Here is a 56418-nt window from a genome sequence, read left to right on the forward strand (position 1 = left end):
GTCGAACACGGCCTTGGTGGCGCCGGCCTTCATGGCCACGGCAAAGCCTTGCACGATCTCGCCGGCCTCCGCGCCCACCATGTGCAGGCCCACCACGCGGTCGCTTGCGCTGTCCACCACCAGCTTCATGAGCGTGCGCTCGCTGCTGCCGGAGAGCGTGTGCCTGAGCGCCTTGAACTCGCTGCGGAACACCGTGATCTGGCCGAATGTCTCGCGCGCGGCGGCCTCGGTGTAGCCCACGGTGCCGATGTTGGGGTGGGTGAAGACGGCGGTGGGGACGAACTCGTAGCTCATCTCGCGCGCGGGCTTGCCGGCCACCGGGCCGAGCACCTGGTCCACCACCACCATGGCCTCGCCCAGCGCCACCGGCGTGAGCTGCATCCGGTTGGTCACGTCACCCACGGCGTAGATCGAGGGCACGTTGGTCCGGTAGTGCGCATCGACCACGATCTCACCTTGCGCGCCCTGGGCCAGACCCACGGTCTCCAGCCCCAGCCCCGCCACGTTGGGCACGCGGCCGGTGGCGTAGAGCACGGCGTCGGCCAGCACCTCGCCGCCACCCTCGAGTTCCACGCGCAGGCCGTCGGCCGTGCGGTGGATGTCCACCACGCCAGCGTTCAGGCGCAGGTCCACGCCGGACTTGAGCATTTCGGCCGCGACGAAATGGCGGATCTCGTCGTCAAAACCGCGCAGCACCTGCTCGCCCCGGTAGAGCTGGGTCACGTGCGAGCCCAGGCCGTTGAAGATGGAGGCGAACTCGCAGGCGATGTAGCCCCCGCCCACCACCAGCAGGCGCTTCGGGAACGGCTCCAGGTCGAAGATGTCGTTGGATGTGATGACGTGTTCGCGACCCACGAAGTGCGGCACGTGGGGCGTGCCACCGGTGGCGATCAGGATGTTCTTGGCGGTGAAATTCTGGTGACCGGGGCTGCCGTCGGCGTTGATCGTGGCCAGGCCCACGCCGTGTTCGCCCTGCACGCGCGCAAAGCCGTCGAACACCGTCACGCCCGCGCCGCGCAGCAGGTTGCTGTAGACGCCGTTGAGGCGGCCGATTTCCTGCGCCCGGTTGGCCTTGAGCGTGGCCCAGTTCAGCGTCGGCAGGGCGGGCTTGCCGCTCGGGTCGAGGGCGCCGAATTCCCAGCCGAAGCCCAGGGACTCGTGGAAAGCGTCGGCGTAGTGCGCGGCGTAGCTGTAGAGCTTCTTCGGGATGCAGCCCACGTTCACGCAGGTGCCGCCCAGGCCGTCGGTGCCCAGGGTCTCGGCCAGGGCCACACGGGCACCGCGCTGCGCGGCCATGCGCGCGGCGCGCACGCCACCACTGCCACCGCCGATCACGAAAAGGTCAAAGTCGAACGCGCTCATGGGTCAAACATCCCGTCTCAACACGGCCCGGGCGCCCCGGGCCTGGGGCCATCTTACGCGGCGGATGGCGGCCGTGGAGCCCCGGGGACATGCCGGTGGCCCGCCGGTGCCAAGGGGGCGGCTGCGGAGCCGGCTGCTTCGGAACGGCCGGGCGGGGCCTCATGCCCTGGCCAGCACCTCGGGGCGCAGCAGCGTGCGGCGACGCGCCATCTCGCGGCCCATGCCTGCGGTGTCGTAAGCGGCCAGCCGTTTTTTGGCTTCCGGGTAGGCGATGGCCTCCTCCAGCACGATGTGGTCGAGGTACAGGGCCTCGAACACGTCGAGTGCATGGCGCAGCTCCTGGGTGTCGAACCAGAGGTTGCCGTTGGCGGCGGCCTCCAGCGAGGGCGCGATCTGCAGCCAGTTTTCCTCCAGCCAGCCGTGGTCCTGCGTCAGGTGCTCGGCGGCTTGCACCACCTCGGGGTTCGGGCTGGTCCGCAGCGAGGGAAAGATGTGCTTTTCCTCGTCCAGGTGGTGCTGCCGGGCCTCGCCGTTGAAGTAGGTCAGCACCCGGCGCGCCTTCTCGCGGGTGGCCTGGTTCAGGCCCCCGCTCTCGATCGCGTCCACCAGCTGGTGCAACTGCCGCAGCTGCTGCTGGATCTCCCGGTGGGTGCTGTCGAGGAACTCGAAGACGGCGGTGGCGGCGATGACGGCGGACGTGGAAGCGGCGCACATGTGGAACTCCCCAAAAAGGTGGTTCCATTATGAAAACGCCACGCTGCCGCCACTTGATTTGGCGCAAACAAAAAGCCCGCCGAAGCGGGCTTCCGATGAGCTGCAAAACGCAAACCAGGCCTCCGGCGCACATGCCCGACAACCGAACCTACGGCGCACCTGCCCGACAACCAAGCCTCTGGCGCACGTGCCCGAACCCAGGATGCCGCGGAACCGGCTTCGCTGGGCCGCAGGCATCGCCCCCTTGGGGGGTGACGCCGCAGGCGGCGCAGGGGGGCAAGTCCTGCGCGGGGGGGTCAATACGTGTACACGCCCCGCCCGGTCTTGCGGCCCAGCCAGCCGGCGGCCACCATTTCCTTCAGCAGCGGCGCCGGGCGGTACTTGCTGTCGTTGAACTCGGCCATGTAGACGTTCATCACCGCCAGGCACACGTCCAGCCCGATCATGTCGGCCAGGGCCAGCGGGCCGATGGGCTGGTTGCAGCCCAGCTTCATGCCGGCGTCGATGTCTTCCGGCGTGGCCAGGCCTTCGGCGAGCACGAAGAAGGCCTCGTTGATCATGGGCACCAGGATGCGGTTGACCACGAAACCGGGCGCGTTCTTCACCGTGATGGGCGACTTGCCCAGCGCCTCGGCCAGCGCCTTGACGGCGTCGTGCGTGGCGTCGCTGGTCTGCAGGCCGCGGATGATCTCCACCAGCGCCATCATGGGCACGGGGTTGAAGAAGTGCATGCCGATGAAACGGTCGGGGCGCTGGGTGGCGGCGGCCAGCTTGGTGATACTGATCGAGCTGGTGTTGGTGGCCACGATCACCTCGGGTGCCAGCAGGCCGTCGAGCTGCTGCAGGATCTTGACCTTGAGGCCTTCGTTTTCGGTCGCGGCCTCGATCACCAGTTGCGCGCCCTTGAGGTCGTCGTAGTTCGTCGAACCCTGGATCAGCGCGAGCGCCGCGTCCTTGTCGGCGGCGGTCATCTTGTCCTTCTTGATCAGGCGGTCCAGGCTGCCGGCGATGGTGGCCAGGCCCTTGTCGACCGCGGCCTGGGCGATGTCGACCATGACCACGCGGATGCCGCTGACGGCGCAAGCCTGGGCGATGCCGTTGCCCATGGTGCCCGAGCCGATGATGCCCACGGTTTGGATGCTGCTCATGTGGTGTTCACTCCTGAAATGGCGAAAAAAGCCATTGTCGGTCCTTCGCCGCCCGGGTCCTGGGGCGCGTCGGTCCCGCAGGCGTCATGAATGCCATCTCTAGGCTGGCGCGCCTACCCGCGCGCCCGGGCCCTGTGCTACCTTGCCGCCAGTCGCTGGGCGCGGCGGTCCGGGTGACCCGCCATTGCCGCACCAGCCCCAGGAGACCCAACAACATGTACGACTACCTCATCGTGGGCGGCGGTTCCGCCGGCTGTGTGCTGGCCTCGCGCCTGAGCGAAGACCCACAGGTCCGCGTGGCCCTGCTCGAAGCCGGCCCCGCCGACAAGAGCGTGCTCATCCACTGCCCGGCCGGGCTGGCCGTGATGGCCAAGTACGAACTCAACGGCTGGGGCCTGGCCACCGTGCCGCAACCGGGCCTCAACGGCCGGCGCGGTTACCAGCCCCGAGGCAAGGTGCTGGGCGGTTCCAGCTCCATCAACGCCATGATCTACGCGCGCGGCCACGCGCAGGACTACGACGCCTGGGCCGCCGAAGGCAACCCAGGCTGGTCTTTCGCCGACGTGCTGCCGTACTTCAAGCGCGCCGAGCACAACGAGCGCGGCGCCGACGCCTGGCATGGCCAGGGCGGGCCGCTCAACGTGATGGACCTGCGTTCGCCCAATCCGTTTCTGCCCGCCTTCATCGAAGCCGGCCAGCAGGCGGGCCACCGGCTCAACACCGACTTCAACGGCCCCGAGCAGGAGGGCATTGGCCCCTACCAGGTGACGCACAAGAACGGCGAACGTTTCAGCGCGGCTAAGGCCTACCTGACGCCGCACCGGAACCGCCCGAACCTGAACGTGATCACGGACGCGCTGACCACGCGGGTGCTCACCGAGGTGGTGGACGGCCGGCCCTGCGCCGTGGGTATCGAGTACCGGCCCGATGCCGGGCGCGGCGCCTTGCAGAGCCTGCGCCTGAAGCCCGGTGGCGAGGTGGTGCTGAGCGCTGGCGCTTTCGGTTCCCCCCAGCTGCTCATGCTCTCGGGCATCGGCCCGGCGCATCACCTGCGCGAACACGGCATCGGCGTGGTGCACGACCTGCCGGGCGTGGGCGCCAACCTGCACGACCACGTGGACGTGGTGATGGTGGTCAACGCGCCCAAGGTCACCGACCTGTTCGGCCTGTCCTGGCTGGGCGTGGCGAAGATGGTCAAGGGCCTCTTTGAGTGGCGGCGCCAGCGCAGCGGCCCGCTCACCACCAACTTCGCCGAAGCCGGCGGTTTCATCAAGAGCCGTCCCGAGGAGGCGATCCCCGACCTGCAGCTGCACTTCGTGGTGGGCAAGCTGGTGGACCATGGCCGCAAGACGGTGCTGGGCCACGGGTATTCCTGCCACGTCTGCCTGCTGCGCCCCAGGAGCCGCGGCACGCTGCGCCTGGCCAGCGCCGACCCGCAGGTGGCGCCGCTGATCGACCCGGCCTTTCTGCAGGACGCGGACGACACGGCGCGCCTGGTGCGCGGCTTCAAGCGCATGCGCGAGTTGCTGCAGCAACCCGCGCTCGCGTGCCACGGCGGCGTCGAGTCCCGCGCTTCCGCCCAGGCCCAGAGCGATGCGCAGATCGAACAGTTCATCCGCAACCACGCCGACACCATCTACCACCCAGTGGGCACCTGCCGCATGGGCCCGGACGCCGGGGCGGTGGTGGACGCGCGCCTGCGGGTGCACGGCGTGGACGGTCTGCGGGTGGTGGACGCCTCGGTCATGCCCAGCGTGGTGGGTGGCAACACGAACGCGCCGGTGATCATGATGGCCGAGAAGGCGGTGGACATGATCAGAGAGGAGCACCCTCAGCGCAGCTTCGCGTCACCTCCCTGAGGGGGCAACACCTGCAGTCCGGCAAAGCCGGCCCTGCGGTGTTCTGGGTTACGCTCATCCTCCCATGTTTTCAAACCTCTTTCCCGGCGCGCGTGCCTGAACCGAGGATGCCGTGGACCGGCTTTGCCGGGCCACAGGCATCGCCCCCTGGGGGGTGACGCGAAGCGGCGCAGGGGGAGCCTCCAGATGATTCTTGAACACGCCGACATCCGCATCGACCCTGCCCGGGCCACCGACTTTGAAGCCGCCATCACCCGCGCCGCCAGCACCGTGATTGCCCTGGCCAAGGGCTTCCAGGGCTACAAGGTCAACCGCAGCATCGAGAGCCCGGGGCGCTACATCCTCACCATCTACTGGGACACGCTGGAAGACCACATGGTGGGCTTCCGCCAGTCGCCTGCGTTCGCCGAATGGCGCGCCATCGTCGGCCCATTTTTCGTTCAGTCGCCCGTGGTCGAGCATCTGGAGCTGGTCAGCAAAAGCTGACGCAGCGGGGCATTTCCGGCGAGCGTGTCTGAGCCCGGAATGCCGCGGAGCTGGCTTTGCCAGGCCGCAGGCATTGCCCCCTTGGGGGGGGTGACGCGCGCAGCGCGGCGCAGGGGGATTATCTTCGTAGTCCGGCCAGCACGACGCCGAAACCGATGAACACGCTGCCGGCCACGCGGTTGATCCACCGCGCGGCGCGCGGCCGTTGCAGCCAGCGCCGGGCATGGCTGGCCAGCCACACGTAGGTGAGCAGGCACGACACCGAGGCGCACATGCTGAGCGACACCAGCGTGGCGAACTGGGGCAGCAGGGGCTGTTCGGGCTGCACGAACTGTGGGAACAGTGCGCCAAAAAACAGGATGGCCTTGGGGTTGGTGAGCGAGACCCACAGGCCCAGGCGGAACATCTGCGCGTCGCTCGCCGGCGGCGCGTCGCCCTGGGCCGCGCTGCCCAGATCCAGCCCGTCGCGCGAGCGCAGCATGCGCACGCCCAGGTACACGAGGTAGGCCGCGCCCACCCACTTCACCAGCGTGAACAGCCAGGCCGAGGTGTGCAGGATCACGCCCAGGCCGAGGATGGAGGCGCCGGCCAGCAGCAAAAGCCCGATCTGGTTGCCCAAAGTGGAGTACAGCCCGGCGCGAAAGCCGCGCGTGGCACCGTTGCGCAGCGCCAGCAGCACGGCCGGCCCCGGGGTGGCGGCGGTGAGCCAGGTGATGAGGCTGTAGGCCAGCAGCAGTTGCAGGGTCATGGTGGTCGCGGCTGCGCCGTCAGGCGCGGGGAGCGGTCTTGCGCATCAGCGTCGATTTGCCGAACAGGCTTTCGATCAGATCGACCGCGAGCTCGGCGGTGCGGTTGCGCACATCCAGCGCCGGGTTGAGCTCCATCACGTCCAGCGAAGCCAGGCGCCCGGTGTCGGCGATCATCTCCATGCACAGCTGCGCTTCGCGGTAGGTCGGGCCGCCGGGCACGGTGGTGCCCACGCCGGGCGCGATCTCGGGGTCGAGGAAGTCCACGTCGAAACTCACGTGCAGGTGGGTGTTGTCGTCCACACCCATGAGCGCCTGCTCCATGGTGTGGCGCATGCCCATCTCGTCGATGTAGCGCATGTCGAACACCTCCAGGCCGGCTTCGTGGACCAGGCGTTTCTCGCCCGCGTCCACGCTGCGGATGCCGATCTGGCGCACCGCGCTCGCGCCGATGGCCGGGGTGGTGCCACCGATGCCGGTGAGCGGCGCCGGGCCATGCCCGCACAGCAGCGCCACCGGCATGCCGTGGATGTTGCCGCTGGGGGTGAGCGCGGCGGTGTTGAAGTCGGCGTGCGCGTCGAGCCAGAGCACACGCAGTTGGCGGCCGGTTTCGCGGCAATGCCGCGCCACCGCACTGATCGAGCCCAGACCCAGGCAGTGGTCGCCACCGAGCACGATGGGCATGCGGGCCTGTGCCAGTTCCGCCCGCACGGCCTCGTGCAGGGTCTGGTTCCACTCGACCACCTCGGCCAGGTGCCGGTAGCCCTCGGTGGGGGCCAGCCAGGGGTTGGGTGGGCCGCTCAGGTTGCCCCGGTCGAGCACGTCCAGGCCGTGGCTCTCCAGCACGCTGCGGATGCCCGCCACCCGCAGGGCTTCGGGCCCCATGGAGGCGCCGCGCGCTCCCGCACCGATGTCGGTGGGCACGCCGATGAGGCTGATGTGGTGTTGCATGGCGCTATTCTGCCGCCAACAGGCCAGTCCCCGCACGCGCGGGGGCGCCCGAGCCGAGGTGCGCGTCAGCGCATCGAGGACACGTAGGCCACGATCGCGCGCAGGTCGGCGTCCGTCATCTGCCGGGTGTTGGCCGCCATAAGCGGGTTGACGCGCGATCCGGTGCCGCTGCGGTAGTGCTGCAGGGTCTGGGTCAGGTAGGCCGTCTGTTGTCCGGCCACGCGGGCGAAGGACTCGCTGCCCCGGCCCTGTTCACCGTGGCAGCGCCAGCAGACCTTGTCGTAGTACTTCTTGCCCTCAGCCACCAGCGCCGCATCGCGCACCGGCTGTGGGTTGACGGGCTGGCGCGCGTAGTACACCGCCACGCCCAGCCGCTCGTCCACCGACATCGCCTTGATCAGCCGTTCCATGAATTCGAAACGGCGGCTGCCATCGGCGAACTGGCGCACCTGGGTCAGCAGGTAGGTCGGGTTCTGGCCGGCCAGGTTGGGCACATCGCTCTTGACGCTGTTGCCCCCATCGCCGTGGCAGTTGGCGCAGAACAGCGACACCTTCTGCCCCATGCGGGCGTAGGTTTCCAGTTGCTGCGGGTCCTGCAGGATGACGCTCAGGCGCTCTTCGATCGTGCCGGTGGGCTGGGCACCAGGGCTGGCCTGAGCGGCCGCCGCGCCGCAGACCACAGCGAGCAGCATGCCGAGCGCGGCGTGGAGGGATGGATGGATGTTCATGTATTGATAATGCTATCCACCCGGCTGGCGGGCCACTTGATACCGATCAAGCAAGCCGCTGAAAGCGGCGCGGCTTCACATATTGCGCCGGTACTGCCCGCCCACGGCGAACAGCGCGCCGGTGATCTGGCCGAGCGAGCAGCAGCGCACCGCGTCCATCAACACCTCGAACACGTTGCGGTTTTCGATCACCGCCTGCTGCAGGCGCTGCAGCATGGCCGGGGCCTCGGCCGCGTGGCGGGCGTGGAAGTCGGCCAGGCGCTGGAGCTGGCTCTGCTTTTCTGCGTCGGTGGAGCGCGCGAGTTCCAGCTTGTCCATCACCGCGTCGCCGTGCGGGTTGCGGAAGGTGTTGACGCCGATGATGGGGTATTCGCCGGTGTGCTTGAGCATCTCGTAGTGCATGCTCTCGTCCTGGATCTTGCCGCGCTGGTAACCGGTTTCCATCGCCCCCAGCACGCCGCCGCGCTCGGCGATCTTTTCGAACTCGGCCAGCACGGCTTCCTCCACCAGCTCGGTGAGCTGCTCGATGATGAAGCTGCCCTGGTTCGGGTTCTCGTTCTTCGCCAGACCCCATTCGCGGTTGATGATCAGCTGGATCGCCATCGCGCGGCGTACCGAGTCTTCGGTGGGCGTGGTGATGGCTTCGTCGAACGCGTTGGTGTGCAACGAGTTGCAGTTGTCGTAGATCGCGATCAGCGCCTGCAGCGTGGTGCGGATGTCGTTGAACTGGATCTCCTGCGCGTGCAGCGATCTGCCCGAGGTCTGCACGTGGTACTTGAGCTTCTGGCTGCGCTCGTTGGCGCCGTACTTCTCTTTCATGGCCACGGCCCAGATGCGGCGCGCCACGCGGCCCAGCACGGTGTACTCCGGGTCCATGCCGTTGCTGAAGAAGAAGCTCAGGTTGGGCGCGAAGTCGTCGATGTGCATGCCCCTCGCGAGATAGGCTTCGACGAAGGTGAAGCCGTTGCTCAGCGTGAAAGCCAACTGGCTGATCGGGTTCGCTCCAGCTTCGGCGATGTGATAGCCCGAGATCGACACCGAGTAGAAGTTGCGCACGTCGTGGTGCACGAAGTACTCGGCGATGTCGCCCATGACCTTCAATGAGAACTCGGTCGAGAAGATGCAGGTGTTCTGCCCCTGGTCTTCTTTCAATATGTCGGCCTGCACCGTGCCGCGCACGTTGGCCAGCACCCACTCGCGGATCTTCTGCGCTTCGGTGTCGGTCGGCTCGCGGCCGTTGTCGGCCTTGAACTTCTCGATGTTCTGGTCGATCGCGGTGTTCATGAACATCGCCAGGATGCTCGGCGCCGGGCCGTTGATGGTCATGGAGACCGAGGTGGCCGGGTGGCACAGGTCGAAGCCGCCGTAGAGCACCTTCATGTCGTCCAGCGTGGCGATGGATACGCCCGAATTGCCCACCTTGCCGTAGATGTCGGGCCGCGGGGCCGGGTCGGCGCCGTAGAGCGTGACCGAGTCGAAGGCGGTGGACAGGCGCTTGGCCGGCGTGCCCTCGGAGAGCAGCTTGAAGCGGCGGTTGGTGCGGAAGGCGTCGCCTTCGCCCGCGAACATGCGGGTCGGGTCCTCGCCCTCGCGCTTGAAGGCGAAGGTGCCCGCGGTGTAGGGGTAGCTGCCGGGCACGTTGTCCAGCATCAGCCATTGGAGGATCTCGCCGTGGTCCTCGTACCGCGGCAGGGCCACCTTGCGGATGGTGGTGCCCGAGAGGCTTTTGGTGGTGAGCGCGGTGCGGATTTCCTTGTCGCGGATCTTCACCACGTATTCGTCACCGGCGTAGGCCTTCTGCATGTCGGGCCACTGGGCCAGCAGCTTGCGCGCGGCCGGATCCTGCAGCAGCTCGCGTTCCTGGGCCAGGTCGATCGCGGCCTCGGCGGCCTTGGGCCGGTGGGGCTTGGCCACGCTGAGCATGCGCGCGGCCTCGCGCAGCTGCTGGATCTCGCGCGCGAGCCTGGCCTGTTCGCGCGCCTTCTTCTTGTAGCCCCGCAGCGTGTCGCTGATCTCGGCCAGGTAACGCGTGCGCGCGGCCGGCACGATGGGGCTCTGGTTGGTGCTGTGGCGCACCGCCACCTGTGGCAATCGGCCTTCGTGCAGCGGCAGGCCCAGCGCCGTCAGGCGGGTCTTGAGCGCCTGGTAGAGCGCGGTCACTCCGTCGTCGTTGAAGCGCGCGGCCATGGTGCCGAACACCGGCATCTGCTCGGCCGGGGTGGTCCAGGCCTCGCGGTTGCGTTGCACTTGCTTGGCCACGTCGCGCAGCGCGTCGCTGGCGCCCTTGCGGTCGAACTTGTTGATGGCCACGAACTCGGCGAAGTCGAGCATGTCGATCTTTTCGAGCTGGCTGGCGGCGCCGAACTCGGGGGTCATCACGTACATCGGAATGTCCACGTGCGGCACGATGGCCGCGTCGCCCTGGCCGATGCCGGAGGTCTCGACGATGATCAGGTCGAAGCCGGCCACCTTGCAGGCGGCCACCGCGTCGGGCAGGGCCGCGCTGATCTCGCTGCCGAAATCGCGCGTGGCCAGCGAACGCATGAACACGCGCTGGCCGTTGTCCGGGCAGCCATCGGGCAGCGCGGCGCGCGAAGCGCCCGGCGTGGTGGCCCAGGGAGAGATCGCGTTCATGCGGATGCGGTCGCCCAGCAGGGCGCCACCGCTCTTGCGGCGCGAGGGGTCGATGCTGATGAGGGCCACGCGCAGGCGGTCTTCCTGGTCCAGACGCAGGCGGCGGATCAGCTCGTCGGTCAGGCTGGACTTGCCCGCGCCGCCGGTGCCGGTGATGCCGAGCACCGGCACCTTTTTGCGGGCGGCCTCGGTGCGGATGGCCTCGACCAGCGCCGGGTCGAGGGGGCCGTCGCCCTGCGGTGCCGGCTTGCCTTCGTCCACCGCTGGCCGGTTCTCCAGCGCCGTGATCAGCTGCGCCAGCGCGCGCCAGTGCATTTCGCCGTGACCCTGGATGGCGCCGAGCGTGGTGGGCGCGTAGGGCGTGAGGTCCCGGTCGCAGCGCATCACCATCTCGCCGATCATGCCGGCCAGGCCCATGCGCTGGCCATCCTCGGGGCTGTAGATGCGCGCCACGCCATAGTCCTGCAGCTCCCGGATTTCGCTCGGCACGATCACCCCGCCGCCGCCGCCGAACACCTGGATGTGTTCGCCGCCGCGGCTCTTGAGCAGGTCCACCATGTACTTGAAGTACTCCACGTGGCCGCCCTGGTAGGAGCTGATGGCGATGCCCTGGGCGTCTTCCTGCAGCGCGGCGGTGACCACCTCGTCCACCGAGCGGTTGTGCCCCAGGTGGATCACTTCGGCGCCCATGCCCTGCAGGATGCGGCGCATGATGTTGATGGCCGCGTCGTGCCCGTCGAACAGGCTCGCGGCGGTGACGAAGCGCACCTTGTTCGTGGGGCGGTAGTTGGCCAGGGCCTGGTAGTCGGCGCTGAGTTGGGTCATGGCTTGTCTCTTGTATTTGGGGGGAATGAAGGCCTACTGGATGCGCAGTCCGGCCAGGGCCGGATCTTCGGGGGGGTAGCGCAGGTCCAGCGCTTTGAGGGTGTCGCGCACCAGGGTCGCGATCATCAGGTTGCGGTGGGTCTTGGAGTCGGCCGGCACCACCGTCCAGGGCGCCCAGGGTGTGCTGGTCTCGTGCAGCAGCGATTCGTAGGCCTGCTGGTAGTCGCCCCACTGCTTGCGCACCTCCAGGTCGCCCAGGCTGAATTTCCAGTGTTTGGTGGGGTCGTCCACCCGGTCCTGCAGGCGCTGGCGCTGCTCTTCAAAACCGATGTGCAGCATGCACTTGAGGATCACGGTGCCGGTCTCGGCCAGCAGGCGCTCGAAATCGTTGATCTGGCGGTAGCGCTGGCGGGTCTGTTCGGGCGTGATCCATCCGTTGACCACCGGCACCAGCACGTCTTCGTAGTGGCTGCGGTTGAACACCATGATCTCGCCCGCGCCGGGCACCTTCTGGTGGATGCGCCAGAGGTAGTCGTGATCGCGTTCGGCTTCGGTGGGCGCTTTCCAGCCCACGGTGTGCACGCCCAGCGGGCTGGTGCGTTCGAACACGCCGCGCACGGTGCCGTCCTTGCCGGAGGTGTCCGTGCCCTGCAGGACCAGCAGCAACTTGTAGCGGCCGTCGGCGAAAAACAGGTTCTGCAGCACGTCGAGTTCCTGCGTGAGCACATCGAGCGCGGCCCGGTCGGTGGCCTTGTTGCCCCCCGAGTAGGGCTTGGCGCCCGTGTCCAGGGCGTCGAGCGCCTTGGGCCGGCCGTTCTTGCCGTTTTTGCCTGGGGTCTGGGGCTCGATCTGCCAGTCTTGCCAGCGGCTGCCCCGGGTGGCCCGGATCGCGGCGGCTGGAAAGGGCAACGGGGCATCGCTCGGGCTGGGCATGGCGTCTCCGGTGGGTGGGCAGGCAGGGTGCAACAGGCGCGACCCCACGTCAATCGTTTTGATTGACGTTTACGTAAACGTCATATTAACCCGATTTGCCGGAGAGAGGACGAAGCGGGCAGGGGTATCACCCGCCGGGAGCTGGCTTACTACAATACTTGTTGGGGTATGTCAGCGACCGTTTCGCCCGTGCGGCCGGTCGTGGAGCAGGAGCCCTGTTTCATTCACAGGAAGACCCGATGTCCACCGTCCACGATCCCGAACGCAAGCGAGCCCTGGTCCTGCGCCTCAAGCGCGTGGAAGGTCAGTTGCGGGGTATTCAAAAGTTGATCGAAACCGACGCCGACTGCGAAAAAGTGGCGCAGCAACTCGCCGCCGCCCGCAAGGCGCTGGACAAGACCTTCTTCACCATGGTGGGCTGCGTCATCGCCCAGGGCGATGTCCCCGCGGACGACGTGGCCGACATGCTGGCCCGTTTTTCCTGAGCGGCGCTTGCCCGGATATCCAGAGGGGAAAACCATGAAACCGATACAGCTGTTCGATCCCGATTCCAGCACCTACACCTATGTGCTGTTTGACCAGGTCACGCGCGACGCGATCATCATCGATCCGGTGGACGAGCAGATCGAGCGCGATCTGGCGATCCTGCGCGAGTACGGCCTGAAACTGGTCTGGGCGGTGGAAACCCATGCCCACGCCGACCACATCACCAGCGCGGGCAAGCTCGCCGAGCTGGCCGGAGCCCGAACCGCCGCACCGCAGGGCTGTGGGATCGGCACCGCCGCGGTGCAGCTGCGGCACGGCGACACGCTGCCGTTCGGGCAGGAAGTGCTGCAGGTCCTGCACACCCCGGGCCACACCGCCGGCGGCATGAGCTATGTGTGGCGCAACCACGTCTTCACGGGCGACACCCTGCTCATCAACGGCTGCGGCCGCACCGACTTCCAGTCCGGCAGTGCCGTCGATCTGTACCGCAGCCTGACCCAGGTGCTGTTTGCCCTGCCCGATGACACCATCGTGTGGCCCGGGCACGATTACCAGGGGCGCAAGCATTCCAGCATTGGCCACGAGAAGAAGGGCAATGCCCGCGTGGCGGGCAAGACCGAGGCCGAGTTCGTGGCCCTCATGGACGCGCTCCATCTGCCCAAGCCACGTCGCATCGACGAAGCCGTGCCGGCCAACCTCAGTTCCGGCATTCGCCACGACGCGGACGGCGCGTTGCTCATGCGCCCGCGCCCGGCGCAGGCGGGCTATGCCGGTGACGTGTCGCCTCAGCTGGCCTGGCAGTGGGTGCAGGCGGGCGAGGCGGTGCTGGTGGACGTGCGAACCGATGCCGAGCGCGAATGGGTCGGGTTCGTGCCCGGTGCGGTGGCCGCGGCCTGGAAGCAGTGGCCGGGCATGGCGATGAACCCGGCATTTGACCAACTGGTGAGCCAGGCGGCCAACGGCAGGAAGCTGGTGTTTTTGTGCCGCAGCGGGGTGCGCTCCATTGCCGCGGCCAAGCGCGCCACCGAACTGGGGCTGGAGTCCTACAACGTGCTGGAGGGGTTTGAGGGCGACCCCGACGAGAACGCGCACCGGGGCCGCAAGGGCGGTTGGCGCTACCACGGCCTGCCTTGGCGCCAGAATTGACGACGTCGTGAGTTGACGACGGGGTGAGCACCCCGCCGGGGCGCCGGAGGTTCGTCTTTGCCAACTGTCGGCAGAACGTCACGAAACGCGAGGATAAAGCGTAACAAGACCTGTCAGGGTTAGCAGGTATGTTGTGAATTCCTAACAGATTTCTTTTTTCAATGAGATTTCCCACTCTCAAAGGAGATCTCGATGGAAACGCTTCAACCCGTCCGCGAAAAGTCCCCGGTCGACCCGCCGCTGTCCACTGCGTTGCAGGCCCGCATCGGGCGCGAATTCGCCCCCCGATGGCGAGACACCTGGGGTGGACGTTTCGTTCTCCATGGACGCCCGCCCGGGCCCAACGCCGTGCGTCTGGATGGCAACGACTACCTGAACGTCACCGGGCATCCGGCCATCGTCGCGGCGCAGGTCGAGGCGGTGACGCGCAGCACGGAGTTCGTGGTCCAGTCGGGGGTCTTCCTGCTCCAGCAGCACCCGACGCGCGCGCTGGAAATGGCGCTGGCCGACTGGGTCGGGAAAGAGGACGGCTTCGTCTGCCAGTCGGGCTACGCCGCCAATGTGGGTCTGCTGCAGTCCATCGCGGACGCCAGCACGCCGGTCTACCTTGACACCCTGGCCCACACCTCGCTCTGGGAGGGCGCGCATGCGGCCCGCGCGCCCGCGCACGCGTTCCGGCACAACGATCCGGATCACCTGGACCGGATGCTGGAGAAGAAGGGCGCGGGCATCGTGGTGGTGGACTCGGTCTACAGCACGACGGGCGCGCTCTGCCCTTTGAAGGACATGGTGGAGGTTGCGGAAAAACACGGCAGCATGATCCTGGTGGACGAATCGCATTCGCTGGGAACCCATGGGCCGGGAGGCGCGGGCCTGTGCGCCGAGCTGGGGCTGACGGACCGGGTGCATTTCATCACCGCCAGCCTGGCCAAGGCGGTCGCGGGCCGGGCCGGCTTCTTCAGCGCGCCCGCCAGCATGCGCTACTACATCCTGAGCTCCAGCTACCCCAACATCTTCAGCTCCTGCCTGCTGCCGCCCGAGGTGGCCGGGCTGCAGGCCACGGTGGCGGTGCTGCGCGCGGCCGACGCCGAGCGCGGCCGGCTGCGCTCGGTGACCCGCCGGCTGAGGGACGCGTTCACCCGTCTGGGGTATCCCATTCACCAGGGCACGGAGCAGATCATTTCCCTGGAGGCGGGCACCGAACCCGAGACCATGAAGCTGCGCGACGCCCTGGAGGAACGCGGGGTGTTCGGCGCCATCTTCTGTGCGCCCGCGACGAGCCGCAACCGCGCCATGGTCAGGCTCACGCTCAACGCGTCCCTGACCGACGCCGAGCTGGATCATGTGGTCGACGTGGCGCGGGAAATCGCGCCGCTGGTCAAGCCCTGGGACTGGCCGATCGCGCGCCGCGCCCGAGCCGTCGCCGCGGGCGCTCAGGCGTCCTGAATCACCCGGGCCCCCTGCGCCTCCAGGAAGTTGCGGTAGGGGTAGATGGGCTGCGGCAGGTCGGCCTCGGTCAAGGGGAAGAGGGCAGCGGTCAGCACCGCGTCGTCTCCCATCGACAAGGTCCGCGCCGTGCGAATGGGGCCGGGCAGGTTCAGCTGTTGGTGCAGTTCCACCGCGGGCAGCAACTGCCCGGCCTGCACCGCGCGCACCAGGTCAAAACCCAGACCGGCGGAGTTCGCCAGTTCCGCCAGGTCCGTCAGGCCGGTGGTGGGCTCCAGCTGCAACCATTCGCAACCCCCCGTGGCGTTCAGCCCCAACAGGCCGAAGGGTTCACCCAGCACCACGTATTCCACCCAGCGCTTCTGGGTGTGCGCCTGCAGCGCGTGCGCCACCGAAGGCATCTGCAGTATGGATTGCTGGGTGGGCCGCAGGGCCGCGCGCCAGAGGGTGTTCAGGCGGGGGTGTGGCGCATGGGCGAGCTTGGCCAGGGCCGTCAGCAGACGACCTGAAATGTCCGCGGTCTGCTTGGGGATGAACTGGTCGATCAGTCCGTGGTTGAACGCCTGGATGGCGATCTGTTCGTCGGCGGCGCCCGTCAGCAGCACCCGCGAGCCCGGCCAGTCCAGCAGGGTGTTGAGCACCTTCAGACCGTCGGTGCCGGGCATGGCGTAGTCCACCACGCAGATCTGCGCCAACCGGTAGCGCGACGGGTTGTTGGCCCAGTACCGCAGGACCTGGGGCATCAATGGCTGCCCCTGCCGCCAGCGCTCGATCATCTGGATGTGCAGTCCGGCGTCGGCCTCCCAGCGCGCGGGCTCCTCCCGCATGCGTTCGACAAACCCGGCTGGCCGCGAGTACAGCTCCATCTGCAGGTGGGCGGGAACGACCATGCCGAGCATTTCGAGATAGTCGATGTCGTCGTCGAGAAACAGGATGTTGCCCGGACGCTGAAAGAGGGGAATTTTGATGGCCATATGGGGTTGCTGGTGTGAGCCGATTCAGGCGTCTTTGGGTGTGTCGAGCGGGAGGTCGATCATGAAAACCGCTCCCTCGTTGGGTTCGGAGTGCACGCTGATCTGGCCGTGGGCGGCCTCGACCACGTTCTTGCAGAACGTCAGGCCCAGCCCACTGCCCGCGCCCACCTGGGTGGAGAAAAAGGGTTCAAAAATGCGGTGCAGCTTCTCGTAGGGAATGCCCACGCCGGTATCGGAGACGGCGATGCGCCCCTTGCCATGGTGCAGGCCCACCTGGATGCGCAGGTCGCCGGGTTGGGGGGCTGCGCCCGCCGACGCCAGGGAATGCAGGGCGTTCTTCAGCAGATTGGTGAGCACCTGGGCAAACAGGGGGCGTGAACCCTGAAAGCAGAAATCCTGCTGAATGTGCACCTGCACGCAATCGCGCTCGCGGAATGAGCGGAACGGGTAGTGGCTGACCAGCTCGTTCACCAGCTCGGCGGCCATGATGGCGGACTGCTCGCGCGGCAGGCGCAGCAGCTGGGCGTTGGAGATCTGGGTGTCGATCTGGCGGTTCATGCTGCGCACCAGGTTCTGCAGCCGCCCGGAGAGTTCTTCGATCTTCTTGCGCTTGCTCTCAGGGACGTCGTGCTGCACCAGATTGCGCAACACGTCGCCCATCAGATTGACGGTGGCCAGCGGCGTGCGCAGTTCGTGCGCCATCACGCCCATGGTGCTCAGCGTGTTGAACAGGCGCGCGCGGCGCAGGTTGGCGCTGGAAAAACCCAGCATCACACCCATCACACTGCCAAAGGCGATCACGACGATGTTCGCGAGGGGCTCGCGCCAGGGGGCGCTGTTCACATGCATGAGACCCGCTGTGGCCCAGCCTGCCAGTCCGCCCGTGATCAGGCCCAGCGAAGCCAGGCGCCAGTCGGTTGCGTGGTAGTAGATCAGGATCATGGCGGTCAGGCTGGCCAGCCAGACCTGATTGCCGTCGTTCATGCAGTACATCCAGGTGAAGAACCAGGGCAGCTGGACCCAGGTCGCCACAGTGAACAGCCAACCGCTTTGCTGCGAGGCCGGCTCTTTGTAGACGGCCGGCAACAGGTACAGCAGCGCCAGCAGGGCCATGGCGGCGCGCACGCCAGGGTTTTCGTACGGCTGGGGCAGCCACCGCCCCCACACCCAGGCAAAAATGATGTGCCCGAAAAAGGTAAACGCGCCAATCCAGATCAGCCGATTGCTGGATGGGTGCAAAATAGGCTCCAGCGGGGCGCGGATGATCTCGTCCAGCACCCAATGCCAGAGTCGGGCTCCGGCACTTTGAACCCACAAACGGTCCATCGGCAACATGTACTCCTTCAACAAAGACAGCCAACGGGCCGTGACATCCCCCCCACTGTCACTGTTGCAATGCATTGTCCGTGCAACAGTGTGCAACGCAACATGACTTTGCCTGTCAACTTTGACAGTGTGGGCGTAGACGCCATTCTGGCCGATTGGGTCTGCGCGCTGCAGGAGCAGGGCGTGGAAGCCGTGGTGGTGCTGGGCCCCAATCCGATGGCGGGGAGCGACGAACGCGATGTGCTGGCGGTGCACCCCCCGCGGCTGCTCGGGCCGGCCTCGGCGCTGGCCGAGAGCCGGGACTTTGGCGCCAGCTGGCGCGAAAGCGACGCACCACTGGTGGCCTGGCAGGACATCTCCAAATCGGCCTTTGAACAAAGTGGTCGCTGGCGCCGCCTCTGGCTGGCCCACGGATACCAGACCCTGGTGCGGGTGGCCTTCACCTTGCCAGCCGGGCGGGCCTTCGAGTGCTTCATGTTCAGCCCACGCGCTTTTGCCGATCGTTCGGAGGCCGCGGTGCTGGCCTGGTCGGCCTACAACGTCTGGCCCATGCTCAGGCGCGCCATCGCCGAGCAGCGGGTCAACCTGAGTCCGCGTGAGCAGGAAAGCCTGAACCTGGCGTTCGAGGGGCTCACCGCGCGCGAAACCGCGCAGCGGATGGATTGTTCCGAACGCACCGTGAACTACCACCTGGCCAACGCCATGGCCAAGCTGCAGACCGACAACAAGCTCGCGGCCGTGCAGCGCGCCTGCTGGATCGGCCTGATCTGAGCGCCTGGCACCGGCCGGGTCAGACGATGCTGCACCGCCGCAACTTCACGGTGGTCGCGTGGTGATAATGCGCCCATGACTTTTCTGGCCCTGGACGTTGGAAACACCCGCCTGAAGTGGGCCCTCTACGATGCGCCCCGTGTGGGCGCGAGGCTGTTGGCCCATGGCGCGCAGTTCCTGGAAAACATCGAGAAGCTGGCCGAAGGCGACTGGAACGCCCTTCCCGCCCCGCAATGGGTGGTGGGCTGCATCGTGGCGGGAGACGCGGTGAAAGGCCGGGTGCAGGAGCAACTGGAACTGTGGGACGTGACGCCGCAGTGGGTGGTCTCCAGCCTCAGCGAAGCGGGCGTGATCAACGGATACGACCATCCTGCGCGTCTGGGATCGGACCGCTGGGTCGCCATGATCGGCGCGCGCCAGCGGCTGCTGGCCCGGGGGCCGGCGCGTCCCTGTGTGGTGGTGATGGTGGGCACGGCGGTCACGGTCGAGGCCATCGACGCCGAGGGCCGCTTCCTGGGCGGCATCATCCTGCCGGGCCACGGCATCATGCTGCGCGCGCTGGAGTCGGGCACGGCCGGTCTGCATGTGCCCACCGGCGACGTGCGCGACTTCCCCACCAACACCAGCGACGCGCTCACCAGTGGCGGCACCTTCGCCATCGCGGGCGCCGTGCAGCGCATGGTGGAGAACCTGCAGCGCCACTGCGGCGAACCGCCGGTGGTGTTCATGACCGGTGGTGCGGGCTGGAAAATGGCACCCAGCATGTCCACCCCCTGCGAACTGGTGGACAGCCTGATCTTTGACGGCCTGTTGGAAATCGCCAGTAGAAGAGTGGGGTAGTCACGCTCCCCCCGCGCCGCGCCTAAGGGCGCGTCACCCCCCAGGGGGCGGCACTGGCGGCCCGGCAAAGCCGGTTCCGCGGTGCCCTGGCACCAACTCCCCCTCCGGCGCGGCATGTCTTCCACCCAGGATGCGGTGGAACCGGCTTCGCCGGGCCACTCGCATCGCCCCCTGGGGGGTGACGCGCCCTTAGGCGCGGCGCGGGGGGGTCAATCCCGTCCCCAGGGCAACATCAGCGTCAGGGTGAGCAGCCGGGCGAACTCCGGTGTGAACTGGTCGATGATGCGCTGTGGGTCGGGGCACAGGGTGGTGTCGGCGATCACGCCGAATTGCACGCCGCCGCCATAGCTGAGGATCGACACGCCCAGACCCACCGTGCCGGATTGCGGTACCCAGAACATGGTCTGCTCCAGCGTGGCACCACACAGTTTCATCTTGTGGGCCGGGCCGGGCACGTTGGTCATGACGGCCGTGGTCTTGCGACCGAACAGGCTGAGCATCGCGTCCTGCGCGGGCTTGACCAGCAGCCCGGCCACCGACAGCAGGCCAAAGGTCAGCAAGGGTTGCAGACTGCCCTTGAGGTCGTTCATGCGCGCCCGCACCGCGAACACACGTTCGATCGGGTTGTCGATGCCGATGGGCAGCACCAGCGGCACCAGTCCAAAACGGTTGCCCAGCTTCCAGGCGTCCGCCATCGGGCGCAGGTTGATCGGCACCATGGCGCGGATTTCCTGGCCCTGGGGGTTGTCGCCGTGGGCGCGCAGATAGGCGCCGATGGCGCCGGCCACGCAGCTGAGCAGCACGTCGTTGACCGAGCAGTTCAAGGCCTTGCCGATGGCTTTGACCTCGTCCAGCGGGATGGGCTCGCACCAGGCGACGCGCTTGGCGCGTCCGGGCTGACCCTTGAGCCGGGTCGGTGAGTCGTCGGGCATGAGCGCCAGAGCAGCCAGATCGCTGGCGAGCTGGCCGCCCATGCGGGCCACTTCCATCGCCTGCCCCAGGGTATCGTTCAGGCCCTGCTGGGGCGCCGCCAGCAGGGCCAATGATTTGGCCGCGCCACCGCCCGCGACTTCCAGCGCCCGCGCGGTCAGGTCGCCCAAGGGGCGGATCAGCGTGTCGGCCACCCAGTCCTCGGCCGCGTCCAGACCGGTCTTGGCCGGTTTGGACGCCTTGCGCTGCGGCGGCAGCGCGCCGCCATCGACCAGGCTCATCATCACGCTGATCAGGGCAATGCCGTCGGCGATGCAGTGGTGGATGCGCGCGATCAGCGCCGAGCCACCGTCGTACCGCTCGATCAGGTCAAACCGCCACAGCGGGTGCCGGTGGTCCAGTGGCTGCATCGCGAGTTCGGCCACACGGTCCTGCAGCGCGTCCTGTTCGCTCTGGCCGCGCTGGCGCGTGAGGGTGTGGGTGACCACGTGGCGTTCCAGGCGAAAGTCGGGGTCGTCCATCCAGTGCGCGCCCGCTGCGTCTTCGCGGGCCGCCTGCACAAAGCGGCGGTAGGGCAGCAGGCGCTCGCGCACGCGCTCGGCCAGCGCCGCATGGGTGATGCCAGGGCGCAGGATCCAGACCCCGACGATCATCATCAGGTTGGACGGCGAGTCCATGCGCAGCCAGGCGGTGTCGACCTTGCTCATGCGTTCGCCCTCCAGCCCCAGTGTGCTGGCCAGCGTCTGCACGGCGCCGCGGGCGGTGGTCGGAGGTGTTTTCTTTCGGGGGCTCTTCCGTGCCGCGGACGGTGGGACCGCCGCCGAGGCAGTGGCGGCTGGGGCAACGCGCTGGACCATGTCATCTCCGGTGGCCTGGGGCCTCACGGCACCACCCGAGGGGCGGCGTGTGGGCTCGGCATGTTGTGGGTGTTTGCGTCTATTTTGCCGTCAGGGCAGCCCGTAAGATACCGGGCCAGCCCTGATGCCGTGCGGTATGTGCAACGCATCGGGCGCCTTCAGCCCCACCAGGAGACCCTGCATGTCCGACCTCAAGACCCGTTTCGATGCCGCCGTGGCCAACTCCAAGAACCTCAGCGAGCGTCCCGACAACGCCACGCTGCTGAAGATCTACGCGCTGTACAAGCAGGCCACCGCGGGTGACAACGCCGAGAAGAAGCCGGGCTTCGGCGACATGGTGGGCCGTGCCAAATGGGACGCTTGGAACGGCCTCAAGGGCACGTCGGGCGACGACGCGATGCAGCAGTACGTCGACCTGATCGAATCACTGAGCTGAAAAACCACCCCCGCCGGGCAGCGCGCGACGCCTTCAAGGGGGCAACGTGATGCGGTCCGGCAAAGCCGGGATCAACGCGTTCTGGGTCATGCACTGCACTCCGGCGGAGTGGGTGTTTGACCGCTGGACGGTGAACGCTTGAAGAAGGCCTGCGCGCGCTCAGGCCTTTTTCTTTTTGGCCGCTGATTTGCTGGCGGGTTTTTGGGTCGTCAGCAACTCGTCGAGGTTCTTCACGATCTCGCCTTCAATGCGGTCCTTGAAGGCGCCGAGCAGAAACCCCAGCTTGGCGTCGAGTTCGAAGTGATCGTCCGACACCCGAAGCGTGCCGTTCACGCCGGTGCGGCTGAATTGCACTTCGTCGCAGTCGCCGCCTTCTTCGTAGGTGCAGCTCATGTCGAAGTCGGCTTCGGCCTGTTCGGCCCATTTCCAGGCCACTTTGCGCGCGCCGGCCAGGCCCAGGTGGTGATTGCGTCGGATGTGGATGTCGGCCATGGGATGTTTCGTGGAGGTGAATCGTCAAGGGTGAGCCGTCGGGGTGGGGGCCGGTTGTCCGGCCGCCACCGTCGCCTCGCTCGGGAGGGACAGTCGCCGCAGCGCCGCATGCCGCTCTTCCTGCGGTTGTTGCGCCAGCGCGCGCACCGCATCATAAAACCGGCGGAAATCCCGGCCCTCGCGTTCGAACAGGGCCTCAAAGCCCGGCACCAGCGTGTCGTAGGCGGCCTGGGCGCCGAAGCTGGCGTTGTTGGCGCGAGCGACCCAGGCGTCGTAGCCGGCGTAACCGTTCCAGCGCTGCCTGAGCGTCTGGTAGGTCTGGTGGAAGTCGGCCATCGCCGCAGACTTGCGGCGGGTTTTTTCGGCGTCGTCGATGGCGGTGTCGGCAAAGATGCCTTCCAGCCGCTGCCGCACCGCGTAGGTGAGGGCGCGGAACTCGTGCCGACGCGCATCGAAAGCCGCGTATTCGCGGCGCGCCGTTTCGCTGGCGTGGTGCGCCAACCAGCGCTCGCCGCCCAGGCGTTCGACCGCGGTGGCGAACGACTCGTTGAACACCATGTCGCCTTTGGCGTAGAGCACCTGGTGGGCCAGTTCGTGGAACACGATGCGCGCCAGTTCGCCCTCGGGGTAGCCAATGAAGGTGTTGAGCAGCGGATCGCCGCCGGCCCAGTTCATCCAGCCCAGCGTGGAGTAGGCCGGCACCGGGTACACCACGGACTCCAGCTCCTCGGGCAGGCTTCGGGCGAAGGCCTGGGCCTGGGTTTCGTCGAAATAGCCGCGGTAGCCCACACAGCCCACCACGGGGAAGCACCAGCTCTGCAGCGTGAGCGACAGCGCGGGGGCGGCCACGACGTTGTAGACCGCGGCCTTGCGGTGCAGATCGGCGTAGCGGTGGTAGCTGGCGTTGTCGGGCAGGGCCAGTTCGGCCGCGGCGAAGCGCCGGATGCGCTGGGCCAGGGCCAGCCGCTGCCGCAGCGCGGGCGGGGTCTGTGCGTCGTCAAGCCAGTCCTGCAGCGGGCGGGCGGCCTGCATGATCCGCAGATGGCCGGAGACCGATTGCCAGTAATAGCCCACCCCGGTGCCGGGGCTCGCGCAGCCCGACAGGCCCGGCGCCAGCACGACCAGCAGGCCGGTGATGCTGAACAAGGCGCGCACGGACGACATGGGCGCCGCCTTCAGGTGCCGGTTGCGACGCCGGCCACTTCCACCAGGCAGTCGTAGAACACCGGGCCGCGTCCCAGGTCGGTCAGCCGCTGGCTGGTCACCTGGTTGACGTTGGTGCCGGACGGGCCGAGCTTGCGCCACCAGATGCCCAGGCCATTGACCACGCCGGGGCGCGCGCGCGGCGACACCTTGGCCTTGCAGCGGTATTCGCCCCGGTCGTTGAAGATGCGCACCATCTGGCCGCTGGCGATGCCGCGCGCCTGGGCGTCGTCGGCGTGGATCTCCAGCACCGGTTCGCCCTCGATGTCGCGCAGGCTTTTCACGTTGACAAAACTGGAGTTGAGGAAATTGCGCGCGGGCGGCGAGATCATGGCCAGCGGGTAGTGCGCGCTGCTGCCGGCGGGTTCGTGGTTGGGCAGGTGGTCGGGCAGACCGTCCAGGCCCTGAGCCGCCAGCCGCGCGCTGAAAAACTCGCAGCGACCCGACGGCGTGGGAAAGCCGCCGTGGGCAAACGGTGCCTCGGGCAAGGGCAGGGTGGCGAAGCCGTGTTCCAGCAATTGATCGAAGTCCACCGCGTCGCCGAACACGGTGCGGCACAGGGTTTCATCGCTGTCTTGAAAGCAGGGTTCGTCAAAACCCAGGCGCGCGGCCAGGGCGCGAAAGACGTCGGTGTTGCTGCGCGCCTGCCCCAGCGGCGCGATGGCGGGCCGGTTGAGCAGCACGTCGGTGTGGCCGTAGCTGGTATGGATGTCCCAGTGTTCCAGCTGGGTGGTGGCGGGCAGGATGTAGTCCGCCAGGTCGGCGGTGTCGGTCTGGAAATGCTCCAGCACCACGGTGAAGAGGTCTTCGCGCGCGAACCCCTGCACCACCTTGCCCGACTCGGGCGCCACCGCCACCGGGTTGCTGTTGTAGACGATCAGCGCTTCGATCTTCGGGCCGAAGGCCGACGACGTCTCGCGCAGCAGGTCGTCGCCGATGGTGACCATGTTGATGGTGCGCGGGGTGCGCCCGGCCAGCAGGTCGGGCCGGTGCAGCGCCGCGCGTTTCACCGGGAACTGGCCCGAGGACGACAGCAGCAGGCCGCCGGCCCGGTGCCGCCAGGCGCCCACCAGCGCTGGCAGGCAGGCGATGGCGCGCACCGCGTTGCCGCCGCCGCGCACCCGCTGCATGCCGTAGTTCAGCCGGATCGCCGCGGGTTGGGTGTTGCCATAGGCGCGCGCCAGCTCGGTGATCTGCTGAACGGGAATGCCGCAGACCTCGGCGGCGCGCTCGGGCGGCCACTGCAGGGCACGCTCGCGCAGGCCTTCCCAGCCCAGGGTGTGGTGTTCGATGTAGTCGTGGTCCAGCCAGTCGTGCACGATCAGCTCGTGCATCAGCGCCAGCGCCAGCGCGGCGTCGGTGCCCGGGCGCAGGGCGATGTGTTCGTGGCACTTGTCGGCGGTCTCGGTGCGGCGCGGGTCGATGCAGACCAGTCGCGCACCGTCGCGTTTGGCCTGCTGGGCCAGACGCCAGAAATGCAGGTTGCTGGCGATGGAGTTGCTGCCCCAGATCAGGATCAGTTTGGCCTCGGCGAAGAACTCGACCTTCATGCCCACTTTGCCGCCCAGGGTGTGGGTCAGGCCCTCGCCGCCCGCGGTGGCGCAGATGGTGCGGTCCAGGTGCGAGGCGCCGAGCCGGTGGAAAAAGCGCGCCGCCATGCCTTCGCCCTGTACCTGGCCCATGGTGCCGGCGTAGCTGTAGGGCAGGATGGCCTGCGGGTCGCGCGCGGCGATGGCTTTGAGCCGGGTGGCGATGTCGTCCAGCGCGTCGTCCCAGCCCACGGGTTCAAACCGGCCACTGCCCTTGGGGCCCACGCGCTTGAGCGGTTGCAGGATGCGCTCGGGGTGGTAGCTGCGCTCGGTGTAGCGCGATACCTTGGTGCACAGCGCACCATCGGTGTGCCGGTGCGCCGGATTGCCCTGCACCCGCAGGGCCACGCCGTGGTTGACCGTGGTCAGCAGGGCGCAAGTGTCGGGGCAGTCGTGCGGACAGGCGCCACGCACCACGGTGTCCATCGGGTCGCCGCCGCCGGGGGTCGGGGTGTCGATCATGGGTGTAAAAAAATGTTGTACGCTGGGCATCCTGTTGAGCATGGTTTTTGCTGTGCACAAACCGGTCCCAAATCAGCATAGCAGGAGATTCAGTATGCAACGTCGCCAGGCACTTTCAACCGTGTGCAAGCTCGTGGGTTCCTCTGCCTTGGGGGTATGGGGAGGGGCGGCACAGGCGCAAAGTCAGGGTGTGAGCGACAGTGCCATCGTGCTGGGGCAGTCGGGGCCCTTCACCGGCCCTTCGGCCCAGTTGGGCCTCCAGTTCCATATCGGGGCTCAGCTGTACCTGGAGCAGGTCAACGCTCAGGGCGGTGTTCATGGGCGGCGCATCGAGATCAAGCGCCTGGACGACGGCTACGAGCCCGAGCGCTGCGTGGCGAACACGAAGCAGTTCATTGCTGACGGCGTGTTTGCCCTGTTCGGCTATGTGGGCACACCCACCAGCCTCGCGGCCCTGCCGGTGGCGACCGCGGCCAAACTGCCCCTTTTTGCGCCTTTCACCGGTGCGCAGGCGCTGCGCGAACCGTTCAACCGCTACGTCATCCACGTGCGAGCCTCGTATTTCGAAGAGACAGCCGCCATCGTGCGCCAGATCACTTCGGTAGGCATCAAGAGGGTGGCGGTCTTCTACCAGAACGACGCTTATGGCGCGGCAGGCCTCGAGGGCGTGCAACGTGCGCTCAAGACGCTGGACCTGGAGCCCGCCGTGGTCGGCACCGTGGAGCGCAACAGCACCGACGTGACCCAGGCGCTGAAGGACATCTTGGCCGTCAAGCCCGAAGCCGTCGTGCAGGTCGGTGCCTACAAGGCCTGCGCGACCTTCATTCGGTTGGCGCGGCAGCAAGGGTACTCCGGCAATTTCTACAACGTCTCCTTCGTCGGCACCCAGGCCTTGCTCGATGAACTGGGTTCCGTGGCGAAAGGGGTGTCGGTCAGCCAGGTGATGCCCTTCCCCTATTCGCCGGCCACCCCGGTGTCGGGCGAGTACCTGACGGCGCTCAAGGACAAGCGGGGCCTGTCGCCGAACTACTCGGGCATGGAGGGCTTCGTCGCGGCCAAGGTGCTGGTCGAGGCGCTCAAGCGCGCGGGGCGCGGCGTCACCCGCGAGGGCTTCATCGACGCCATCGACGGCATGAAGAACGTGAACCTAGGTGGTTTCCCGGTCGATTTTGGCCCTCAGAAGCACACCGGCTCGCGCTTCGTTGAGCTCACCCTGCTGACCGAAGACGGTCGCGTGCGGCGCTAAAGCGGCTGCCCCGCCGGGCAGCAGGGTTGTCGCCTGGCGGACCACCCGGTTGTGTTGCTTGGGTACCATGGGCGCTTGATTTTCAGCCCTCCAAGGTCCCCATGAAACTGATCGATTCCATCCTCACACAGGCCGCCGGCATCGCCGCCCTGCGGCGCGACATCCACGCCCATCCCGAGCTCTGTTTTGAAGAGGTGCGCACCGCCGACGTGGTGGCGCAACAGCTCACCGACTGGGGCATTCCGGTGCACCGCGGCATGGGCACCACCGGGGTGGTGGGCATCGTGCACGGCCGCGATGGCGGGGCCTGTGGCCGGGCGATCGGCCTGCGCGCGGACATGGACGCCCTGCCCATGCAGGAGCACAACCACTTCGCCCATGCGAGCCAGCATGCCGGCAAGATGCACGCCTGCGGCCACGACGGGCATACCGCCATGCTGCTGGCCGCGGGCCAGCATTTCGCGAAACACCGCCACTTTGACGGCACGGTCTACCTGATTTTCCAGCCGGCCGAGGAGGGTGGGGGCGGTGCGCGCGAGATGATCAAGGACGGCCTGTTCGAGCAGTTTCCGGTGGAGGCGGTGTTCGGCATGCACAACTGGCCGGGCCTGCCGGTGGGCAGTTTCGCCGCCAGCACGGGGCCGGTGATGGCGTCGAGCAACGACTTTCGCATCGAAATCCGTGGCAAGGGCGCACACGCCGCGTTGCCGCACAACGGCATCGACCCGGTGCCCGTGGCCTGCCAGATGGTGATGGCCTTCCAGACCATCATCACGCGCAACAAGAAGCCGTTGGACGCGGGCGTGATCTCCGTGACCATGATCCACACCGGCGAGGCCAACAACGTGGTGCCCGACCACTGTGTGATCCAGGGCACGGTGCGCACCTTCACCTACGAGGTGCTGGACCTGATCGAGCGCCGCATGCGGGAGATCGCCGAACACACTTGCGCGGCCTTTGGTGCGGGCTGCGAGTTCCACTTTCACCGCAACTACCCGCCCACCGTCAACCACGCAGAGCAGACCGCGTTCGCGCGCGGCGTCATGGCCGACATCGTGGGGCCCGACCGGGTGCTGGACCAGGAGCCCACCATGGGCGCGGAGGACTTCGCCTACATGCTGCAGGCGCGGCCGGGCTGCTACGCCTTCATCGCCAACGGCGACGGCGTGCACCGCGACATGGGCCACGGCGACGGGCCCTGCATGCTGCACAACCCGAGCTACGACTTCAACGACGACCTGATTCCGCTGGGAGCGACCTACTGGGTGCGGCTGGCCGAACAATGGCTGGGCCAGCCGCGCACCGGGGGCGCGGCGTGATCGGCCCGCAGCGCGCTTTTTCGTCCTCTTACGCCCGCGCACGGGTGCAGTTCCTGGAAGGCGCCGCCGCGGCCGGCATGGCCATCCGCAGCCACAACCACCCCCTCCTGGGCCGGGACGGCGAAACGCTGGCGATGGACGTGGCGCTCGACGGTCCGGCCGACGCCCGGCAACTGCTGATCGTCAGCAGCGCCTGCCACGGGGTCGAGGGCTACTGCGGCTCCGGCGTGCAGGTGTTCGCCGCCCACGACGCCGAGTGGCGCGAGCACGCGCGTGCGGCCGGCGTGGCCGTGCTCTACATCCATGCGCTCAACCCCCATGGTTTTTCCTTCGTGCGCCGCGTGACGCACGAGAACGTGGACCTGAACCGCAACTTCCAGGATTTCTCGCAACCCTTGCCCGCCAACCCGGCCTATGCGGATCTGCACGCGCTGTTGTTGCCCGACACCTGGCCGCCCGGGCCCGACAACCAGGCCGCCGTCGACGCCACCATCGAGGCGCACGGACTGGCGGCCTACCAGGCGGCGGTGACGCAAGGGCAGCACCGGTTTCCCGACGGGCTGTTCTTCGGCGGCACCTCGCCCACCTGGAGCAACCGGACCCTGCGCCAGGTGCTGCGCCAATACGGTGGCCAGGCCCGGCAGATCGCCTGGATCGATCTGCACACCGGCCTGGGGCCCAGCGGCGTGGGCGAGCGCATCTTCGCCTGCCGCGATGACGCGGTCGCGTTGGCGCGCGCGCGGGCCTGGTGGGGCGGTGACGGGCAGACGCCGGTGACGTCCATCTACGACGGCACCTCCACCTCGGCCCGGCTCAGCGGCCTGATGTGGGGCGCGGTCTACGAAGAGTGCGCGCAGGCCGAGTACACCGGCATCGCCATGGAGTACGGCACGGTGCCGATCCTGGACGTGATCGACGCCCTGCGGGGCGACCACTGGCTGCACCTGCACCCCGATGCCCCGGCCGAGCTGCGGCGGGCCATTCAGCAGCGCATGATGGATGCGTTTTACGTGGACACCGACCTCTGGCGCGCCCAGATCGTGGCGCAGGCGCGGCAGGCGCTGTTCCAGGCGGTGGACGGCTTGAAGGCATCTGTCCTGGGTTGATGTGCGTGGGGCCAGGGCTCCGCGTCGCCCCGGCGCAGCCGGCCCCAGTGGGGTGTCAGGCTCGCGCTGTCGACCGGTATTCACCGGCGTGGCGGCCGCGGGTTCCTTGGGCCGAGGTCACGCGGGGCTGTTGTAGGGGCCGCTGAGCTGCAGCAGGTGCTGTCGTTGGTCGGCCCCGAGGTAGGGGGCCAGCAGGTTGAGCACGTGGTGGGCGCCGCGCATGAGCGCCTGCTGGGCCTGCTCGGGTTCCAGGGCGTGGCGTGGATCGCGCACGTATTCGAAGCTCAGCCAGTAGGTGAGCACCACCACCATGCAATTGGCCGTGGGCTCCAGCTCGCGGGCGTCGATGTCCAGCCCGCCATGCCGGCCCATGCCGGCGAGCAGGGTGCGCACCGCGCGGGTCTTGTTTTTCAGCACGGTCTGGAAATGGGTTTCAAGCAGCCGGTTCTTGGACAGCAGGTCGTTGAGGTCCCGGTACAGGAAACGGTATTCCCAGATGAGCTCGAACAGCGAGTGCATGAAGAACCAGGCGTCCTCCACGTTGCGCACGCCATCGGAGGCGCCCAGCAGATCGCCGAGTGCGCGCTCGTAGCGCTCGAACAGCGAGTTGATCAGCTCGTCCTTGGCCGGGTAGTGGTAGTACAGGTTGCCGGGGCTGATGCCAAGTTCGGCCGAGATGAGCGTGGTCGAGACATTGGGCTCGCCAAAGCGGTTGAACAGCTCCAGCGTGACCTCCAGGATGCGTTCGGCGGTGCGGCGGGGGGCTTTCTTCACCATGGGTCAGGCCCGCTTGGGCAGGGTCTGCAGATGCTGCTGCAGGCGGTCGAGGGTGGCATGGAGTTGGTCCACGGCGCTCGGGGTTGGGGCGGCCTCGGGCATGGCGGGGATCAGGTGGCGTTCGGTGTCGTTGAGCGCCACCGGGTCCAGGGTCACGCCATGCCGAAGCAGGCGCGGTGCCAGTTCGGCCTGGCGCTCGCGCAGCATTTGCCGGGTCTGCTGGTAGGCGTGTTCGGCCAGCTCGCGGCGCTGGCGGTAGCTGAAGGTGTTGGCGAAAAACAGTTCGGCGTCGCGCTGGTCGGGCTCGATGAGCACGATGTCGGTGTGCGGATACGCGCGTTCGTAGTGCTTCATGCCCAGCGCCAGCCGCGAATGGATCATGGAGCGGAAGGTCTGGCTCATCACCGTGGGCAGGCCGCCTTCGACCAGCGACGGGATGCGGCGCGAGCGACCTTCCTGGGGCGCCGCATGGAAAGGCACCAGCGGGTTCAGGCACAGCAGCAGGTCCACCCCTTCGTCGAGTGCCACGGTGGCGTGCAGGGTCTTTTTGAGGGCGCCGTCCACGTAGTGCTTGCCGTCGATGTTCACCGGTGGAAACAGCCCGGGCAGGGCGGCGCTGGCCTGAATGGCGCGCGAGATCGGCACGTGGTCCCAGCCGGGCCGCCCGAACGGCGCTGCTTCGCCGGTGTCGAGCTGGGTGGCCACCAGGGTCAGGCGCGCGCGCAACTGGCGAAAGTCGTTGCTGCGGCCGGGCTTGTTGAACAGGTGCTCGATCTGGCGGTGGATGTCCTCGTTGTCGAGCACGCCCGTGGGCAACAGCGCGCCCAGCCGTTCAAAGGCATTGGTCAGCGGGCGACCCTGCACGCCCCAGGCCCACAGGGCCTCGCCCAGCAGACCGGGCAGTCGGCGCAGACGGCCCCCCATCTCGGCCCAGGCGGGTTTCAGGAGCAGCGAGGGGTCGAAGCTTTCTTCCGTGGGGCGGTCTTCGATGAAGGCGTGGCAGAGCTGGTGCGGCGTGAAGCCGTTGGCCAGTCCGGCGGCGATGAAGCCGCCCGCCGACACGCCCACGTAGTGATCGAAGCCGTTGAAGTCGATCCCCTGCAGGCAGTCGTCGAGGGCGCACAGGGCGCCGATTTCATAGATCGCGCCGAGCGGGCCACCGCCCGCGAGCGCCAGCGCGGTGCGCGGGCGGGCGGGTTTTGACGCGTGGGGGTGCGCCGCTTGCGCGGCAGATCGGCCAGTGGCTTTGCGGGGGGGCGTCATGCGTTCGAGTGTAGACCGCAGGGGTGGGTGGGATTGCTGCGTCGCAGCAAATGGGACGGGCATGAAAAAGGGGCGCCTGGCGCCCCTCTCGTCGCGGCGCAGTGCGCCGCTCGCTCAGATCTCAAGCGTTCAGGCGGCCTTGGCGCGGCTGGGGGTCTTGCGTGTGGCGGGCTTGGCCACTTTGGCCGGAGCCGCCTTGGCCGCAGGCTTCGCCGCAGCCTTGGGGGCCGCGGCCGCCTTGGGGTTCAGGCGGTGCACCTGCTGGCTCAGCGCGTCGATGCGCTCCATCAGGGCCTCGATGTCGCGCGCCGATGGCACGCCCAGCTTGTTCAGCGCCTTGGCGACGCGGTCTTCGAAGATGTTCTCCAGCTTGTCCCATTGGCCCGCCGCCTTGGCGGAAATGTCGGTCGCCATGCTGCTCATGCGGTTGGAGGCTTCGGAGATGCGCTCTTCGGCCACGGCCTGGGTCTTGCGCTGGATCGACAGACCTTCCTTGACCAGGGATTCAAAGGCCTTGCCGCCTTCGGCCTGTGCCTTGGAGAACGCGCCCAGACCGGCCAGCCAGATCTGCTGGGCCGAGTCCTTGATCGCGCCCGACAGCGGCGAGTTGGCGGGGGCGCCGGCCTTGGCGGCGCTGCTGGACTTCTGGATTTTCTTGACCATGTGGGACTCCGTTGGTGGAAAAAATGGGGGTGTGGGCATCGGCCCACAGCGTGCAGGCACTTTACGGGCTGCGCGCGGGGCCTGTGTAGGGGCGCGCGACTAATCCCCGAGGGGCCAAACACGGGTTTCTGCGGAATCGTTTGCACCTGCCGTTGGGGAAGAATGGCGGGTTGTTGAATAACCCGAACCACACGCTCAGGAGAACCTCGATGCATTATTTCGTCACCGGTGCCACCGGTTTCATCGGCAAACGCCTTGTCAAAAAACTGCTGGAGCGCAAGGGCTCGGTGGTGCACTTCCTCATCCGCCAGGAGAGTGCGGGCAAGGTGGCCGGGCTGCGCGAATACTGGGGCGTGAGCACCGCGCGCGCGGTGCCGGTGTACGGTGACCTGACCGCGAAGAAGCTGGGGGTGAGCGCCGACGCGGTGAAAGCCCTCAAGGGGCAGATCGACCACTTCTACCACCTCGCCGCCGTGTACGACCTGGAGGCCGACGCCGAGAGCCAGATCGCCGTCAACATCGACGGCACGCGCAACACGGTGGAGTTCGCCCGGGCCATCGGCGCCGGTCATTTCCACCACGTGTCGTCCATCGCCGCCGCGGGCCTGTACGAAGGCGTGTTCCGCGAGGACATGTTCGACGAAGCGGAGAACTACGAGCACCCATACTTCATGACCAAGCACGAGAGCGAGAAGATCGTGCGCACCGAATGCAAGCTGCCCTGGACGGTGTACCGGCCGGCGGCGGTGGTGGGCGACAGCCGCACCGGCGAGATGGACAAGATCGACGGCCCGTACTACTTCTTCAAACTGATCCAGCGCATGCGCCAGATCCTGCCGCCGTGGATGCCCAGTGTGGGGCTGGAGGGCGGGCGCATCAACATCGTGCCGGTCGACTTCGTGGTCGATGCGCTGGACCACATCAGCCACCAGAGTCGCAATGCCGGTGCCTGCTTCCACCTGGTCGATCCCATGGGTTACCGCGTGGGCGACGTGCTCGACATCCTGAGCAAGGCCGCGCACGCGCCCAAGATGAACCTGTTCATCAACGCCGCGCTGATGGGCTTCATCCCCAAGAGCGTGAAGAAGGGCCTGATGGCGCTGGCGCCGGTGCGCCGCGTCTACCGCGCGGTGATGCAGGACCTCGGCTTGCCCGAGGACATGATGACTTTCGTCAACTACCCCACGCGCTTCGACTGCCGCGACACGCTGGCCGCGCTCAAGGGCAGTGGCATCGCGTGCCCCAACCTGAAGGACTACGCATGGCGGCTGTGGGACTACTGGGAGCGCCACCTCGACCCCGACCTGCACATCGATCGCAGCTTGAAGGGCACGGTCGCGGGCAAGGTGGTGCTGGTCACCGGCGGCAGCTCGGGCATTGGCCTCGCGGCGGCGCACAAGTTCGCCGAGGCCGGCGCGGTGACGATCATCTGCGGGCGCGACCAGGACAAGCTGGACGAAGCCTGCAAGGAAGCAAAAGACAAGGGTTACCAGTTCATCGCCTACCCGGCCGACATCGCCGACATGGCCGACGCGGACCGCTTCGTGAAGCTGCTGATCGACAACCACGGCGGCGTGGATTTCCTGATCAACAACGCCGGCCGTTCGATCCGCCGCGCCATCGAAGGCAGCTACGACCGTTTCCACGACTTCGAACGCACCATGCAGCTCAACTACTTCGGCTGCCTGCGCGTGACCATGGGCCTGCTGCCCGGCATGGTGGCCAAGAAGAAGGGCCACATCGTCAACATCAGCTCCATCGGCGTGCTGACCAATGCACCGCGCTTCTCGGCCTACGTGGCCAGCAAGGCCGCGCTGGACGCCTGGACGCGCTGCGCCAGCAGCGAGTTCGCCGACCAGGGCGTGACCTTCACCACCATCAACATGCCGCTGGTGCGCACGCCCATGATCGCGCCCACGCAGATCTACAAGAACGTGCCCACGCTGGCGCCCGAAGAAGCGGCCGACATGATCGCGCAGGCCTGCATCTTCAAGCCGGTGCGCATCGCCACGCGCCTGGGGGTCACCGGCCAGGTGCTGCACGCCTTCGTGCCGCGCATCGCGCAGATCGTGATGAACACCAGTTTCCGCATGTTCCCGGATTCGTCGGCGGCGAAAGGGGAGAAGGGGGCGAAGTCGCAGCTGTCGCCGGAGGCGGTGGCCATGCAGCAGATGATGCGCGGGATTCACTTCTGACGGCCTTCGCCCACCCCCGGGGCGCTGCGCGCCACCCCCTCAAGGGGGCAACACCAGCGGACCGGCAGAGCCGGATCCGCGGTGTTTCTAAACAGAGGGGTTGGTGGGCGGTGCGACCTACAATTTGGTGGCCATCGTTTTTCATCTGCCCACCCGCCATGACCAGCACCCACCACACCCCCATTGACCTCTCCCACGTGAAGCCCCGCGAAAAGGCCGAGATCCTGGCCGAGGCCCTGCCTTACATCCGCAAGTACCACGGCAAGACCATGGTCATCAAGTACGGCGGCAACGCCATGACCGACCCTGCCCTGCAGCAGGATTTCGCCGAGGACGTGGTGCTCCTGAAGCTGGTGGGCATCAACCCGGTGGTGGTGCACGGCGGTGGCCCGCAGATCGAGACCTTGCTGCAGCGCCTGGGCAAGAAGGGGCAGTTCATCCAGGGCATGCGCGTGACCGACGCCGAGACCATGGAGGTGGTGGAGTGGGTGCTGGCCGGTGAGGTGCAGCAGGACATCGTGGGCATGATCAACGCCGCGGGCGGCAAGGCCGTGGGCCTGACCGGGCGCGACGGCGCCATGATCCGCGCGCGCAAGCTGCGCCTGGCCGACCCGAAGGACCCGAGCCTGGAACACGACGTGGGCCAGGTGGGCGACATCGTGAGCATCGACCCCAGCGTGGTCAAGGCACTGCAGGACGACGCCTTCATCCCGGTCGTCAGTCCGATCGGGTTTGGCGAGAACAACGAGAGCTACAACATCAACGCCGACGTGGTGGCGGCCAAGCTGGCCACGGTGCTGCAGGCCGAAAAGCTGCTCATGCTCACCAACATCCCCGGCGTGCTCGACAAGGCCGGACAGCTCCTGGCCGAGCTCACCCCGCGCCGCATCGACGAGCTCGTCGAGGATGGCACCATCTCCGGCGGCATGCTGCCCAAGATCGCGGGTGCGCTGGACGCGGCCAAGAGCGGCGTCAACGCGGTGCACATCATCGACGGCCGCGTGCCGCACGCGCTGCTGCTCGAAGTGCTGGGCGACCAGCCTTTCGGCACGATGATCAAAAGCCACTGAAATGGAAGCGCACACGCTCTTTTCCGGGGCCTGGCACCGGTTCCAGGGCGCCCGAGGATCCGGCTTCGCCGGTCCCAGGGTGCGTCCCCCTCGGGGGGAACGCGCGAAGCGCGGCAGGGGGGGGCGATGAGACTCTTGCTGGTCGAAGACGACGTGATGGTTGCCAGCGGCATCAAGCTGGGGCTGTGCAACGCCGGTTACACGGTGGACTGGGTGGGCAGCGCCGAGCGGGCCGAGCAGGCGCTGGAGAGCGACAGCTTCGACCTGGCCATCGTCGACATCGGCCTGCCGCTGATGGACGGGCTGGAGCTCACGCGGCGCTTGCGCACGCGTGGCCTGGCCATGCCGGTGCTGATCCTGACCGCGCGCGATGCGCTGCAGGACAGGGTGCACGGGCTGGACCTGGGCGCCGACGACTACATGCTCAAACCCTTCGAGCTGCCCGAACTGCTGGCACGGCTGCGTGCCTTGCTGCGGCGCTCGCAGGCCGCCACCTCGGCGGTGCTGGGCTTCGGCCCGCTGGAGATGGACACCGCGCACCGGCGCGTGACCCTGGCCGGGCAGCCCATGGAGCTGGGTCCGCGCGAGTGGACGGTGCTGGAATACCTGTTGCTGCAGGCGCCCAAGCCTGCGGCCAAAGACAAGCTGCTGCAGGCCCTGACCGGTTGGGACAAGGAGATCACGCCCAACGCGATCGAGGTCTACGTCTCGCGCCTGCGCGCCAAGCTCGACCCCGCCGGGGTCGCCCTGCGTTCGATCCGCGGTTTCGGCTACCGGCTGGAACTGGCCAAGCAGCCCGACCATGCGCCACGGGCCTGAAGGCCGCACCACCGAGGGCATGATCTGGGGCCTGCAGCGCCGCCTGCTGGTGCTGCTGATGCTGCCGCTCGGGCTGGTGGGCATGGTCAGCGTGTTCTTTCACTACCAGAGCGCGGGCACCGCCGCCTTGCAACAAGACCAGCAGCTGCTGCGGCTGGTGCCCCTGCTGGCCGACTCGGTGGTGGTCACGCGCGCTGGCGAACAACACCGGGCCCCCGACTCCCCCATGGCGGCGCCCGGCGTGGCGGGGCTGGACGGTGGGCCGGGGCTGGCTCTGTTGCTGGCGCCGCCGGTGGAGGAGTTCCTCAAGGAGCGCGAGGGCTTTTCCGCCTACGGCCTGCAGGATGCCAACGGCCGACCTCTGCTGGGCGAAGGCTGGCTGCCCACCGTGCTGCCGGCGACCGATGGCGCGGAGTTCCTGAGCGTGGTCGAAGGGGGGGTCACCTACCGCGTGGTGGCGCAGCGCTACCACACCGCCGCTGGCGAGCTCATCGTCATGCTGGCCGACGGGTCGGACGCGCGCCAGAACTGGTTCGAGTCGGTGCTCACGCGGGTGCTGCTGCCCAACCTGCTGCTGCTGGTGCTGGCCGGCATGGCGGTGACCTGGGCCGTGGCGCGCGCGCTGCGCCCCCTGATCGATCTCAAGCAGGCCGTGGAGCGGCGCTCGCCGCGCGACCTCAGCCCCATCGACACCGACAGCGCCCCCACCGAGGTGCGCCCCCTGGTGTCCGCGCTCAACCGGCTGTTCTCGCTCGTCAACGCCCAGACCGAGGCCCAGCGCCGCTTTGTGGCCGACGCGGCGCACCAGCTGCGCACGCCGCTGGCCGGCCTGCAGGCGCAGGTCGAGGCCTGGGCGCAGGCCGCGCGCCGCATGGACGCTGGCGAGCAGATCAGCTTGCGCGTGGACCAGGTGCGGCGTCTGCGCGATGCCACGCGCCGCACCTCGCAGCTGGCCAACCAGTTGCTGGCGCTGTCGCGGGCCGATACCGTGAGCGCCGACAGCCAGCCGCTGCAGCAGGTCGACCTGAAAGAACTGTGCGAGACCATCCTGTCGCTGTTCCTGGACGCGGCGGGCGACAAACACATCGACCTGGGCCTGGAGAGCCAACCGGCCCAGACCCAGGGCCACGCCTGGTTGCTGCGCGAACTGCTCATCAACCTGGTGGACAACGCCGTGCGGTACACCCCCGAGGGTGGGCGCATCACGCTGCGCTGCGGCCAGGAAGACACGGCATCGGGCCCCTGCGCGTGGATTGAGGTGGAAGACGATGGCCCGGGCATCCCCGTCGAGGAACAGGCGCACGTGCTGCAGCGCTTCTACCGGGTGCCCGGCACCGAGGGCGAGGGCAACGGCCTGGGCCTGGCGATCGCCGACGAAATCGCCCGTGCGCACCACACGCACTTGCAACTGGGCGCGGGCGCCCTGGGCCGCGGTCTGCGTGTGCGTGTGGCATTCGTGGCGATCGCGCCGACGCAGGGTCCGCATCCGGCGCCCTCGGCCCGGGCCGAGGTGTAACGGGCTGTGTCGCTGTGCGAGAATCAAAAGAGGGATGACAACCAACGGGCTCCGAACGGTGCCCACCCGCTGACCACCGACGGACCGACTGCCCATGACCTCCAGCGCACCCGAGCCCTTGCCCATGGCGGGCCCTTCTGCCGACGCCACCCACGACGATGGGGGCCACGTGGAGGGCAACGGTCGCAAACGTCCCAAACCCGGTGAGCGCCGGGTGCAGATCCTGCAGGCCCTGGCCACCATGCTGGAACAGCCCGGCGCCGAACGGGTCACCACCGCCGCGCTTGCCGCGCGGCTGGAGGTGAGCGAGGCCGCCCTCTACCGCCATTTCGCCAGCAAGGCCCAGATGTTCGAGGGCCTGATCGAGTTCATCGAACAGGCGGTGTTCGGCCTGGTCAACCAGCTGGGCGAGCGCGAGCCCGACGCCATGGTCCGCTCGCGCAAACTGGTTACCCTGCTGCTGCAGTTCGGGGAAAAGAACCCCGGCATGACGCGGGTGATGGTGGGCGACGCCCTGGTGTACGAAAACGAGCGCCTGCAGCAGCGCATGAATCTGTTCTTCGACAAGATCGAATCGGCCCTGCGGCAGAACCTGCGCGAGGCCGCCGTGGTGGTCGGCGCGGCCACGCCCACGGTGGACGCGCAGGCCGACGCCTCGGTGGTCACGGCCTTCTGCGTGGGCCGGCTGCAGCGCTTCGCGCGCAGCGGCTTCAAGCGCTCGCCCAGCGAAAGCCTGGAGCACAGCCTGGCGCTGCTGCTGCCCGGCGCGCATCTTTAAACACCCCCGCAGCGCTTCACGCTACCCCCTCAAGGGGGCAACGCGGTGCGGCCTGGCGAAGCCAGGACCAAAGCGTTCTGGGCGGTGCCCCTCGGCTGGGCTGTTTCATGCGTTGCGGGTTAACCCGCTGAGCGATTAGGGCCACGGCCCTAATAAATTTCTGGAAATTTGGGTGCCAACCGATCACGGGCTGGCTTTTGCGGTAAAAATAGCACGACCGTTCGATTTATCGAGCGGTTTGCTTTTGGACCCAACCCTGTCCGGTGCCGCCGGACCCCGCCGCATGAGCCCTACCCCTCCGATCAAGCGCCAGCGCAGCGACGCCGCCCGACCGCTGCAAAAAGGCCAGCAGACCAAAGCCGCCATCGTCGATGCCGCGCTCGGGCTGGCCACGCAGATCGGCCTGGAGGGCCTGTCCATCGGCGCGCTGGCCGAGGTCATGCAGATGAGCAAGTCGGGCGTGTTCGCCCACTTCGGCTCGCGCGAAGAGCTGCAGATTTCGGTGGTGCGCGAGTACCACGCCCGGTTCGAGGAAGAGGTGTTCTACCCGGCCATGAGCGCGCCGCGTGGCCTGCCGCGCCTGCGCATGCTGTTCGACAACTGGATGAAGCGCACCTCGGTCGAGATCGACTCGGGCTGCATCTACATCAGCGGCGCGGTGCAGTTCGAAGACCGCCCCGGTCCGGTGCGCGACGCGCTGGCCAGCTCGGTCAACACCTGGCTCAGCGCGGTGCGCCGCGCGGTGGAGATCGCGGTGGAAGAAGGTCATTTGCGTGCCGACACCGACGCGGCCCAGATGGGCTTCGAGATCCACGCCCTCATCCTGGCGCTGCACTACGAAGCGCGTTTCCTGCGCAGTCCCGATTCGTTGCACCGCGCGCTGCAGGCGTTCGAAGGCATCGTCCAGCGCTTCAGCAGCGCCGCCACGCCCGGCCTGCCCCCCACCCCGCAGCCCGCGCGCCCTGCGCGGGCGCGCAAACCCGCCAGCACCATCGCCCGGCGCTGACTTCCTTCGTTTTCACCCATCCCACCACCGGAGACCGACCCATGCCCGTCTACAACCCGCCCCTGCGCGACATGCAGTTCGTGATGCACGAAGTGCTCAATGTGAGCGCCGAATTCCAGAGCATGCCCCAGCACGCCGAGGTGGACGCCGAGACCATCAACGCGGTGCTCGAAGAGGCGGGCAAGTTCGCCAGCCAGGTGATCTTCCCGCTCAACATCAGCGGCGACACCGAAGGCTGCACGCTCGACAAGACCACCCACGAGGTCAAGACGCCGACCGGTTTCAAGGCGGCCTACAAGACCTACGTGGAAGGTGGCTGGGCCGCGCTCAGCTGCGACCCGGCCTATGGCGGCCAGGGCCTGCCGCTGGTGGTGAACCAGTGCCTGTACGAGATGATGAACTCGGCCAACCAGGCCTGGACCATGTACCCCGGCCTCACGCACGGCGCCTACGCCGCGCTGCACACCTACGGCACCGACGCGCAGAAAGACACCTACCTGCCCAAGATGACCAGCGGCGAGTGGACCGGCACCATGTGCCTGACCGAACCGCACTGCGGCACCGACCTGGGCCTGATGCGCACCAAGGCCGAACCGCTGGCCGACGGCACCTACAAGATCACCGGCAACAAGATCTTCATCAGCGCCGGTGAACACGACATGGCCGACAACATCATCCACCTGGTGCTGGCCCGCCTGCCCGACGCGCCTCCCGGCATCAAGGGCGTGAGCCTGTTCATCGTGCCGAAATTCCACGTCAAGGCCGACGGCTCGCTGGGCGAGCGCAATGGCATCTACTGCGGAGGCCTGGAACACAAGATGGGCATCCACGGCAACGCCACCGCGCAGATCGTGATCGACGGCGCCATCGGCACCATGGTCGGCCAGCCCAACAAGGGCATGCAGGCCATGTTCGTGATGATGAACGCCGCGCGCCTGGGCGTGGGCAACCAGTCGCTCGGCCTGACCGAAGTGGCTTACCAGAATGCCCTGGCCTACGCCAAGGACCGCATCCAGATGCGCAGCCTGACCGGCCCCAAGGCGAAAGACAAGCCGGCCGATCCGATCATCGTGCACCCCGACGTGCGCCGCATGCTGCTCACCGCCAAGGCCTACGCCGAAGGCGGCCGCGCACTGGCCATCTACAGCTCGGTGCTGCTGGAGAAGGCCCACAACCACCCGGACGAAAAAGTGCGCAAGGAGAGCGACGAGATGCTCTCGCTGCTCACCCCCATCACCAAGGCCTTCCTGACCGACAACGGCTACAACGCCGCCACGATGTGCCAGCAGGTGTTCGGCGGCCACGGCTACATCAAGGAATGGGGCATGGAGCAGTTCGTGCGCGATGCCCGCATCAACATGATCTACGAAGGCACCAACACCATCCAGAGCCTGGACCTGCTGGGCCGCAAGGTGCTGGGCAACAACGGCGCCACGCTCAAGAAATTCGGCAAGCTGGTCGGCGCGCTGGTGATGGAAGAAGGCGTCAACGAGAAGATGGCCGAGTTCATCAACCCGCTGGCCGTGCTCGGTGAGCAGATCACCAAGTTCACCACCGAGATCGGCTTCAAGGGCCTGCAGAACGCCGACGAAGTGGGCGCCGCCGCGGTGGACTACCTGCGCGTGGCCGGTCACCTGGTGTTCGGCTACTTCTGGGCCCGCATGGCGCAGGTGGCGCTGCGCGAGATCGCCGCCGGCAACACCGACCCGTTCTACACCGCCAAGCTGCAGACCGCGCGTTTCTATTTCGCGAAGCTCTTCCCCGAGACCGCGACGCTGATGCGCACGGCACGCGCGGGCAGCAAGGTCCTCATGGACACGGACGCGGCACTGGCATGACCGCCATGAAGAAGACGGCCCTGACCGCGATGCTGAGCCTTGCCGCCGTGTCCGCCTTCGCGCAGACGACGCCGGTGGGCCTGTGGAAGACCATCGACGACGACACCAAGAAAGAGAAGTCGCTGGTGCGCATCACCGAGAGCAACGGCGTCTTCTCCGGTCGCATCGAGAAGCTCCTGGACCCCGAGGCCAAGCAGGATTCGGTCTGCGAAGACTGCACCGACGACCGCAAGGACAAACCCGTGCTGGGCATGACCATCCTGCGCAACCTCAAGCAGAACGCCGACGACAAGGTGGTCTTTGATGGCGGTGACGTGCTCGATCCAAAGAACGGCAAGCTCTACCGCGCCCGCCTCAAGCCGGTGGACGGCGGCAAGAAACTGGAGATGCGCGGCTACATCGGCCCGTTCTACCGAACCCAGGTCTGGTTGCGAGTCGAGTGACCGCGAGCCTTTCCCTATTCATGGAAAACCAATGAACCGATTTCAAGTGAAAAAAGTCGCCGTGCTCGGCGCGGGCGTGATGGGCGCGCAGATCGCTGCGCACCTGGTCAACGTCAAGGTGCCTGTTGTTCTCTTTGACCTACCGGCCAAGGAAGGTCCGAAGAACGGCATCGTCACGCGCGCCATCGAGAACCTCAAAAAGCTCAAGCCCTCGCCGCTGGGTGTGGCGGCCGATGCCGATCTGATCGGCCAGGCCAACTACGAAGAGCACATGGAGCAGTTGAAAGACTGCGACCTGATCATCGAGGCCATCGCCGAGCGCATGGACTGGAAGCTCGATCTGTACACCAAGATCGCGCCCTTCATCGCCGAGCACGCCATCGTCGCGTCCAACACCTCGGGCCTGTCGATCACCAAGCTCAGCGACGTGCTGCCCGAGGCGATCAAGCCGCGCTTCTGCGGTATCCACTTCTTCAACCCGCCGCGCTATATGACGCTGGTGGAGCTGATCGCCACGCCGACCACCGAGCCGCAGATCCTCAACGACCTGGAGAGCTTCGTCACCAGCGGCCTGGGCAAGGGTGTGGTGCGCGCCAAGGACACGCCCAACTTCATCGCCAACCGCATCGGCATCGCCGGCATGCTGGCCACGATGAAAGAGGTGGAGAACTTCGGCCTGACCTACGACGTGGTCGACGACCTCACGGGCAAGCGCCTGGGCCGCGCCAGCAGCGGCACCTTCCGCACCGCCGACGTGGTGGGCCTGGACACCATGGCCCACGTGGTCAAGACGCTGCAGGACAACCTGAACGAACAGACCGACCCGTTCTACGGCAGCTTCGGCACACCGCCCGTGTTGGCCAAGCTGATCGAGATGGGGAATCTGGGCCAGAAGGCCAAGGCCGGCTTTTTCAAGAAGGTGGGCCGCGACATCCAACGCTTCGATCTGGAGAGCGGTGAGTACGTACCCGCTGGCGAGAAAGCCGACGAGGTGTATGGCCGCATGCTCAAGCGCCCGGCGGCCGAGCGCCTGAAGCTCTTGCGCAACGCCGAAGGCCCGCAAGGCCAGTTCCTCTGGGCGATCCTGCGCAACAGCTTCCACTACGCCGCCGTGCACCTGGCCACCATTGCGGACACCGCCCGCGACGTGGACCAGGCCATGCGCTGGGGCTTCGGCATGAAGCAGGGCCCGTTCGAGCTCTGGCAGGAAGCCGGCTGGCTCGAGGTGGCGAAGATGGTCCAGGAAGACATCGATGCCGGCAAGGCGCTGAGCACAGCGCCGCTGCCCGAGTGGGTGTTCAAGGGCCCGGTGGCCGAGGCCGGTGGCGTGCACACCGCGCAGGGTTCGTGGAACCCGTCCAAGGGCGTGTTCGAAACCCGCCGCAGCCTGTCGGTCTATGGGCGCCAGCACTTTCCCGAGCTGCTGCTGGGCGAAGCCGGTCCGAAGTTCGAGACCGCGGGCACCACCATCGAAGAGAACGACGCCATCCGCGTCTGGACGCTCGATGGTGAGGTGCTGATCGCCAGCATCAAGACCAAGATGCACGCCATCAGCCCCGACGTGTGCGAAGGCCTGATGGCCGCCATCGATCTGGCGGAAAAGGAATACCAGGGTCTGGTGGTCTGGTCGGGCGACGAGCCCTTCAGCGCCGGCGCCGACCTGCAGGCCATGCTGCCGGCCTTCATGGCGGTGGGCGTGAGCGCCATCGAAGACGCCGAAGGTTTCATGCAGCAGACCATGCTGCGCCTGCGATACGCCAACGTGCCGGTGGTCAGCGCCGTGCGCGGTCTGGCGCTGGGCGGCGGCTGCGAACTGGCCGTGTACAGCGCGCGCCGTGTGGTGCACATGGAGAGCTACATCGGCCTGGTGGAAGTGGGCGTGGGCCTGGTGCCCGGCGCTGGCGGCCTGACCTACATCGCCCGCCGTGCGGCCGAAAACGCGGAGACCTCCACCGGCAAGGACCTGCTGCCTTTCCTGACCGAAGGCTTCACCGCAGCGGCCATGGCCAAGGTCGGCACCAGCGCGCTGGAGTCCCGCAAGCTGGGCTACGTGCTGCACTCCGACGTGATCGTGCCGCACAAGGACGAGTTGCTGTTCGTCGCCATCAACGAAGCGAAGGCCTTGTTCAATGGCGGCTACCGCGCACCGCACAAGCGCCTGTTCCCGGTGGCCGGTCGCGACGGCAAGGCCACCATCCTGGGCAGCCTGGTCAACATGCGCGATGGCGGTTTCATCAGCCAGCACGACTTCCACATCGCTTCGCTGATCGCGGGTGTGGTGACGGGTGGCGACGTGGAGCCGGGCACGCTGGTGAACGAGGACTATCTGATGACGCTGGAGCGCCGCGCGTTCTGCTCGCTGATCGTGCATGCGAAGACGCAGGAGCGGATTCTGGGGATGTTGAACACCGGGAAACCGGTGCGGAACTGATGATGCTGTTGGTGCGCAGGCCCCCATCCCAGCGTTCCCCCAGAGGGGGAAGGAGCGAGACACCTCTCCGGAGCGCGTGTCTAGCCCCTTCCCCCACTGGGGGAAGGTAGGGATGGGGCTCGCCGCCAACCGGACAACCATGCAAAACCAGGCCACCCCCAAAGCCAGAGTCAACGCCCGCGCCTTGCGGCGGGACATGACCGACGCCGAGCGAAAGCTCTGGTCGGGGCTTCGGGGTGAGCAACTGGGTTTCAAGTTCCGCCGGCAACACCCGCTGGGCGCCTACATCGCCGACTTCGCCTGCCTCGAACCGAAGCTCATCGTTGAGCTTGATGGCTCGCAGCATGCGGACAACCAGGCCTATGACATGGCCCGGGATGCGTTCTTCATCAGCCAAGGTTTTGAGGTCTTGCGCTACGCGTCCAACGCACCGTTTCAGAACCTCGATGGCGTGCTGAGCGCCATCCTTCATCAACTCAACATGTTGGCGGGCGTTGCCCCCATCCCCGCCTTCCCCCAGAGGGGGAAGGAGCCAGACACCGCACAAGGAGCGAACCCATGAGCAAACAAATCCAAGACGCCTACATCGTCGCCGCCACCCGCACCCCCATCGGCCGTTCGCACAAGGGCTCGTTCAAGCACCTCCGTCCGGACGACCTGCTGGCCCATGCCCTGCGTTCGGCCATGGCCCAGGTGCCGGGCCTGGACCCGAAAGCCATTGAAGACGTGATCTGCGGCTGTGCCATCCCCGAAGGGCAACAGGGCCTGAACGTGGCGCGCATCGGCGCCATCCTGGCCGGCCTGCCCAACAGCGTGGGTGGCATCACCGTCAACCGCTTCTGCGCCTCCGGTCTGTCGGCCGTGCAGATGGCGGCCGACCGCATCCGCGTCGGCGAGGCCGAGGTGATGATCGCGGCCGGTGTGGAGAGCATGAGCATGGTGCCCATGATGGGCAATTCGCCCAGCCTCTCGCCCACCATCTTCACCAACACCGACGACGTGGAGAGCTACGGCATCGCCTACGGCATGGGCCTGACGGCCGAGAAAGTGGCGCAGCAGTGGAAAGTGTCGCGCGACGCGCAGGACGCGTTTGCGGTGCAGTCGCACCAGCGCGCCGTGCTGGCCATGAAGAACGGCGAGTTCAGCGACGAGATCTCGCCGGTGGAAGTGATCGAGCGCAGCGTCAATCTGGAGACCGCCGAGGTCAGCACCCGCAGCCGCATCGTCAGCCTGGACGAAGGTGCGCGCCCCGACACCTCGCTCGAAGGCTTGGCCAAGCTGCGCACCGTGTTCGCCGCGCGCGGCTCGGTGACGGCGGGCAACAGCTCGCAGACCAGCGACGGCGCCGGTGCGCTGGTTCTGGCCAGCGAGGCGGCCGTGAAACGCTACAACCTGCAGCCGCTGGCGCGCTTCGTGAGCTACGCCAGCCGTGGTGTGCCGCCCCACCTCATGGGCATCGGCCCGATCGAGGCCATCCCGGCCGCGCTGCGTTATGCGGGCCTGAAGCAGGACGACATCGACTGGTTCGAGCTCAACGAAGCCTTCGCGGCCCAGTCGCTTGCGGTGATGAACACGCTGGGTCTGGACCCGGCCAAGGTCAACCCCATGGGCGGCGCCATCGCCCTGGGCCACCCGCTGGGCGCCACCGGTGCCATCCGTTCGGCCACGGTGGTGCACGCGCTGCGTCGCCACAACAAGAAGTACGGCATGGTCACGATGTGCGTGGGCATGGGGCAGGGCGCCGCGGGCATTTTCGAACGCGTGTGACCACGCGCCCCCCCCGCGCCGCTTCGCGTCACCCCCCGAAGGGGGGCGGACACCAGCGGCCCGGCGAAGCCGGTTCCGCGGTGTCCCTGCGGTTGGGGCACTGCGCGCCGCTGCTGAGCGAACCCTACGGCCTCCCCAGCAGTAGGTACAGACCCGTGTAGCCGCGCGCGGCGTGCACCAGGCTCAGGTAGAACGGGCCGACGCCGGTGTCCGCGCCCACGAACAGGCTGGAGCCGGTGCGCAGGCCCTTCAGGCCGATATCGTGCCGGTCGGCCCAGGCGTTGCCCACTTCCAGTGAGCCGCCCGCGAACAGCGCGCGCGCCACCCCGACGCTCCAGGGCATGCGGCGGTAATAGGTCAGGCGGCCGAACAGCAGGTAGTTGCCCGTCACCTGGCCCACGCGGTAGCCCGAGAGTTGCTGGAAGCCGCCGAGCGAATACTCGTCGAGCGCGCCCAGCGGGATCTGGTTGGCGTAGGCCAGCCGCGCGCCGGCGTTCAGGGTGTGTGGTCCCCACGAGCCCACCGCGTTGAAGTTGCTGTCGAGCCGGATGAAGTCGGTGCCGACGGCACCTTCGGCGTTGCGCCGGCCCACCACCAGGTCGCTCTTGATCCGGTGGCCGGCCGAGGGGAAGTTGGCGTGGTCCAGCTGGTCGGAGATCAGCGCCATGCGAACGCCCCCCTCGCGCCAGCGCTGCGTGCTCAGGCCGGCGGTCTGGTCCACCACGCTGGCGCTCACCAGCTCCGGTTCGGCGCGCCGTGCACTGCCCGTCAGCCCCAGCCGGAACTCGCCCAGGTGGCCCTGCAGACCGATCGGCCAGCCCACGTCGACGCCGGCCTGCACCCCGCGGCGTTTGCCGGTGGCCACCGCGTCGCCCTGGGTGTCGTAGAGCTCGATGCGCTTCAGACTGGCGTCGGCCCAGGTCGCCACGAACCAGTTGGCCCGGCGGTCCAGCGGCTGGTAGAACTCGGTGAACGCGCCCAGCGTCTCGCCGAGCTGGAAGCGGTTGCGCCACTCGGCGCCGCCGCTGTTGACCCAGTGGCGGTTGTGGCTCAGGCGCAGGTTGAACGCGCCCTGGCCGTCGAAATCGGTGCGCAGGTCCAGACCGAGCCGCACGTAGTTCGGGCCCCAGCTGTTCTCGCGCAGCTGGAGCACCAGCGCCTCGTCCGAGCGGCTGCCGATGCGCTCCAGCCGGTAGTCCACCTGCTCGTAGTCGCCGGTGGCCGCGAGCTGCTGCAGGTCGCTTTCGATCCGCGGCAGGTCGATGCCCTGGTCCGGCCGGCTCTGCACCAATTGGTTCAGGCGCTGGGCGCGCGTGGCGTCCACGCCCTCGAAGCGCACGGCGCCCACATGGCCGCCGCGGGTCAGGCCGGTGTCGGCGATGGCCTGGCGCTGGGCGGCCCAGGCGGCGTACTGCGCCGGGGGCACGGCGAAACGCGCCAGCGCTTCGCGCACCGACTGCGCGTAGTCGTGGCCGATCTTCACCAGCTCGGGCGCCCGGTTGAAATCGGCCGAGGTGATCTTGCCCAGGGGCGGCGTGAGCAGCAGGTCTTCCTTGGTCAGCGTGGCGATGCTGGCCTGCACGTTCTGTTCGGTCAGGATGTTGACCATCTGGGTGGTGATGCCCAGCAGGTTGCCCAGCGTCTCGCGCCCGGCCAGCGGCGTGCCGATGTTCACGGCGATCACCACCTCGGCGCCCATGCGCCGCGCCACGTCCACCGGCAGGTTGTTCACCAGCCCGCCGTCGCCCAGGATGCGGCCGTCGAGCTCCAGCGGCGCGAACACCCCGGGAACCGACATACTGGCGCGCAGCGCGGCGGCGAGGTCACCGTGTTCCATCACCACGGCCTGGCCGGTCTCCATGTCGGTGGCCACCGCGCGAAACGGGATCGGCAGGCCGTCGAAGCTGGCCTTGTGGCGCGTGGGCAGGGTGTAGCGGCGCAGCATGGCCTCCAGCGCGCGGGTGGACACCGCGCCGCTGGGCAGGCGGAACTCGCCGTCGCGAAAACCCAGCCGCAGCACCGGCGAGAACTCGAAGTCTTCCTCTTTGCGGCGCTGCGACAGCAGTTGCCGCGGCTCGCGCGGGTCGAACAGGTCGCCCCACTCCAGCGCCAGGATCTCGTGCTCCAGCTCGTCGGCGCTCATGCCGCTGGCATACAGCCCGCCGATGATCGCGCCCATCGAGGTGCCCACGATCAGGTCCACCGGCACCTGCGCCTGTTCCAGCACCTTGAGCACCCCCACGTGCGACAGCCCACGCGCGCCACCGCCCGAAAGCACCAGGCCAACCGTGGGCCGTTTCGTCGTGGGCGCGGCGGTGGCCACGGGCGGTGCGGTGGGCTGCGGATCGGCCGCGTGCGACAGCGCGGGCAGCCACAGGCCCAGGGCCAGCAGGCCGGCGCTCAGGCAGCGGAACACGGAGGGAAAACGAGGGGGAGGCATGGGTGGAACCTATCGTGAAAGGCGCGGCCTGCGAGAGGCCCGGGCAGCGGCGTGGGCCCGCTTGCGCGAAGTGTAGGCCGCGGCCACGGGCCTTGTCGCGCAGTGGGCAGCGCACTCCAGACAATGCGGGCGGATCGTGGTAATTTGGCGGCCCTGCGCACCTGCCCGCACCGTCGGCCCACCGAAGGGCGCCGGGCCCGCGATTCCCCGCACAACCCACACGGACCCCTCCATGAGCGACATCCTCGTCCACACCGAAGACGGCGTCACCACGCTGACCTTCAACCGCCCCGACAAGAAGAACTCCATCACCGCCGCCATGTACGCTGCGCTGGCCGATGCGCTGGCCGCCGCCGAAGCCGACCCCGCCGTGCGCTGCGTGGTGTTCCAGGGCCACGAGGCCATCTTCAGCGCCGGCAACGACATCGCCGACTTCCTCAACGCCCCACCGGCCACGCAGGACTCGCCGGTGTTCCGCTTCCTGCGCGGCATCGCGCTGTTTCCAAAGCCCGTCATCGCCGCCGTCTGCGGCCCGGCCGTGGGCATCGGCACCACCCTGCTGTTCCACTGCGACCTGGTCTACGCCGGCGACAACGCCGCGTTTTCCATGCCCTTCGCGAACCTGGGCCTGTGCCCCGAAGCGGCCTCCAGCCTGCTGGTGCCGCAGATGCTGGGTTACCACCGGGCCGCCGAAGCCCTGCTGCTGGGCGAGCCCTTCATGGCCGAGGCCGCGCTCGAAGTGGGCCTGGTCAACCGCGTGCTGCCGCCGCTGGAAGCCGCGGGCTACGCCCAGTCCGTGGCGCGCAAGCTCGCCGCCAAGCCCCTGAGCTCGCTCATCGAAACCAAACGGCTCATGAAAAAAGGCCAGACCGAGCAGGTGCTGGCACAGATGGCCGAAGAGGGCGCCAGCTTTGGCCGCATGCTGCGCGAGCCCGCGGCCAAGGAAGCCTTCACCGCCTTCATGGAACGCCGCAAGCCGGACTTCTCGAAGGTCTGAGGTCGCCTAAGCGGGCGTTGATGCCACGATGTGCAGCGCGAGCTGCCACAGCGCCAGCCGGTGCGCGGCGGCCAGTGCGTCGACCGAGGCATCGGCCAGCGGGATGTGGATGTCGGCCTGACCGAGCGCGGGCGCGGTGCCGCCCGGGCGGGAGTCGGTCAGCCACCAGCGCGCCTGCAGGCGCAGCGTGTGGCGCCCGGCGTCGGCTATCAGGGTGACGATCTCCACCCGCAAGCGCCGCGCGGGGTTCACCCCGGGCGGCACGGGGGCCCGCCAGACCAGGCCCGGCCCGCGCAACACCGCCAGGTCGGCCACCAGCAGGCGTGGGATGGCGTCGCGCAGCGGCTCCACCCAGCGGTGGCCGGTCAGCGGTTCCAGTCCGGCCGCGCCGCTGGCGACCACCAGGGTTTCGCGGTCCAGAGCGCCCGGCAGGCCCACCGTGCTGGCCACTTCCCACAGCACCCCGTCGCCCGCCCGCGCCGCGGGCACCGGCCCCGGTGGCTGGCTGCGCAGTTCGTACCAGCGCGTGGCCGCCGGCGGGCGGGCGCATGCCGTCAACAGCCAGGGCGCCGCCCCCAGGCCCACCAGGCCGGCCAGTGCGAGCCGGCGCTTCATGGCTTCACCTCCTCACGGCCGCGCAGCAGCGCGTCGGGCTGTTGCTCCAGCGTCTCGGCCAGGTCGCGCAGCGCGCGGGCCGCGCGGGACAAGTCCTCCAGGGCCCGGTCGGCCCCGACCATGAGCCCCGAGTCGCCCGCGGTGGCTTCGCGCAGCGCCGCCGCGGTGCGCCCCACCTCGTCGGCGGCGCGCTGCAGGTTGCTCACCAGCGGCGCGTCAGGCGCCAGCAGCTCGGACACGCGATCCGAGGTGTGGCCCACCCTGGCGGCGTTCTGGTTCACCGATCGCGCGGACGCACCCACGGCGTCCATGGCCTGGCGCGTGGCGGCCAGCGAGCGCTGCAGTTCGTCGGCCAGCGGGTCCATGCGCTGGTCCAGGCGCGACGACATGCGCTTGAGCGACGCGGTGATGGCGGCCAGATCGTCCAGGGCCTGCTTGAGCTGCGGGCCCGACACGATGGTCCGGGCCGAGGACGCGATGGCCGCCAGGTCGTCGGCAATGGCGCGGAAGTCCATGCCTTCGAGCTGCTCCCGCAGGTTCTGGATGGCGGTGACCGTGGTGGGGATTTCGGTGACGCCCTGGTAGGTGCCGCGCACGCTGCTCTCGCGCTGCGGGCGCAGATCGAGGTCCACGTACAGCAGGCCGGTGAGCAGGCTCTGCGTGGCCAGCTGCGCGCTCAGCCCCCGCTTGATCAGGGCGGGCAGCGCCAGGCCCACGTCCACGTCGGCGCGCTTGCCGTCGAGCCCGCCGACGGCGTTGCTGTCGAGCGCGGCGACCACGGGGATGGAAAAGCTGTCGGTGGCGCGGTCGTAGAACACGTCGATCGACTCGACACTGCCGACCCGCACGCCCCGAAACACCACGGGCGCCCCCACCTGCAAGCCATAGACCGATCCACTGAAATGCATGACGACGCGCTCCTGGCTGGTGAAAAAGCGGTTGCCCGCGAGGGCAATGATGGCGGTGGCGATCAGGGCCAGGCCGGCCACCACGAAGCCGCCGATCAGCGCGGCGTTGGCCTTGCGTTTCATGCGCGTTCCTCCGCAGCGCCGCGGCGCAGGAACTGCTGAACGCCTTCCGGGCCTTCGCGCATGAGATCGCGCGGCGGCCCCAGCGCGGTCATGGTGCGCGTCTGGGCGTCGAGAAACAACAGGCGGTCGGCCAGGGCAAAGATGCTGTCCAGCTCATGGCTGACCATCACGACCGTGGTGCCCAGGTCGTCGCGCAGGTGCCGGATGAGTTCGTCCAGGTTTGCCGAGGTCAGCGGGTCCAGGCCCGCGGAGGGTTCGTCCAGAAACAGCAAGGGCGGGTTCAGGGCCAGCGCCCGCGCGATGGCGGCGCGCTTCTTCATGCCGCCGCTGAGCGCGGCGGGCTCCACGTCGAAGCTGCCGGCCAGCCCCACGAGCGCCAGCTTGAAGCGCGCTTCCTGTTCGCATTCGGCCGCGCCCATGTCGGTGAACACCTGCATCGGCAACATCACGTTTTCGCCCACGGTCATGCTGCTCCACAAGGCGCCGGCCTGGAAGGTGACGCCGAACGCCTGCATCAGCGTGCGCTGGGTCGCGGTGTCCGCCGCGTACAGGTCGCGCTCGCCGTAGAGCACCTGGCCCGCCGCCGGCACCTGCAGGCCGATGAGGTGGCGCATCAGCGTGCTCTTGCCGCAGCCACTGCCGCCGGCGATGGCCAGCACCTCGCCGGGCAGCACGTCGAACGTGAGGTCGTGCTGAACCACGTTGTCGCCGAAGGCCATGGTGAGTTCGCGCGCCCGCACCAGAGGGGCCTGCGCGCCGGCCTGGGCGGCGCGGGCTGGTTCTGTTGCGGAAGGCGGGTGGGCGAATTCGGTCATCAGACATCCAGACGTTGAAACACCACGGTGAGCACGGAGGCCGCCACGACGATCCAGACGATCGCTTGTACCACCGACGCGGTGGTGGCGTCGCCCACGGCCTGCGCGCTGCGCCCGGCCGCCATGCCCTGGCGGCAGCCGGCCAGCGCCACCAGCGCGGCGTACACCGTGCCCTTGATCAGCCCCACCAGCACGTGGGGCAGCGTCAGCGACTCCACGCTGGCATACACGTATTCCAACGGCGTGACGCCATAGATGACCACGGCCACCAGCCAGCCCACCGCCATGCCCACCACGGCACCAAAGGCCGTGAGCATGGGGCCCACGATGAGCAGCGCCAGCACACGCGGCAACACCAGAAAGTCGAACGGGTTCACACCCAGGGTGGTCAGCGCGTCGATCTCTTCGTTGGCGCGCATGCTGCCGATCTGCGCCGCGAAAGCCGCACCCACGCGACCGGCCAGCACGATGCCCACCAGCAGGGCCGCCACCTCGCGCACCACGCCCACCGTGACCAGGTCGGCAATGTAGGTCTGGGCGCCGAAGCGTTGCAGCTGCGCGGCGCCCATGTAGGCCACGATCAGGCCCACGAGAAAACTCACCAGCGCCACGATGGGCAGGCTGCGCGGCCCGGTCTGTTCGATCTGCCACATCAGGTCCGACGCGCGCATGTCGCTGGCCCCGCGCAGCCAGCGGCCCAGCGAGAACAGCACCTCGCCCACGAAGGTGAGCGACTGACGGCGCGTGTCCCAGGAGCCCATGGCGCGCGCACCCACACGGGTCACGAGCCCGGGCGGCGGGTTGTCGTCCGCGGCCTCTTGCGCCGGTGGCGCGGCATTCAGGGCCAGCGCCAGGATCTCCTGCAGGCCCTGGGGCAGGCCCTGCAGATCCACCGACACCTCGCGGCGCACCAGGGGCTCCAGCTGCTGCCACAAGCGCCCGGCGAGCACGGCGTCCCACGAGTGCAGCGCCGGGGCCGTCACCGCCACCGGGCCCGCGAGGTCTGGAGCGGGCAGGTCGGGCAAGGCACCGCGGTGCCCGCGCCATTCACCGCTGAGCTCCAGCACCCACGCCTCGCCCTTCGAGAGCCAGCGTGCCCCGGGAGGCTGCGTCTCGTCGTTCACCGCCATCGTGTCCGACGAGGCGTTTCCACTGGGGGCATGGCGCATGAAAAAAACCGCCTCTTTGTTGGAGTTTCGAGTTCGCCCGACCGCGCCGTCTGTGCGTTGGCGAACGAAGGATGACAGGCCCGGCTCCTATGATCAAGTCGCAACCATCCCGTCGGAACCCCGCGCCGTTGGCGCGGTTCCAAACGCATGTGAACACATCACCTCACGCTCCCCCTGCGCCGCCCCCGGCTCCCGAGCGGAACCGGGCGGTCTGGGCCCGTCGGCCCGCCCTGTGGGCTTCGGCGGGTGTGGCCGGCCTGCTGGTGGCCCTGGTCGTGGTGGGCGAGGTGGCCGGCTGGCCGTTCTTGCGGCAGCCGCTGGAGCGCGCCATGGCGCGCGGGGCCAACGTGCCCGTGCAGTTGCAGGGCGCGGTGAAACTGCACCTCATCTGGCGGCCGCGGCTGGAAGTCGAACACCTGCACATCGCCTCCGATCCCCGCTTCAAGGCCCCGCACCTGCTGGACGCGCAACGCGTCACCCTGGCCTGGCGCTGGGGCGATGTGTGGCGCTGGCGGCGGGGCGACACCCTGCACCTGCAAGCCCTGCGCGCGGACGTGCTCGACGCGCATCTGGTGCGCAGCGCCGACGGCGCGGCCAACTGGCGGTTGGGTGCCAAAGAAGCACCGCCGGAAAAAGCCGACGCTTCGGCCGAGGCGGCGTTGCCGAGTTTCGGAAACCTGACCGTGGGCCAGGGCCAGATCGCCTGGGTCGATGCCCTGCAGGACGCGGACGTGGCCGTGCGGGTGCGGGGCAGCGAAGGCAGCGCCGCGAGCGGCCCCGGCACGGGCTACACAGCCTCACTCACCGGGCGCTACCGCGCCTTGCCGCTCAAGCTGGACGTGCGCGCTGGCAGCACGCTGCCCCTGCTGCAGGACCCAGACAGCGCTGCCAGCGCCCCCTGGGTGCCGGTCATGATCAAGGGCACGGTCGCGTCCACCCGCGTGCTGTTCGACGGCCAGGCCGCTTCGCTGCTGGGCACGCCGCGCATGCAGGGCAGGGTGGAAGTGGCCGGCCCCTCGCTGGCGGACGTGGCCAAACCCCTGGGGCTGACCCTGCCGCGAACACCGGCCTTCGATCTGCGCGGCGAACTGCAGCAGGACGCCGGCGTCTGGCGGCTGAAGACGACGCGCGCCCACATCGGCAGCAGCCGCCTCCAGGGCGATCTGCAATACCAACAGCGCACCCAGCCGCCGCGCCTTACCGGCACGCTCACCGGCCCCAAGCTCGCCCTGGCCGATCTGGGACCGGCCATCGGCGGTGGCGGCAAGGCGGCGCCTGCCGGCACGCCAACAGGCCGCGCCTTGCCGCAACGCCGCTTCGACCTGCCCTCGCTCAAAGCCATGGACGCCGATGTGCAAGTGGCGATCCAGGAGCTGGACTTCGGCACCCAGGCCATGGCGCCCCTGCGGCAGCTCAAAACCCGCGTGCTCCTGGACGATGGCGTGTTGCGGCTGGAGGACTTGCAGGCCGCGGTGTCGGGCGGACAGGTCAAGGGCATGACGGCGCTGGACAGCAACGCCAACCCCGCGAAATGGGAGGCCCGCCTGGCGTTCGAAGGCATCGACATGGCGGGCTGGATCCGGGGGCTGCGCGCCGATTCGGCCGAAGGCAAAGCCCCGCCCGCCACCGCAACGGCCGCGCTCAAGCGCGAGCGTCAAGCGGCCCGCCAGGGCGGAGAGCAGCCGGTGCAGGCCTACCTCACGGGCGAGCTCTTTGGCAACCTGCACCTGCGGGGAGCCGGCAACTCGACGGCGGACATCCTGGGCTCGGCCGACGGCCCGCTTAAGCTCGCGCTGCGCGAAGGCACCCTGTCGCACCTGATCACCGAAGCCATGGGCCTCGACCTCGCCCAGGCCCTGCAAGTGGTGATCACCGGGGACCGGCCGCTGCCCCTGCGCTGCGCCCGGTTCGATCTGGTGGCGCGCAACGGCGTCGTCCGGCCCACCCTGGCCGTGATGGACAACCGGGACAGCACGGTGTGGATCACCGGCCAGGTCAGCCTTCGCGACGAATCGCTGGACTTGCACGTGGTCACGCGGCCCAAGGACTGGTCTTTGCTGTCGCTGAGAACGCCCGTCACCGTGACCGGCACGCTGGCCGACCCGGTCGTGGGCATCGAGCCCAAACGGCTCGCCGGGCGCGTGCTCGGTGCGCTGGCCCTGGGGGCGGCGGCAGGCCCCGCGGCGGCCATCCTGCCGCTGCTCGAAACCGGCAGCGCCCGCGCCAAGGACCCGTGCAACCCGCCCGCCGCGGCGGGCGCGCCCCGTTCGCCTTCGACCCCGGCCCCGGCCCAAAAGCCGCGTTGATCGGGCGCCGCGTTCGCGCCCGGTTTCACTGGCGCTGAAACATCACCAGCGCGTCGGTGTCGCCGGTGGGCCAGACACTTCTACTTAGTTGTTTTCGTTATAAACAACTGAGAACGTATTCGTTCCAGTTTCGTTGCTGGCGTTTCATGATCCGCTCCGTTGTCAACAGATCCCCGGAGAAAACCCATGAAAACCCGCCGCAACTTCACCACGGCCTTGATCACCGCTACCCTGGCCGTCGCCGCCTGGCCCGCGCTCGCGCAGCCAGCCCCCATCACCCTGCTCAACGTGTCCTACGACCCGACGCGCGAGCTCTACGGGGAATACAACGCCGCGTTCACCAAACACTGGAAGGCCAAGACGGGCCAGGACGTGACCATCAAGCAGAGCCACGGTGGCTCCGGCAAACAGGCCCGTTCCATCATCGACGGCCTGGACGCCGACGTGGCCACCCTGGCCCTGGCCGGCGACACCGACGCGCTGCACAGCAACGGCGGCTGGATCCCCAAGGACTGGCAGAAACGCCTGCCGCTCAACAGCTCGCCCTACACCTCCACCATCGTGTTGGTGACCCGCGCGGGCAACCCGAAAAACATCAAGGACTGGGACGATCTGATCCGTCCGGACGTGAAGGTCATCACCCCCAACCCCAAGACCTCGGGCGGCGCGCGCTGGAACTACCTGGCCGCCTGGGAATTCGCCAAGCGCAAGTACGGCAGCGAGGCCAAGGCCCAGGAGTTCGTGGCCAAGCTCTACGCCAACGTGCCCGTGCTCGACTCGGGCGCGCGCGGCTCGTCCATCACCTTCGCCCAGCGCGCCCAGGGCGACGTGTTCATCTCCTGGGAAAACGAGGCCTACCTGCTGGAGAAAGAGTTCGGCAACAAGGTGGACTTCGTCTACCCCTCGCTGTCCGTTCTGGCCGAGCCGGCCGTGACCGTGGTCGACAAGAACGTGGACAAGAAGGGCACACGCGCCGTGGCCGAGGCCTATCTGCAGTTCCTCTACACCGAAGAGGCGCAGGACATCATCGGCAAGCACTTCTACCGCCCGACCTCGGCCAAGGCCCAGGCGAAGTACGCCAAGCAGCTGCCCACGCTCAAGCTGTTCAAGATCGAAGAGGCGTTCGGCGGCTGGGAGCAGGCGGCCAAGGTGCATTTCGTCGATGGCGGTACGTTCGACCAGATCTACTCACGCGCCAAATGAGGGCCGCCCGCATTCTCATCGTGCCGGGTTGGCGCAACTCCGAGCCCGCGCACTGGCAAAGCCTCTGGGCTGATCGACTGCCCAACGCCCGCCGGGTGGAGCAGGGCGACTGGCTGTTCCCACGCCGGCAGGACTGGGTGGGTCGGCTCGCCGATGACATCCTCGCTTGCCGGGGCGAACGGGTCGTGCTGGTGGCGCACAGCCTGGGCTGCATGGCGGTGGCCCATCTGCCGCCAGAGGCCGCGGCGCGCACGAGCGCTG

Annotated in this window: 48 protein-coding genes and 1 pseudogene (2 of these 49 cut by a window edge); 27 read left to right on the plus strand and 22 right to left on the minus strand. The window is 68.0% G+C overall.

Annotation, left to right across the window (positions count from 1 at the left end; translation table 11 throughout):
• The 3 genes from gorA to KIH07_RS07580 all read right to left on the minus strand — a co-directional run.
• Positions 1-1362 carry the 5' portion of a glutathione-disulfide reductase gene (gene gorA, locus KIH07_RS07570; protein ID WP_226491389.1) on the minus strand. Its footprint begins 69 nt before the window's first position, so the window shows 1362 of its 1431 coding nt (coding positions 1-1362); its start codon is at positions 1360-1362; the stop codon falls past the left edge of the window.
• Positions 1363-1521: 159 nt separating this feature from the next.
• Positions 1522-2076 carry a hemerythrin domain-containing protein gene (locus tag KIH07_RS07575; protein WP_226491390.1) on the minus strand — a complete coding sequence of 185 codons (555 nt, stop codon included), beginning with the start codon at positions 2074-2076 and terminating at the stop codon, positions 1522-1524.
• A gap of 296 nt (positions 2077-2372) precedes the next feature.
• Positions 2373-3224 carry a 3-hydroxybutyryl-CoA dehydrogenase gene (locus KIH07_RS07580; RefSeq protein ID WP_226491391.1) on the minus strand — a complete coding sequence of 284 codons (852 nt, stop codon included), beginning with the start codon at positions 3222-3224 and terminating at the stop codon, positions 2373-2375.
• Between the two features lie 215 nt (positions 3225-3439).
• On the opposite strand from KIH07_RS07580, the gene KIH07_RS07585 reads away from it, so the two are divergent.
• On the plus strand, positions 3440-5083 hold the full coding sequence (locus tag KIH07_RS07585; RefSeq protein ID WP_226491392.1) for a GMC family oxidoreductase: 1644 nt from the start codon (positions 3440-3442) through the stop codon (positions 5081-5083).
• Positions 5084-5269: 186 nt separating this feature from the next.
• Positions 5270-5569, plus strand: coding sequence for an antibiotic biosynthesis monooxygenase family protein (locus KIH07_RS07590; protein WP_226491393.1), 300 nt, complete (start codon positions 5270-5272; stop codon positions 5567-5569).
• A gap of 118 nt (positions 5570-5687) precedes the next feature.
• Here the strand turns inward: KIH07_RS07590 and KIH07_RS07595 are convergent, their stop codons facing one another.
• The 5 genes from KIH07_RS07595 to KIH07_RS07615 form a co-directional block, all read right to left on the minus strand.
• Complete coding sequence (locus KIH07_RS07595; RefSeq protein WP_226491394.1) at positions 5688-6317, minus strand: LysE family translocator; 630 nt, start codon at positions 6315-6317, stop codon at positions 5688-5690.
• Positions 6318-6336: 19 nt separating this feature from the next.
• Complete coding sequence (gene rocF / locus KIH07_RS07600; RefSeq protein WP_226491395.1) at positions 6337-7266, minus strand: arginase; 930 nt, start codon at positions 7264-7266, stop codon at positions 6337-6339.
• Between the two features lie 65 nt (positions 7267-7331).
• The gene (locus KIH07_RS07605; protein WP_226491396.1) at positions 7332-7994 is read right to left on the minus strand and encodes a c-type cytochrome; all 663 of its coding nucleotides are present in this window, start codon (positions 7992-7994) and stop codon (positions 7332-7334) included.
• A 75-nt stretch (positions 7995-8069) separates the two neighbouring features.
• Positions 8070-11453, minus strand: a complete 3384-nt coding sequence (gene icmF / locus KIH07_RS07610) for a fused isobutyryl-CoA mutase/GTPase IcmF (RefSeq protein ID WP_226491397.1) — start codon at positions 11451-11453, stop codon at positions 8070-8072.
• 33 nt (positions 11454-11486) lie between these two features.
• Positions 11487-12386 (minus strand): PPK2 family polyphosphate kinase, encoded by a 900-nt coding sequence (locus tag KIH07_RS07615; RefSeq protein WP_226491398.1) that lies wholly within the window; start codon positions 12384-12386, stop codon positions 11487-11489.
• Positions 12387-12625: 239 nt separating this feature from the next.
• Here KIH07_RS07615 and KIH07_RS07620 point away from each other — a divergent pair, with 239 nt between their 5' ends.
• The 4 genes and pseudogenes from KIH07_RS07620 (at position 12626) to cqsA (ending at position 15464) form a co-directional block, all read left to right on the plus strand.
• Positions 12626-12871 carry a metal-sensitive transcriptional regulator gene (locus KIH07_RS07620; RefSeq protein ID WP_068167453.1) on the plus strand — a complete coding sequence of 82 codons (246 nt, stop codon included), beginning with the start codon at positions 12626-12628 and terminating at the stop codon, positions 12869-12871.
• A gap of 34 nt (positions 12872-12905) precedes the next feature.
• Positions 12906-13406 (plus strand): annotated as a pseudogene (locus tag KIH07_RS07625) (MBL fold metallo-hydrolase); the annotation flags it as partial.
• A gap of 204 nt (positions 13407-13610) precedes the next feature.
• Positions 13611-14018 carry a rhodanese-like domain-containing protein gene (locus KIH07_RS07630; RefSeq protein WP_226494643.1) on the plus strand — a complete coding sequence of 136 codons (408 nt, stop codon included), beginning with the start codon at positions 13611-13613 and terminating at the stop codon, positions 14016-14018.
• A gap of 192 nt (positions 14019-14210) precedes the next feature.
• On the plus strand, positions 14211-15464 hold the full coding sequence (gene cqsA, locus KIH07_RS07635; protein WP_226491399.1) for an alpha-hydroxyketone-type quorum-sensing autoinducer synthase: 1254 nt from the start codon (positions 14211-14213) through the stop codon (positions 15462-15464).
• On the opposite strand, the gene KIH07_RS07640 is transcribed toward cqsA, so the two are convergent.
• On the minus strand, positions 15452-16438 hold the full coding sequence (locus KIH07_RS07640; protein ID WP_226491400.1) for a response regulator: 987 nt from the start codon (positions 16436-16438) through the stop codon (positions 15452-15454). The genes cqsA and KIH07_RS07640 overlap by 13 nt on opposite strands.
• Before the next feature lie 24 nt (positions 16439-16462).
• On the minus strand, positions 16463-17764 hold the full coding sequence (locus KIH07_RS07645; RefSeq protein ID WP_226491401.1) for a sensor histidine kinase: 1302 nt from the start codon (positions 17762-17764) through the stop codon (positions 16463-16465).
• A 102-nt stretch (positions 17765-17866) separates the two neighbouring features.
• Here KIH07_RS07645 and KIH07_RS07650 point away from each other — a divergent pair, with 102 nt between their 5' ends.
• Together KIH07_RS07650 and KIH07_RS07655 are read left to right on the plus strand one after the other, a co-directional pair.
• Positions 17867-18535: a helix-turn-helix transcriptional regulator gene (locus tag KIH07_RS07650; protein WP_226491402.1), complete on the plus strand. Its 669-nt coding sequence runs from the start codon at positions 17867-17869 to the stop codon at positions 18533-18535.
• Positions 18536-18610: 75 nt separating this feature from the next.
• Positions 18611-19375, plus strand: a complete 765-nt coding sequence (locus KIH07_RS07655; protein WP_226491403.1) for a type III pantothenate kinase — start codon at positions 18611-18613, stop codon at positions 19373-19375.
• A 209-nt stretch (positions 19376-19584) separates the two neighbouring features.
• On the opposite strand, the gene KIH07_RS07660 is transcribed toward KIH07_RS07655, so the two are convergent.
• Positions 19585-21012 carry a wax ester/triacylglycerol synthase family O-acyltransferase gene (locus tag KIH07_RS07660; RefSeq protein WP_226491404.1) on the minus strand — a complete coding sequence of 476 codons (1428 nt, stop codon included), beginning with the start codon at positions 21010-21012 and terminating at the stop codon, positions 19585-19587.
• Between the two features lie 331 nt (positions 21013-21343).
• On the opposite strand from KIH07_RS07660, the gene KIH07_RS07665 reads away from it, so the two are divergent.
• The gene (locus KIH07_RS07665) at positions 21344-21598 is read left to right on the plus strand and encodes an acyl-CoA-binding protein (RefSeq protein ID WP_068167447.1); all 255 of its coding nucleotides are present in this window, start codon (positions 21344-21346) and stop codon (positions 21596-21598) included.
• A 159-nt stretch (positions 21599-21757) separates the two neighbouring features.
• On the opposite strand, the gene KIH07_RS07670 is transcribed toward KIH07_RS07665, so the two are convergent.
• Genes KIH07_RS07670 through KIH07_RS07680 form a run of 3 tightly spaced genes read right to left on the minus strand, consistent with a single transcriptional unit; the run spans position 21758 to position 25344 of the window.
• Positions 21758-22090: a polyhydroxyalkanoic acid system family protein gene (locus KIH07_RS07670; protein WP_226491405.1), complete on the minus strand. Its 333-nt coding sequence runs from the start codon at positions 22088-22090 to the stop codon at positions 21758-21760.
• A gap of 24 nt (positions 22091-22114) precedes the next feature.
• A complete protein-coding gene (locus KIH07_RS07675) occupies positions 22115-23254 on the minus strand; it encodes an aminopeptidase (protein WP_226491406.1) in 1140 nt (379 codons plus the stop codon).
• An 11-nt stretch (positions 23255-23265) separates the two neighbouring features.
• Entirely contained in the window at positions 23266-25344 is a 2079-nt protein-coding gene (locus KIH07_RS07680; protein WP_226491407.1) for a molybdopterin-dependent oxidoreductase, read from the minus strand.
• Positions 25345-25438: 94 nt separating this feature from the next.
• On the opposite strand from KIH07_RS07680, the gene KIH07_RS07685 reads away from it, so the two are divergent.
• The 3 genes from KIH07_RS07685 to KIH07_RS07695 all read left to right on the plus strand — a co-directional run bounded on the left by KIH07_RS07685 (position 25439) and on the right by KIH07_RS07695 (position 29015).
• Positions 25439-26590 carry an ABC transporter substrate-binding protein gene (locus tag KIH07_RS07685; RefSeq protein WP_264181818.1) on the plus strand — a complete coding sequence of 384 codons (1152 nt, stop codon included), beginning with the start codon at positions 25439-25441 and terminating at the stop codon, positions 26588-26590.
• 101 nt (positions 26591-26691) lie between these two features.
• Positions 26692-27909 carry a M20 aminoacylase family protein gene (locus KIH07_RS07690; protein WP_226491409.1) on the plus strand — a complete coding sequence of 406 codons (1218 nt, stop codon included), beginning with the start codon at positions 26692-26694 and terminating at the stop codon, positions 27907-27909.
• Complete coding sequence (locus KIH07_RS07695) at positions 27906-29015, plus strand: M14 family metallopeptidase (protein ID WP_226491410.1); 1110 nt, start codon at positions 27906-27908, stop codon at positions 29013-29015. The genes KIH07_RS07690 and KIH07_RS07695 overlap by 4 nt, the downstream gene beginning before the upstream one ends.
• A gap of 117 nt (positions 29016-29132) precedes the next feature.
• Here KIH07_RS07695 and KIH07_RS07700 read toward each other — a convergent pair whose 3' ends face one another.
• From KIH07_RS07700 to KIH07_RS07710, 3 genes are all read right to left on the minus strand, one after another.
• A complete protein-coding gene (locus KIH07_RS07700; RefSeq protein WP_226491411.1) occupies positions 29133-29792 on the minus strand; it encodes a TetR/AcrR family transcriptional regulator in 660 nt (219 codons plus the stop codon).
• A 3-nt stretch (positions 29793-29795) separates the two neighbouring features.
• Positions 29796-31055: a patatin-like phospholipase family protein gene (locus KIH07_RS07705; protein ID WP_226491412.1), complete on the minus strand. Its 1260-nt coding sequence runs from the start codon at positions 31053-31055 to the stop codon at positions 29796-29798.
• 129 nt (positions 31056-31184) lie between these two features.
• Complete coding sequence (locus KIH07_RS07710; RefSeq protein WP_226491413.1) at positions 31185-31718, minus strand: phasin family protein; 534 nt, start codon at positions 31716-31718, stop codon at positions 31185-31187.
• Positions 31719-31927: 209 nt separating this feature from the next.
• Here KIH07_RS07710 and KIH07_RS07715 point away from each other — a divergent pair, with 209 nt between their 5' ends.
• The 11 genes from KIH07_RS07715 (at position 31928) to KIH07_RS07765 (ending at position 45581) form a co-directional block, all read left to right on the plus strand.
• A complete protein-coding gene (locus tag KIH07_RS07715; RefSeq protein WP_226491414.1) occupies positions 31928-33913 on the plus strand; it encodes an SDR family oxidoreductase in 1986 nt (661 codons plus the stop codon).
• A gap of 158 nt (positions 33914-34071) precedes the next feature.
• Positions 34072-34983 carry an acetylglutamate kinase gene (gene argB / locus KIH07_RS07720; protein ID WP_226491415.1) on the plus strand — a complete coding sequence of 304 codons (912 nt, stop codon included), beginning with the start codon at positions 34072-34074 and terminating at the stop codon, positions 34981-34983.
• Between the two features lie 126 nt (positions 34984-35109).
• Positions 35110-35802 (plus strand): response regulator transcription factor, encoded by a 693-nt coding sequence (locus KIH07_RS07725; RefSeq protein ID WP_226491416.1) that lies wholly within the window; start codon positions 35110-35112, stop codon positions 35800-35802.
• Positions 35786-37318: an ATP-binding protein gene (locus KIH07_RS07730; RefSeq protein ID WP_413465717.1), complete on the plus strand. Its 1533-nt coding sequence runs from the start codon at positions 35786-35788 to the stop codon at positions 37316-37318. Before KIH07_RS07725 ends, KIH07_RS07730 begins: the two co-directional genes overlap by 17 nt.
• A gap of 124 nt (positions 37319-37442) precedes the next feature.
• Positions 37443-38096, plus strand: coding sequence for a nucleoid occlusion factor SlmA (slmA, locus tag KIH07_RS07735; RefSeq protein ID WP_226494645.1), 654 nt, complete (start codon positions 37443-37445; stop codon positions 38094-38096).
• A gap of 283 nt (positions 38097-38379) precedes the next feature.
• Positions 38380-39102, plus strand: coding sequence for a TetR/AcrR family transcriptional regulator (locus tag KIH07_RS07740; RefSeq protein ID WP_226491417.1), 723 nt, complete (start codon positions 38380-38382; stop codon positions 39100-39102).
• Positions 39103-39143: 41 nt separating this feature from the next.
• Positions 39144-40940 (plus strand): acyl-CoA dehydrogenase C-terminal domain-containing protein, encoded by a 1797-nt coding sequence (locus tag KIH07_RS07745; RefSeq protein ID WP_226491418.1) that lies wholly within the window; start codon positions 39144-39146, stop codon positions 40938-40940.
• A 5-nt stretch (positions 40941-40945) separates the two neighbouring features.
• The gene (locus KIH07_RS07750) at positions 40946-41383 is read left to right on the plus strand and encodes a DUF2147 domain-containing protein (protein ID WP_226494646.1); all 438 of its coding nucleotides are present in this window, start codon (positions 40946-40948) and stop codon (positions 41381-41383) included.
• Positions 41384-41414: 31 nt separating this feature from the next.
• Positions 41415-43814, plus strand: coding sequence for a 3-hydroxyacyl-CoA dehydrogenase/enoyl-CoA hydratase family protein (locus tag KIH07_RS07755; protein ID WP_226491419.1), 2400 nt, complete (start codon positions 41415-41417; stop codon positions 43812-43814).
• A 112-nt stretch (positions 43815-43926) separates the two neighbouring features.
• Positions 43927-44376 carry an endonuclease domain-containing protein gene (locus tag KIH07_RS07760; protein ID WP_226491420.1) on the plus strand — a complete coding sequence of 150 codons (450 nt, stop codon included), beginning with the start codon at positions 43927-43929 and terminating at the stop codon, positions 44374-44376.
• Positions 44373-45581, plus strand: a complete 1209-nt coding sequence (locus tag KIH07_RS07765; protein ID WP_226491421.1) for an acetyl-CoA C-acyltransferase — start codon at positions 44373-44375, stop codon at positions 45579-45581. The genes KIH07_RS07760 and KIH07_RS07765 overlap by 4 nt, the downstream gene beginning before the upstream one ends.
• A 124-nt stretch (positions 45582-45705) precedes the next feature.
• Here KIH07_RS07765 and KIH07_RS07770 read toward each other — a convergent pair whose 3' ends face one another.
• Positions 45706-48021, minus strand: a complete 2316-nt coding sequence (locus KIH07_RS07770; RefSeq protein ID WP_226491422.1) for a patatin-like phospholipase family protein — start codon at positions 48019-48021, stop codon at positions 45706-45708.
• A gap of 232 nt (positions 48022-48253) precedes the next feature.
• Between KIH07_RS07770 and KIH07_RS07775 the strand changes: the two genes are divergently transcribed.
• Positions 48254-49018: an enoyl-CoA hydratase gene (locus KIH07_RS07775; RefSeq protein WP_226491423.1), complete on the plus strand. Its 765-nt coding sequence runs from the start codon at positions 48254-48256 to the stop codon at positions 49016-49018.
• 6 nt (positions 49019-49024) lie between these two features.
• On the opposite strand, the gene KIH07_RS07780 is transcribed toward KIH07_RS07775, so the two are convergent.
• From KIH07_RS07780 to KIH07_RS07795, 4 genes are read right to left on the minus strand one after another with little or no spacing between them, the layout of a single operon-like run.
• Complete coding sequence (locus tag KIH07_RS07780) at positions 49025-49633, minus strand: membrane integrity-associated transporter subunit PqiC (protein ID WP_226491424.1); 609 nt, start codon at positions 49631-49633, stop codon at positions 49025-49027.
• Positions 49630-50664 (minus strand): MlaD family protein, encoded by a 1035-nt coding sequence (locus tag KIH07_RS07785; RefSeq protein WP_226491425.1) that lies wholly within the window; start codon positions 50662-50664, stop codon positions 49630-49632. Before KIH07_RS07785 ends, KIH07_RS07780 begins: the two co-directional genes overlap by 4 nt.
• Positions 50661-51479 (minus strand): ABC transporter ATP-binding protein, encoded by an 819-nt coding sequence (locus KIH07_RS07790; RefSeq protein ID WP_226491426.1) that lies wholly within the window; start codon positions 51477-51479, stop codon positions 50661-50663. The genes KIH07_RS07785 and KIH07_RS07790 overlap by 4 nt, the downstream gene beginning before the upstream one ends.
• Positions 51479-52648: an MlaE family ABC transporter permease gene (locus KIH07_RS07795; protein WP_226491427.1), complete on the minus strand. Its 1170-nt coding sequence runs from the start codon at positions 52646-52648 to the stop codon at positions 51479-51481. The genes KIH07_RS07790 and KIH07_RS07795 overlap by 1 nt, the downstream gene beginning before the upstream one ends.
• Positions 52649-52797: 149 nt before the next feature.
• On the opposite strand from KIH07_RS07795, the gene KIH07_RS25465 reads away from it, so the two are divergent.
• From KIH07_RS25465 to KIH07_RS07810, 3 genes are all read left to right on the plus strand, one after another.
• Positions 52798-54954, plus strand: a complete 2157-nt coding sequence (locus KIH07_RS25465) for an AsmA family protein (RefSeq protein ID WP_226491428.1) — start codon at positions 52798-52800, stop codon at positions 54952-54954.
• A gap of 186 nt (positions 54955-55140) precedes the next feature.
• Entirely contained in the window at positions 55141-56157 is a 1017-nt protein-coding gene (locus KIH07_RS07805; RefSeq protein ID WP_226491429.1) for a sulfate ABC transporter substrate-binding protein, read from the plus strand.
• Positions 56154-56418 carry the 5' portion of an RBBP9/YdeN family alpha/beta hydrolase gene (locus KIH07_RS07810; RefSeq protein WP_226491430.1) on the plus strand. 299 nt of this gene lie beyond the right edge of the window, so the window shows 265 of its 564 coding nt (coding positions 1-265); the start codon lies at positions 56154-56156; its stop codon lies beyond the right edge, outside the window. The genes KIH07_RS07805 and KIH07_RS07810 overlap by 4 nt, the downstream gene beginning before the upstream one ends.

It is taken from the genome of Hydrogenophaga taeniospiralis, assembly GCF_020510445.1.
Lineage (GTDB): Bacteria > Pseudomonadota > Gammaproteobacteria > Burkholderiales > Burkholderiaceae_C > Hydrogenophaga.

Coding starts and splice junctions, on each gene's coding strand:
- KIH07_RS07585 (WP_226491392.1), top strand. CDS start 3,440: ATGTACGACTACCTCATCGTGGGCGGCGGTTCCGCCGGCTGTGTGCTG.
- KIH07_RS07605 (WP_226491396.1), bottom strand. CDS start 7,994: ATGAACATCCATCCATCCCTCCACGCCGCGCTCGGCATGCTGCTCGCT.
- KIH07_RS07805 (WP_226491429.1), top strand. CDS start 55,141: ATGAAAACCCGCCGCAACTTCACCACGGCCTTGATCACCGCTACCCTG.
- KIH07_RS07690 (WP_226491409.1), top strand. CDS start 26,692: ATGAAACTGATCGATTCCATCCTCACACAGGCCGCCGGCATCGCCGCC.
- KIH07_RS07675 (WP_226491406.1), bottom strand. CDS start 23,254: ATGTCGTCCGTGCGCGCCTTGTTCAGCATCACCGGCCTGCTGGTCGTG.
- KIH07_RS07630 (WP_226494643.1), top strand. CDS start 13,611: ATGCGCCCGCGCCCGGCGCAGGCGGGCTATGCCGGTGACGTGTCGCCT.
- KIH07_RS07670 (WP_226491405.1), bottom strand. CDS start 22,090: ATGGCCGACATCCACATCCGACGCAATCACCACCTGGGCCTGGCCGGC.
- slmA (WP_226494645.1), top strand. CDS start 37,443: ATGGCGGGCCCTTCTGCCGACGCCACCCACGACGATGGGGGCCACGTG.
- KIH07_RS07775 (WP_226491423.1), top strand. CDS start 48,254: ATGAGCGACATCCTCGTCCACACCGAAGACGGCGTCACCACGCTGACC.
- KIH07_RS07710 (WP_226491413.1), bottom strand. CDS start 31,718: ATGGTCAAGAAAATCCAGAAGTCCAGCAGCGCCGCCAAGGCCGGCGCC.
- KIH07_RS07760 (WP_226491420.1), top strand. CDS start 43,927: ATGGGGCTCGCCGCCAACCGGACAACCATGCAAAACCAGGCCACCCCC.
- KIH07_RS07665 (WP_068167447.1), top strand. CDS start 21,344: ATGTCCGACCTCAAGACCCGTTTCGATGCCGCCGTGGCCAACTCCAAG.
- cqsA (WP_226491399.1), top strand. CDS start 14,211: ATGGAAACGCTTCAACCCGTCCGCGAAAAGTCCCCGGTCGACCCGCCG.
- KIH07_RS07655 (WP_226491403.1), top strand. CDS start 18,611: ATGACTTTTCTGGCCCTGGACGTTGGAAACACCCGCCTGAAGTGGGCC.
- rocF (WP_226491395.1), bottom strand. CDS start 7,266: ATGCAACACCACATCAGCCTCATCGGCGTGCCCACCGACATCGGTGCG.
- KIH07_RS07765 (WP_226491421.1), top strand. CDS start 44,373: ATGAGCAAACAAATCCAAGACGCCTACATCGTCGCCGCCACCCGCACC.
- KIH07_RS07715 (WP_226491414.1), top strand. CDS start 31,928: ATGCATTATTTCGTCACCGGTGCCACCGGTTTCATCGGCAAACGCCTT.
- icmF (WP_226491397.1), bottom strand. CDS start 11,453: ATGACCCAACTCAGCGCCGACTACCAGGCCCTGGCCAACTACCGCCCC.
- KIH07_RS07795 (WP_226491427.1), bottom strand. CDS start 52,648: ATGCGCCATGCCCCCAGTGGAAACGCCTCGTCGGACACGATGGCGGTG.
- KIH07_RS07620 (WP_068167453.1), top strand. CDS start 12,626: ATGTCCACCGTCCACGATCCCGAACGCAAGCGAGCCCTGGTCCTGCGC.
- KIH07_RS07615 (WP_226491398.1), bottom strand. CDS start 12,386: ATGCCCAGCCCGAGCGATGCCCCGTTGCCCTTTCCAGCCGCCGCGATC.
- KIH07_RS07580 (WP_226491391.1), bottom strand. CDS start 3,224: ATGAGCAGCATCCAAACCGTGGGCATCATCGGCTCGGGCACCATGGGC.
- KIH07_RS07645 (WP_226491401.1), bottom strand. CDS start 17,764: ATGGACCGTTTGTGGGTTCAAAGTGCCGGAGCCCGACTCTGGCATTGG.
- KIH07_RS07785 (WP_226491425.1), bottom strand. CDS start 50,664: ATGAAACGCAAGGCCAACGCCGCGCTGATCGGCGGCTTCGTGGTGGCC.
- KIH07_RS07755 (WP_226491419.1), top strand. CDS start 41,415: ATGAACCGATTTCAAGTGAAAAAAGTCGCCGTGCTCGGCGCGGGCGTG.
- KIH07_RS07750 (WP_226494646.1), top strand. CDS start 40,946: ATGAAGAAGACGGCCCTGACCGCGATGCTGAGCCTTGCCGCCGTGTCC.
- KIH07_RS07685 (WP_264181818.1), top strand. CDS start 25,439: ATGCAACGTCGCCAGGCACTTTCAACCGTGTGCAAGCTCGTGGGTTCC.
- KIH07_RS07640 (WP_226491400.1), bottom strand. CDS start 16,438: ATGGCCATCAAAATTCCCCTCTTTCAGCGTCCGGGCAACATCCTGTTT.
- KIH07_RS07575 (WP_226491390.1), bottom strand. CDS start 2,076: ATGTGCGCCGCTTCCACGTCCGCCGTCATCGCCGCCACCGCCGTCTTC.
- KIH07_RS07790 (WP_226491426.1), bottom strand. CDS start 51,479: ATGACCGAATTCGCCCACCCGCCTTCCGCAACAGAACCAGCCCGCGCC.
- KIH07_RS07705 (WP_226491412.1), bottom strand. CDS start 31,055: ATGACGCCCCCCCGCAAAGCCACTGGCCGATCTGCCGCGCAAGCGGCG.
- KIH07_RS07700 (WP_226491411.1), bottom strand. CDS start 29,792: ATGGTGAAGAAAGCCCCCCGCCGCACCGCCGAACGCATCCTGGAGGTC.
- KIH07_RS07595 (WP_226491394.1), bottom strand. CDS start 6,317: ATGACCCTGCAACTGCTGCTGGCCTACAGCCTCATCACCTGGCTCACC.
- KIH07_RS07725 (WP_226491416.1), top strand. CDS start 35,110: ATGAGACTCTTGCTGGTCGAAGACGACGTGATGGTTGCCAGCGGCATC.
- KIH07_RS07650 (WP_226491402.1), top strand. CDS start 17,867: ATGACTTTGCCTGTCAACTTTGACAGTGTGGGCGTAGACGCCATTCTG.
- argB (WP_226491415.1), top strand. CDS start 34,072: ATGACCAGCACCCACCACACCCCCATTGACCTCTCCCACGTGAAGCCC.
- KIH07_RS07745 (WP_226491418.1), top strand. CDS start 39,144: ATGCCCGTCTACAACCCGCCCCTGCGCGACATGCAGTTCGTGATGCAC.
- KIH07_RS07680 (WP_226491407.1), bottom strand. CDS start 25,344: ATGATCGACACCCCGACCCCCGGCGGCGGCGACCCGATGGACACCGTG.
- KIH07_RS07740 (WP_226491417.1), top strand. CDS start 38,380: ATGAGCCCTACCCCTCCGATCAAGCGCCAGCGCAGCGACGCCGCCCGA.
- KIH07_RS07660 (WP_226491404.1), bottom strand. CDS start 21,012: ATGAGCAAGGTCGACACCGCCTGGCTGCGCATGGACTCGCCGTCCAAC.
- KIH07_RS07590 (WP_226491393.1), top strand. CDS start 5,270: ATGATTCTTGAACACGCCGACATCCGCATCGACCCTGCCCGGGCCACC.
- KIH07_RS07780 (WP_226491424.1), bottom strand. CDS start 49,633: ATGAAGCGCCGGCTCGCACTGGCCGGCCTGGTGGGCCTGGGGGCGGCG.
- KIH07_RS07770 (WP_226491422.1), bottom strand. CDS start 48,021: ATGCCTCCCCCTCGTTTTCCCTCCGTGTTCCGCTGCCTGAGCGCCGGC.
- KIH07_RS07730 (WP_413465717.1), top strand. CDS start 35,786: ATGCGCCACGGGCCTGAAGGCCGCACCACCGAGGGCATGATCTGGGGC.